The organism is Rheinheimera texasensis, assembly GCF_964031785.1.
GTDB lineage: Bacteria > Pseudomonadota > Gammaproteobacteria > Enterobacterales > Alteromonadaceae > Pararheinheimera > Pararheinheimera texasensis_A.
The window spans coordinates 112,599-170,269 of the sequence record NZ_CAXIRE010000014.1; the positions used below are offsets into that span (position 1 = coordinate 112,599).

The following is a 57,671-nucleotide window of genomic DNA, read 5'->3' on the forward strand; positions in this document are numbered from 1 at the left end:
TGGCCACCATGTGCATCCGGTCGCCGCCAAACTGGCACTTGCAGCCAAACCGCGTGGCAAAATGCTGATTGTCACCGACGCGATGTCACCAGTCGGCACCAGCGCTACTGAATTTCCATTTTTTACCGGCAAAGTCACCCGCGACGGTAACAAACTGACTAACGATGCCGGCTCGCTGGCCGGTTCAGTGCTGGATATGGCTGGTGCTGTGCAGTATGCCGTGACTGAGTTAGGGGTTGAGCAGGGCGAAGCATTGCGGATGGCTGCGTTGTATCCGGCTGAGTTTTTGGGCATTGCGGACCATGCAGGTCGTATCGCTGCCGGCTACCGGGCAGATTTCGTGCTACTCGACGCCCAAGGCGTGGTACAACAGTGTTATATCGCCGGTCAGGCATTGAAATAGTTTTAACGACAACAAACAGAAAAATCACAGGGCAACAAGTCTGGCGTCAACGTCAGCGCAAATAATAACAACAGACGAAGAGGTGAATATGGATATGGCAATGGTACGACCGGCACCCAAAAATACCGTACTGCCGATGGTGATCATCGGCACGCTGTTTTTTGTGTTTGGTTTTGTCACCTGGCTGAACGGGTCTTTGATCCCGTTTTTAAAGCTGGTGTGTCACCTGACAGAATCGCAGGCGATGTGGGTCACTTTCGCTTTTTATATCGCGTACGTGGTGATGGCATTGCCGATGTCCTGGGTACTGAACCGCATTGGCTATAAAAATGGCATGGTGGCGGGGCTTGGTATTATGGCGGCCGGCGCTGTGTTGTTTATCCCGGCGGCACAAACCACTTTGTATAGCCTGTTTCTGGTCGCGTTATTTACACTCGGCACCGGCCTGACAATTCTGCAAACCGCGTCCAATCCCTATATCGTTTGTATCGGCCCGCGTGAAACCGCGGCGATGCGTATCAGTATTATGGGCCTGGTGAATAAAGGCGCCGGTGTTGTGGTGCCGCTGATTTTTACCGCCTGGATTTTGACCGGTATGGACCAGTTCACCCCGGAAGTGCTGGCTGCACTGAGTGAAGAAGAAAAAGCCAGCCGTATTGCTGAACTTTCCAATCGTCTGGTCACGCCATACATCTACATGACAGTGGCGCTGCTGGCGTTAATGGCTTTTGTGAAGTTTTCGCCACTGCCGGAGCCTGAGCTGGAACAGCCGGCAGAGCAAGGTGTGGCGCCGGAACACCGCACTTCAGTGCTGCAATTCCCGCAGCTGATGCTGGGTGTCGCTGCGTTGTTTTTTTACGTCGGCGTTGAAGTCATTGCCGGTGATACTATTGGTCTTTATGGCCAGCATCTGAATGTGTCGCATTGGGGCGCGCTGACTTCTTATACCATGGTGTTTATGGTGCTGGGTTATCTGGTTGGTGTCAGCTGTATTCCGAAATACCTGTCGCAACCGCGTGCACTGCAAGGCTCTGCCGTGTTTGGCATCCTGTTCACCTTGGGTGTGATGTTTGGTTCGGCCGAAAGCCATCAGTTATCGGCGTTGTTATTTGGCTGGGCCGGCATTCCGACTGTGCCTGATACTGTGTTGTTCCTGGCGATGCTGGGTTTTGCCAATGCCTTAGTCTGGCCTGCGGTGTGGCCACTGGCGCTGGAAGGGTTGGGCAAATTTACCGCCACCGCTTCAGCTTTATTGATTATGGGCATCGCCGGCGGTGCTGTGTTACCTAAGGTGTATGGCTATCTGTCGACCGCGTCCGGTGATGCGCAAGGTGCTTACTGGATGATGATCCCGTGTTACGCCTTTATCCTTTATTACGCTTTCAGCGGCTATAAAAAACGCCAGTGGTAAGCCATTTTTTAAAAAGTGAAACAGGGCTGACTTTGTCAGCCCTGTTGTCTTTCGGAGCACCATAACAATGCAAAATTCCGCACGTTTTTATGCACTGGACGTGCTGCGTGGCCTGGCCATCGCGCTGATGATTCTGGTCAATACACCGGGCAGCTGGTCGCATGTGTATAGCCCGTTGCTGCATGCCAGCTGGGATGGTTTTACCTTTGCCGACATCGTGTTTCCCGGCTTTTTATTTGTTGTCGGCGCCGCCATGGCGTTTTCGCTGAAAGACAGCCGGCTCAGTTCCGCAGTGGTGGCGAAAATTGCCAAACGCGCGTTGCTGATGTTTGGCTGCGGTTTGTTGCTGAATTTTCTCAGCCATCCGGATCTGGCAACTTTACGGATCCCTGGAGTGTTGCAGCGCATCGCGCTCTGTTACGCGCTGGCGGCATTGTTGGTGCTGAGTCTGCCCAAACGTGGGCTTTGGGCGGCAGTGTTGTTGCTACTCGGCGGTTATTTCGCTTTGCTGCAATTATCGCCGGCGCCGTTTTCGCTGGAACAAAATATTGTTCGCACGCTGGATCTGGCAGTCTTCGGCACTGCCCATGTTTATCAGGGCTTTGGGGTGGCGTTTGATCCGGAAGGATTACTCAGCACTTTGCCGGCCACCGTCAACGTGTTGCTTGGTTATTTAGTCGCGACCGGTCTTAAAGGCAAAGCGCCGCTGCAGGCGGTGCGGGATTTAGCGGCTTTTGGTGCTGTTTTAGTGCTGCTGGCTTTGGCCGGACATTGGCTGTGGCCGGTGAATAAAGCTTTGTGGTCCGGCACTTATGTCGCCTTAAGTAGTGGTTTATTGCTGTGGCTGCTGGCTGCGCTGGTATATCTGGTGGATATCCGCAAGGCAACCAAACTGACCGAGCCGCTTAGGATCTACGGCACCAATCCGCTGTTTATTTATATGCTGAGCTGGATGTTTTCGGTGGCAACTGGCCGATGGCTGAGCTGGAGCACTGCAGACGGCACTCAGTCAGTCGCCGGCTTGCTTTATACGGCATTGTCGTCGCTGCTGCCGCTGCAGGCGGCTTCCTTAGTGTTTGCGCTGCTGCACGTCGTGTTGTTCTGGGCGTTGTCGCTGTGGCTGTACCGCCGGCAAATTTTTATCAAGCTGTGATGCACTGAAGTCGGCCGGCACAAACCAATATCGCCGGTTAAGGAAGTCAGTATCCGGGCTCAGGCCCGGATTCTTGAGTTCCAGCCAATGCGGCATGCTGAATTGACTAAGCGGAAACACATGTGCAGTCAGCGGATGTTGCTGCATATGCGCCAGCAACTCGCCGTCGGCAATCATCATTTCTAAACCCTGCTCAATCCACTGCGCCAGCGCTGCATTTTGTTTGCCGGTAAAAAAATAGATGGCAAAAGGGTAGTGCAGCATCAGGTTGGGATGACGCACCAAATCAGGATACAACGCAGCGCGCTCGCGCAGTTCGGTCTGACCTTCATGTAAACCGCGCGGGAAATAATCACAGCGTCCAGCGTTCACTTGCTTAAACAGATTTTCATAGACCGGGGATGTCTGCACCTTTAAGCCGGCGTTTTGCAGGATTTTAGTATCCGGCCAGCTCAGTCCCTGGCAGGCGGTGAGTTTGTGTAGTTGCTGCAGGATACTAATTTTATTGAATTTATCTGTTTGATCCCGCCGAATCGTCAGCATCCGGAAGCCCATCAGACCGCGTTCGAGTGGGATACGGATGGCGCGCAGTTGTTGTTCTTTGTCGCGGTCCGTCCCCATCCAAAATAAATCGATGATCTGGCCTTTTTGCAGTTCACGCACAGCGCGGCCCTGTTCCATTTCGGCCACCGGCAGAATGTCGGGCAAAGGCCGGCCGGCTGCGGCTTTTTGCAAAGCTTTGCGCAGCAGCTCCACATAATATTGCTGGGAGACATCATGTTCAGAACGGGGTTTGGGGACGCGGATTTGGCTGATCACAGCAGTCTCTGTGGCAAAGACCGCCGCAGCAGGCATTGCCAGCAGATAACCAATCGCGACCCAAGCTAAGCAATTTTTCACCAAGATCCACGCTCCGTTGTCTCACGCTGCGCGGTGAGAAATCGCTTAGAACCGGTATTCCCAGGTACCGGCCGCACTGACTTGATGGTCCAGTTCCGGCCGCAGTGGTGACTGTTGTAAATAGCGTAATTGCAGACTGAGTAAACCGTCAAACAGACCGCGGCGATGTTCCAGTTTCAGTTGCCAACTGGAATCTGAGATGGCCGCCTGATGATAACGGGCCAGCGTCAGTTGGGCTGACCAGCTGATGCCACCTAAAGTCTGATAGTGCCAGGCGCTGCTCAGTACCTGCGCATCTGCGCCATAACCGCTACCGATAATACGGCCATAACGGCGATAGCCTTCCGGATACAAACTGCCCTGATAAGCGCAGTTACCGGCGTCTAACTGCTCGGCGCATGTAATGTAAGTGTCTGAATACTCAAGGTTCAGGGTATGAATACCGGTCGCTTCGCCAAAATAGCTGCGCACGCCCCAGAGTTGCAACAGCTCATCCGGTGTCCCGCTTTTGTTGTCGTCATCCGCCAGTTCGGTATAAAGCGTCAGTGGAAAACCGGCCAGTTGCAGATGCCAGGCGGCATCGACCGCAGCACGCTGGTCAGCCGGAATTTCGTCGCGTTGGTCGTAACTCACCAGGTCCCACAGTGTGCTGAAGCCATTGCTGCGACCTTCGCCACCCCACTGGATCACCCGGCTGGCGCCTAATTCCAGTGCTGGCACCGGACGCAGCGTCAACCTTCCGCCCCAATAACGGGTTTGTGGCACAACACTGTTATGTTGGCCGTAACCGAGGAAAGTGGTCGCCGACCAGGGCCCAAGCCAGCGTAGCCAGCTGCGCTCATCCGGCTGCCAGCCATGGCGGGTCAGCCGGATGCCGGGCAGTGGACGCGCGTTATTGCTCAGTAATAAACTGCTTTGTTGACCCGGTCCCCACCAGACGGACGTCTGGTCCAGCTGCAGCACCCAGTTGCCGCGGATTAGTGCCAGATAACTGCCATCCAGTGTGTTGTCCTGCTCAGTGCTGTTGTCATCCAGCACACGCCGATTGACCTGCAGCCGGCCTGCGACAGAATCAGTTTGTACTTCCTGATACAGGCTCAGGGCGGCATCTTCAAAATAGCTTTCGCCAAAGTGCTGGTGATTGGCCGTTGCACTGTTCGCTTTGAGTTTGAGCCCAGACTGGCGTTCACCGCGGTTGGCGTTGAGCGCAGTGCGAAGGTGCGCCACAGCAAACTGCAATTGCGGGCTTAACTTCGCACTATCGATGCGGTTTAAATCAATCGCGATATTTTTCCACATAATTGGATAGGTATTGACCGGGCCGGTCAATAAACCGGCCTGTGCCAGGCTTTGCAACGACTGGCGCAGATAATTGTCCTGTGTATCGATCCACGGCGTTGCAACTGACGAGAATGTGCACAAGGCGGCACAGACAGAGAACCACTTTAATTTCATCGGCCTAACTTCCGTTTTAACGCATCCAGCACCTGGGGGGCGACAAAAGGCGCGACGTCGCCACCATGGCGGGCCACTTCTTTGACTAAGGTTGAAGAGATAAACATATTTTTTTCTGACGGGGTCATAAACAGGCTGTCGAGATCGGGGTTCAACTGGCGGTTCATACTGGCCAGTTGAAATTCATATTCAAAATCGGCTACCGCACGTACGCCGCGGATCAGCACTTGCGCCTGATGGACGCGGGCAAAATCTGCCAACAAACCGGCAAAGCCAACCACCTGGACATTGGGTAAACCGGCGAACACCTGCCGGGCCAAATCCACCCGTTCTTCCAGGCTGAACATCGGCTGTTTGCTGGGATTGGCGGCGACCGCCAGAATCACTTCATCAAATAAGCGGGCAGCGCGGATCACCAGATCGGTGTGGCCATTGGTCAGTGGGTCAAAAGTACCGGGATAAATCGCTTTGGTTTTCATAGACTAACCTATGGTCGTTTTAGCTCTGATGCAAACGCATGCGGTCGGGCAGGCGGGGCTGGTAATTTTTTTCGATTTGACGTTACTATACCAAAATAATTCCTTTCACTATAAGCCCGTGCCGGTCATGGACAAGAAGTTGCGCACTAAAGATAAAATATTACAAGCCAGCATCGAGTTGTTTAACCAGCAAGGCGAGCGTCAAATCACCACCAATCATATTGCGGCGCACCTCGGCATCAGTCCGGGTAATCTGTATTACCATTTCCGCAATAAAGAGGACATTGTCCGGCAAATTTTCAAAGAATACGCCAAATTGCTGGAAAACCGCCTGCAGCCGCCAAGCCGGCATTCCGAAGCGCTGGATGCACTGGCGCAGTACCTGGATATTGTGTTTGAACTGATGTGGCGCTTTCACTTTTTCTACGCCAATCTGCCGGATATTTTAAGCCGTGACCCGCTGTTGCAGCAGGACTATTTGCTGGTGCAAAAAGGCGTGCAAAGTAAAGTGGTGTCGGTGCTGCAGGCGTTAAAAGCCGCCGAGGTGATTGAGATTGATGATAGCGATATCGCCAACTTCGCCCACACCATCAAACTGGTGGTGACTTTCTGGATTAGTTATCTGAAAACGCAGGCACCGCACGCCGCCATTGATCAGGCGCAGGCTTATCAGGGGGTATTAAAAATTCTGCTGTTGTTTAAACCTTATGCCACTGCACAGGCCTTACCGCGTATTGTTAACCTGCAACGCCATTACCAGCAGTTAGCTGGCCAGCCGGTGCTGAATTAATCGTTTGGAACACTTGCAGCAGGTTGTTGCACTGTAAAGATATTTTACAGATTCGGGTGTTCCTTGTTGCATTTCGTTACAACTTGCTGGCCTTCGGCATTGTCGCCTGCCGTGCGCCGCGTTACCATGGCAACAGAGTTCAGGCGCATCTGCAGCAGGCTGCAGCCGGATCCGCAACGAGATCAGCACGCCCAAGACTCAGGGTCTTATAAAAATCAACCAGGAATTATCCCGATGAAAAATATCTCTGTACTGGCGCTTAGTGTTGCACTGGCGCTTGGTCTGACCGGCTGTGAAAAAGCCGCCCAAGCTCCGGCACAAACGGCCGCTGAAACCGCACCAGTAGCCGCAGCACCGGCTAAAACCCTGGTGTCAGGTGTGGAACAGGAAAACTTTGACCCTGCGGTCAAACATAACGAAAACTTCTTCTACAGCGTCAATGGGACCTGGCTGAAGAACACCGAAATCCCGGCAGATAAATCGAACTACGGCTCTTTCACCAAACTGTATGACGATTCTCAGGTTGCGATGCGCACTATCATCGAGTCTGCAGCAGCGAAAAAAGACAAAGTTGCCGGCACTGACGAGCAGAAGCTGGGTGATTTCTACAATAGCTATATGGATGAAGCCGGCATCGAAGCCAAAGGTGTCACACCAATCAAAGCCGATTTAGACAAAATCGCGGCGATTAAAGATCACACTGAACTGGCCCGCGTCATGGGTGAAATGCAGCTGACCGGCACCAGCCTGCCATTTGGCTGGTATGTCAACAACGATGCCAAAGCTTCTACCCAAAACGCGGTGTATCTGGGCCAGAGCGGCCTGGGTTTACCGGACAAAGATTATTACTTCAATAAAGACGCGAAGTTCGAAACAATCCGTGCTGAATATCAGAAATATCTGGTGGATATGCTGACCTTAGCTGGTGTGGCAGAGCCTGCCAAAGCGGCCGAGCGCATTTACGCGCTGGAGCTGAAGATTGCTGAGAAGCACTGGAGCCGTGTGGAAAACCGCGACGCCGACAAAACTTACAACAAGTTCAGCAAAGCAGATTTAACCGCCAAACTGGGCGCTTTCCCGTGGGAAGAATATGCCAAAGTGGTGAAACTGGATGGCGTGGCTGACATCATCGTTGAACAGCCAAGTTATTTTGAAGCCTTTGGTGCTATCTACAAAGACACTGACTTGCAAACCTGGAAAGACTACCTGAGCATCCGTTTTGTCTCTGAGTATTCAGGCAAACTGAGCAAAGCCTTTGTTGACCGCCAGTTCGCTTTCTACGGCACTGTGTTGTCAGGTACCAAAGAGCAACAACCACGCTGGAAAAAAGCCGTCAACGCGTCTGACGAAGTGTTGGGTGAAATCGTTGGCAAACTGTACGTTGAGCAACATTTCAAACCAGAAGCCAAAGAACGCATGACAGTGCTGGTCGACAATCTGATCAAAGCCTATCACCAGAGCATTGACACACTGGAATGGATGACGCCGGAAACCAAAAAAGCCGCGCATGAAAAGCTGAACAAGTTCACACCAAAAATCGGTTATCCGGATAAATGGAAAGACTACAGCAGCCTGAGCATCAAAGGTGACGACCTGGTCGGCAACTACAAAGCAGCTGCGCAGTTCGCTTACACCAAGATGACCGAGAAACTGGGCAAGCCGGTTGACCGTTCTGAATGGTTTATGACACCACAAACTGTCAACGCCTACTACAACCCGGTGAACAACGAAATCGTGTTCCCGGCTGCGATTCTGCAACCACCGTTCTTTAACCTGGAAGCGGATGATGCGGTGAACTACGGTGGTATCGGCGCTGTGATCGGCCACGAATTAGGCCATGGTTTTGACGACCAGGGCGCGAAGTTTGACGGTGACGGTAACCTGCGCAACTGGTGGACCGACGCCGATAAAGCCGAGTTCGAAAAACGCGGCAAGCAGTTAGTGGCGCAGTACAACCAGTACTCCCCACTGGAAGGCATGCACGTCAACGGCGAGCTGACGTTAGGTGAAAACATTGGCGACCTCGGTGGTCTGACCGTAGCTCTGAAAGCTTATAAACTGTCGTTAGGCGGTGTCGATGCCCCAGTGATGGACGGCTTCACCGGTGAACAACGTTTCTTCCTGAGCTGGTCACAAGTGTGGCGTCGCAAAGGCCGTGAAGAGTACTTACGCAATATGCTGACCACAGATCCGCATTCACCAAGCGAATACCGCGTCATTGGTATCGTGTCGAACATTCCTGAGTTCTATGACGCATTTAACGTCAAACCAGGCGACAAGATGTACATCGCACCGGAAAACCGCGTTAAGATCTGGTAATAAAGCCGGTTAACACCGCTTAAAAAAATGGCCGCCTGTTGCGGCCATTTTTTATGCTTTTGCGGTGATAACGGTTTGACGCTGCAGCTGGACACAGAGAATTAAGCTGCGTTATTGTTTTAAACAAACACCATTCAGCAAACTTATAGCGACTATAAGCCATGCTGCTTATACTACGGTGTCAATTCCGGCCAAATTTTCTTATAATCCAGCCGTTTGATTTGCTGCCAACCCGCTGAATGGCAAGTGTTCAGCGGACCAACCTGAGGACATTACTGTGCTGCAACAATACCGTGAACACGTCGCTGAACGTGCGACCCAAGGCATTCCTCCAAAGCCGCTGACTGCGCAACAAGTGGCTGATTTAGTTCAATTATTAAAGAATCCTCCAGCCGGCGAAGAAGCATTCCTCGTCGACTTACTCGAAAACCGCATTCCACCGGGTGTTGATGAAGCGGCTTATGTCAAAGCCGGTTTCTTAACTGCAGTCGCCAAAGGCGAAGTCACCAGCCCGTTAGTGACGCCAGAACGTGCCACAGAACTGTTAGGTACTATGTTCGGCGGTTACAACATTCAGCCAATGATTGACCTGCTGGACAGCGACAAGTTAGGCGCTCTCGCCGCGAAAGGCCTGTCGCACACGCTGCTGATGTTTGATTCATTCCACGATGTGAAAGAAAAAGCTGACAAAGGCAATCAACACGCGAAAAACGTGCTGCAAAGCTGGGCCGATGCCGAGTGGTTCTTAAGTAAACCTGCTATCCCGGAAAAAATCACTGTGACTGTGTTTAAAGTCACTGGCGAAACCAACACCGACGACCTGTCGCCGGCACCTGATGCCTGGTCACGTCCGGATATTCCGCTGCACGCTTTAGCCATGCTGAAAAACGAACGTGATGGCATTGTGCCGGACGTTCCAGGCTCAAAAGGCCCGGTCAAACAAATCGAAGCGCTGATTGCCAAAGGTTTCCCACTGGCGTACGTCGGTGACGTGGTCGGTACTGGCTCAAGCCGTAAATCTGCGACTAACTCTGTGCTGTGGTTTATGGGCGACGACATGCCGTTTGTACCAAACAAACGCACTGGCGGTGTTTGTTTAGGTGGCAAAATCGCACCAATTTTCTTCAACACCATGGAAGATTCAGGTTCGCTGCCAATCGAGCTGGATGTCAACAGCATGGCGATGGGCGATGTCATTGATATTTTCCCACATCAGGGCGTCGTGAAACGTCACGGCACTGATGAAGTGATTTCTACTTTTGAGCTGCGTTCTAACGTGCTGTTAGACGAAGTGCGCGCTGGTGGCCGTATTCCACTGATCATCGGCCGTGGTCTGACTGACAAAGCGCGTGAAGCGCTGGGTCTGCCGCATTCAACAGTATTTGAGCGTCCGGCTGTGACTGCAGTCACTAATAAAGGCTTCACGCTGGCGCAAAAATTGGTCGGTAAAGCTTGTGGCGTCAAAGGGATCCGCCCTGGCCAATACTGTGAGCCAAAAATGACGACTGTTGGTTCACAAGACACCACAGGTCCTATGACACGCGATGAGTTAAAAGACTTAGCCTGTTTAGGTTTCTCGGCCGATTTAGTGATGCAGTCTTTCTGTCACACGGCGGCGTATCCGAAACCAGTAGACGTGAATACTCACCACACGCTGCCGGATTTCATCATGAACCGCGGCGGTATTTCACTGCGTCCGGGTGACGGCGTGATCCACAGCTGGTTAAACCGCATGTTGTTACCAGACACAGTCGGCACTGGTGGTGACTCACACACCCGTTTCCCACTGGGTATTTCGTTCCCGGCCGGTTCTGGCCTGGTGGCATTCGCGGCTGCTACCGGCGTAATGCCGCTGGATATGCCGGAGTCTGTGTTAGTGCGCTTTAAAGGCGAAATGCAGCCAGGTATCACCTTACGTGATTTGGTCCATGCCATCCCTTACTACGCCATTCAGCAAGGCCTGCTGACGGTGGAGAAAAAAGGCAAGGTCAACATTTTCTCAGGCCGCGTGCTGGAAATCGAAGGTCTGGAGCATTTAACTGCGGAACAGGCGTTTGAACTGTCTGACGCTTCTGCTGAGCGTTCAGCGGCTGGTTGTACTATCACGTTGTCGGAAGATTCAGTGCGTGAGTACCTGCAATCGAACATCGTGATGCTGAAGTGGATGATTAGCGAAGGGTACGGCGATGTCCGCACTATCGAGCGCCGGATCAACGCGATGGAAGCCTGGTTGGCCAATCCGAAACTGGAACGCGCGGATGCGGATGCTGAATATGCAGCTGTCATTGAAATTGATCTGGCGGATGTGAAAGAACCAATCCTGTGTGCGCCAAATGACCCGGACGACGCCCGTCTGTTGTCAGCAGTTGCCGGTGAGAAGATTGACGAAGTCTTTATCGGTTCTTGTATGACTAACATCGGTCACTTCCGTGCTGCCGGTAAACTGCTCGACAAGTTCAAAGGCCAGATCCCAACTCGTCTGTGGATTGCACCACCGACTAAAATGGATAAAGACCAGCTGACCGAAGAAGGTTACTACGGTATCTACGGCCGTGTTGGTGCGCGTATCGAGATCCCGGGTTGTTCACTTTGTATGGGTAACCAGGCCCGGGTTGGCGACAACACCACAGTGGTGTCGACTTCAACCCGCAACTTCCCGAACCGCTTAGGTCAGGGCGCCAATGTTTACCTGGCCTCTGCTGAACTGGCCGGCGTGGCGTCTATCATTGGCCGCCTGCCGTCAGTTGCTGAGTATCTGGAGTATGCGAAACAGATCGAAACAACGGCTGCGGACACTTACCGCTACCTGAACTTCCATCAGATGAGCCAGTACACCAGCAAAGCCTCGAACGTGATTATCCAGCAAGCTGTGTAATCAATCAGTCAGGCCACAAAAGCCCGCAGCTGCGGGCTTTTGTTTTTTCAGTGGCAAGCCATGGGGGGAGTAGGGATGGAGCACGATTTTATTTATCTGCCGGATAGCCGGCGGTATTTATTAAAACTGGCGCCGGAGCAACATGCGCTGCAGTGTTTTTTGCTGGAGGAGTTTGAGCTGCGGGCCAGCAGTTATCAGCCGTTACTGGATAAACTGCAGACGCTGGGTTTGTATGATGAATATCAGTTTGCTGGCCGTGAATATTCGCTGCAGGTCGAGCGCATGGAAGTGCGGGTCTTTCATCATAGCTGCGGTCAGCACTATGCCGATGATCAGTTTCTCGAAACGGAGCTCAGCACCGATGATGCGGCATTACACTGTGAATGTGGTTTGGAAGATTTGATTCGCCTATTGCAGGCTTGGCAACAGTTCCTGCCTGCTTGAACGGCTAGTCCAGACACTTTCTGGTGCATTTTCAACTGCACCGACAGCGGGAAGATGCGCACCAAAATGGTGCGTTTTTTTTGTCCAGCTTTTATGGTTTTAGCATAACTGTTTGTATTTAAACAAATAAAAAACTTGGCACACGACTTTCTTATCCAATTGGCAACAGCAACAAGTTGCCCTGGCCGATTTGCGCCGGCCGGGGGATCAATGAGGATAAAAACTATGAAACTCGTAACTGCCATCATCAAGCCATTTAAGCTTGACGATGTTCGTGAAGCGATTGCGGACATTGGAATAGAAGGCCTGACCGTGACGGAAGTCAAAGGGTTTGGGCGGCAAAAAGGCCACACCGAGCTGTATCGTGGCGCTGAATATCAGGTGGATTTCCTGCCCAAAGTGAAACTGGAAATTGCGACGCTGGATGAAAATGTCGACCGTCTGTTACAGGCGATCCAGCAGGCTGCCCACACCGGTCGGATCGGTGACGGCAAAATTTTCGTTTATGACCTTGAGCAAGTGGTCCGGATCCGGACCGGTGAAACTGACGCAGAAGCGATCTAGCAGGAGTCCATCATGCAAGAACAGATTTATCATTTACAGTTTGCCATGGACACCTTTTATTTCCTGGTGTGCGGCGCCTTAGTCATGTGGATGGCGGCAGGCTTCGCCATGTTAGAGTCGGGTTTGGTCCGGGCGAAAAACACCACTGAAATTCTGACGAAAAACTTTGTGTTATATGCCATCGCCTGTTTGATGTACTTGATTTGCGGTTACCAATTCATGTACGGCGGCGGTTTCTTCTTATCTGGCATTGAAGCATTAAACGTCGATGAAACACTGGCCAGCATTGCCAGCCGTGAAAATGGCTTTACTGGTAAAGCGGCTTACTCAAAAGCAGCGGATTTCTTCTTCCAGGTGGTGTTTGTGGCCACGGCGATGTCGATTGTGTCTGGTGCTGTCGCTGAACGAATGAAACTGTGGGCTTTCTTTGCCTTTGCAGTGGTGATGTGTGGTTTCCTCTATCCAATGGAGGGCTCATGGACCTGGGGCGGTCAACCGGTATTTGGTCTTTACACACTGGCTGATTTTGGTTTCTCGGATTTTGCCGGCTCAGGCATTGTGCATCTGGCTGGCGGCGCCGCTGCCTTAGCGGGTGTGTTGCTGCTGGGGGCCCGCAAAGGTAAATATACCAAAGATGGTAAAGCGCACGCCTTCCCAGGTTCAAATATGCCGCTGGCGACGCTGGGTACCTTGATTCTGTGGATGGGCTGGTTTGGCTTTAACGGCGGCTCTATGTTGAAACTGGCAGATATTGGCAATGCACACGGCGTCGCCATGGTGTTTGTCAACACAAACGCAGCAGCTGTTGGTGGTGCTTTATCTGCTCTGGCGGTATCAATGGCGCTATTCCGTAAAGCGGACTTAACAATGGTACTTAACGGTGCACTGGCAGGCTTGGTCGCTATCACGGCAGAACCTTCAACACCAACGCCACTGCAAGCCACGATTTTTGGTGCTGTAGCGGGTGTGCTGGTCGTCGCCGCCATAATCGGTTTCGACAAAATCAAAATTGATGACCCGGTTGGTGCGATCTCTGTGCACGGTGTGGTCGGTTTCTTTGGTCTGATGATTGTGCCACTGACTAAAGACAGCGCGTCTTTCCTGGGTCAGTTCATCGGTGCCGCAACGATTTTTGTCTGGATTTTTGTTTGCAGTCTGATTGTCTGGGGTGTGCTTAAAGCCACTATGGGCATCCGCGTCAGCGAACAGGAAGAATATGAGGGTGTGGACCGTTCTGAGTGTGGGATTGAAGCCTATCCGGAATTTGTGTCGACCCTAAAGTAAGCAGCCTGAGGAGAGCCGGTGGGGCTTCTCAGGAGCGAGTGTCCCGCCCGGCAGTGCCTGTTGTGACTGCCGAAGCGGGAAACTGAACCCTTACCACCAAATCGTCTATCCTTGTCCTTTGTCTTCTAAGACGACCCCACCGGTACTTGCCTGTGGGGTTTTTTATTATGTGCGGACGAAAACTAATCTATCAGTAACGTTTTCGTCTGAAAAGTAGGCAAGGTGACGATTTAGAATATTTCATCTGTTTGACCTCACCTGTGCGCTGTGAATTGTCATGATGTGCTGGTGCTGGTGCTGGTGCTGGTGCTGGTGCTGCTATGCAATAGGTGGTGCGGCGCATTTTCAAAACGTGCTGCAGTAGGGGGTATTCTCGGTGTATACAACCTCGCTTGATTGGAACTCAGTCGTTGTCTGCGGCGCTCATGGCAAATTGTGCGATGCTTTTGAACTGAGCAAGTCTCCAAAAAACAGGAAAGCCGCATCCTTTTGGGATGCGGCTACCGTAATGCTTTGTCAAATTCCATTTCAAACCCAAAGGGTTGTCTTCCCTGCCTCCCTAAGGAGATTCACGCGCTGTGAAGGTTTTAACATCCATGCTCATAAAACGCTGCCAGTGCAGTGTCCTACTTCAAGCCAATCCTGGCTTTCCTATCCATACTGGTATCATCCTGATACCGCAGCTACATCCTGTAGCGTCCTCTGTCCTTGTTGGTATCATCCTGATACCGCTGCTACATCCTGTAGCGTCCTCTGTCCCTGTTGGTATCATCCTGATACCGCTGCTACATCTTGTAGCGTCCTCTGTCCCTGTTGGTATCATCCTGATACCGCAGCTACGTCCTGTAGCGTCCTTCTTGGTGTGATTCAGTCCCTGAACTACACCTGCTCGTCCTGAGCAACTACTCCTTTGGCTGACTTCCTGTCAACACGGCCGTTCCCGGCATCCTCGTCCCTGGAGATTCCTTCCTGAAATCTCAGCTCATCCTGAGCCTGTCCCTGACAATCCGACTGATACACCATCCTTGATGCTTGACTGCCTGTCGCTGTAATGTCGTCACTGACTGTAAAATCATTATGCCTGCGAAATGTCCGCACATTGTCGATGTAAGCCAAAGATGTGGAGATGAACTACATTGGTTTGTCGAACAAATATAATTAAAGTTTATATAAAACAAATGCATACGCTAAATTTAGAAGTTCATCTCTGCGAAAAATAGCGAAATGACTCACTTAAATGTGAGATATATCTCACACGAACGTCGCAGATTTGGCGCAGCCGGATTTTTTCGTTAGCATGTCTGCATTTTTACAGTACTGATTGCAGCATTATGGCAAGAGAACAAGTAGGTGTGTGCGCAGAACCGAATCTGCACGGTTTGCTATTGCTGATGAATGCATTAGACGGTCATGAAAGCGCTGTGAGACGTGTACTCGGCGACATCCCCGGGCTGATACACAAACTGGCGGAACAATTTTCGGAAGCCAATTTGAATGCGGTTGTGGCCATCGGGCCAGGCTATTGGCATTCGTTGTACCCGCATGTGCGTCCGGCTGAATTTGAACCGTTTTCACCACTTTCCGTTGATGACCTGGCGATGCCTGCCATTCCTTATGATGTATTGCTGAAGATCCGTGCTGATCGCTACGATGTGCTGCATCTGGCGATTCAGCAATGTTATCAGTTGTTGATGCCGCACCTGGAGCTGGTAGAGCAGACTCATTGCTTCCGTTTTATGGACGGTCGTGATCTCACCGGTTTTATTGACCAGCCTCTGCCACCGCGCGGACGAAAAAAACGGGAATTAGCATTAATCAATGAAACGCAACAACCGGAACTCGCACAGGGAAGTTATCTGTTTTATCAGCGTTACCGGCTGGATTTAAATCGCTGGCAACAACTGACCCAATCTCAGCAGGAAGCGATTATCGGGCAGCGAAAGCTGGATGGTCAGCAGTTACCGACCGCTCAACTGCATGAACATAGCCATGCAGTGAAGGCTGCTGTAGTGGATGCTTTCGGGCAATATTACCCTTTAGTATTTCAGAACATGCCGTATGGTCAGTTGAAATCACAGGGGTTAGTGATTCTGGCGTGTTCGGCAGATCCGTCGGCCTATCTGGCATGGCTCAGTCGCCGGCTTGGGGATTCGGCGGGTCAGAATTATGATTTGTTGCTGGACTATGTGCAGGCCGACAGTGGTGCAGCTTTTTTTGCGCCATCTGTCAGTTTTCTGGAGGATTGTGCGGCGATCTAGCGTGAATTACTTAAACTTTTTCGAATAATTCAGTGACTTTCTTCAGGGTGAAATTAATATTTTTCACGCTGGTAGGCGCAATAAAAATGGTGTCATCCCCGGCAATAGTGCCGAGAACACCCTCTGCTTTACCGACTGAATCCAGCAGGCGGGCAATTAATTGTGCGGCACCTGGGCTGGTGCGGATAATAATCATCACGTCATTGTGTTCAATATCCAGTACCAGCTGACGCAGCGGGCTTTTTGTCGTCGGGACACCCAGTTCCGGCGGCAGACAATACACCATCTCTTGTCGGGCGTTACGGGTGCGGACCGCGCCAAACTTACTGAGCATGCGGGAGACTTTCGACTGGCTGACGTTGTCAAAGCCTTCGGACTTTAGCGCGTCCACGATATCACTTTGTGAGCCGAATCGTTCTTCTTTCAGCAGCGCCTTGAATGCCTGGATCAGCGCTTCCTGTTTAGTTTGTTTGGTCATATGCACCGGATTATCGCGTAATTTAAGTCGAAAAAATTCGTACAACAGAGCATACCATAACAAATCATGCTGCCGGGTCCAGAGAATTATTTTTGCTATCTGTGAATGTTGCAGTCATATCTCTGCGACGTTTTGAAGAATAGTTAAATTGATTAAATAATGTGCTGCTACTTTGGTATAAGTCATTTGTAATTTGCGTCGTATTTCAGTATTGTTGGCGCGTTTTTTTCGGTGAACCGTTAATTGGGAGAGAAGCATGAAAGTTGCCGTTTTAGGTGCTGCTGGTGGTATTGGTCAGGCCTTATCATTATTACTGAAGTTAAATCTGCCAGCTGGTACTGATTTAGCTTTATACGACCTGGCTCCGGTCACGCCAGGTGTTGCTGTAGACTTAAGCCATATCCCAACCGCGGTAAAAGTAACGGGTTATGGTAAAGATGATTTACATACCGCATTAGCTGGTGCTGATGTTGTGATGATCCCGGCAGGCATGCCACGTAAACCAGGCATGGACCGCTCAGACCTGTTTAATATCAACGCTGGTGTTGTGAAAACATTAGCGGAAGCTATTGTTCAGCAGTGTCCAAAAGCATTAGTTGGTATCATTACCAACCCGGTAAATACTACAGTTGCCATTGCTGCTGAAGTATTCAAAAAAGCCGGCACCTATGATGCAAAACGTTTGTTCGGTGTGACGACACTGGACGTCATCCGTGCAGAAACGTTCATCGCTGAATTAAAAGGTAAAAACCCGGCTGAGCTGATTGTTCCGGTGATCGGCGGTCACAGCGGTACTACTATTCTGCCGTTATTGTCACAAGTGAAAGACGTGACATTTACTGACGAAGAAGTTACCTCTTTGACTTACCGCATCCAAAATGCTGGTACCGAAGTTGTTGAAGCAAAAGCCGGTGGCGGGTCCGCAACATTATCTATGGGCCAGGCAGCAGCGCGTTTCTGCGTATCTTTAATCAAGGGTCTGCAAGGCGAGTCTGTGACTGAATATGCCTATGTTGAAGGCAAAGGTGAACACGCCCGTTTCTTCGCTCAGCCAATTGTGCTGGGTAAAAATGGCGTCGAAGCTCTGTTAGATATCGGTACTTTAAGTGCTTATGAACAGAAAGCCATGAACGATATGCTGCCAACTTTAAAAGCAGATATCGTGCTGGGCGAAGAGTTCGTTAATAAAGCTTAATTTATCGTAATGAATAAAAAGCCAGCAGAAGCTGGCTTTTTAGTTTTTAAAATCGGTGTGTTGATTAGTGAGAGCGTTCGACGGCGATATCTGCCAGCGTTAACAGCGCTTCTTTGTAAGGGCTATCGGCCAAAAAGGCGATAGACTGCTTGGCAAGCTCCGCTTCCTGTTCGGCCAGCCTTCTGGTGTAACCAAAGGCGTCAGTGTCATGCATAGCGGTCATAATAGCGTCAAAGTGCTGTAGACCATTACTTTCCAGTATTGCCTCGCGGATCAGTGCTTGCTGGGCTGCTGTGCCATGTTTTAGCGCGTGAATAAGCGGAAGTGTTGGTTTCCCTTCAGCCAAATCGTCGCCGATATTTTTACCTAAATCTGCAACGTCAGCCTGATAATCAAGCACATCGTCAATTAACTGAAAAGCTGTACCTAAGTGAAGGCCATACTGGCGCATAGCTTCCGTCGTGATCGGGTCTTTGTCAGAGAGCACTGCAGCAAGTTCGGTGGCTGCTTCAAACAAACGAGCGGTTTTACAGTAAATTACCTGCATGTAGCTTTGTTCAGTGGTGTCAGGGTCATTCACGTTCATCAGCTGCAGAACTTCGCCTTCAGCGATGACGTTGGTGGCATCCGCGAGAATCTGCATGACACGCATGCGCTCTAACGAGACCATCAACTGAAAAGCTCTGGTATACAAAAAGTCGCCAACCAGCACACTGGCCTGGTTACCAAAAACTGCATTTGCAGTTTCTTTTCCGCGGCGCAGCATGGATTCATCAACAACATCGTCATGCAGCAAAGTGGCTGTGTGGATAAATTCGATAATGGTGGCCAGAGTGACATGCTGACTTCCCTGATATCCCAGTGCCCGAGCTGCAAGGACTGCCAACAGCGGGCGCAATCGCTTACCACCACTATTAACAATATAGATGCCCAACTGGTTGATCAGAGCAACGTCAGAATTCAGCTGAGAAAAAATATGTTCATTCACAGCGGCCATATCTTGTTGGCTTAACAAGCGGATTTCATCGAGCGTCATGCGGGTTCAGTTAATTCAGCAAACCGGAGTGGCTGGATTCTACAACAACAACGAAAGTGGCAAAACTAAAAACTCGATCCTTTTGCTGCACGATGATCTTTTTAATATTTGTGCTTGCGGGGGTAGGGGAAATTGCGTACAATTCGCGCCCTGTGAATCTAATTAACACGCCCCCTCAGCGGCAGGCGTGATCTGTACGGAGTTCTAACTATGTACGCGGTTTTCCAAAGTGGTGGTAAACAGCACCGTGTGACTGAAGGTCAAACCCTTCGTCTAGAAAAACTGGACTTAGAGATGGGTGCAAAGGTTGAGTTTGCTGCCCTGATGATTGTAAACGGCGACGATGTCAAAATCGGTACTCCAGTCGTTGAAGGCAGTAAAGTTACTGCGGAAGTGGTCGCACATGACCGTGGCGATAAAGTTAAAATCGTCAAATTCCGTCGTCGTAAGCACTACCGTAAACAAGCTGGCCATCGTCAGTGGTTTACTGAAGTGAAAATTACTGGCATCAGCGCTTAATTTCAGGAGTAACGACTCATGGCAAGTAAAAAAGGTGTAGGTAGTACACGTAACGGTCGTGATTCAGAAGCGAAACGCTTAGGTGTTAAGCGTTTTGGCGGTGAATCAGTCCTGGCTGGTAACATCATCGTGCGTCAACGTGGTACCAAGTTCCATGCTGGCACCAACGTGGGTATCGGTAAAGATCACACGCTGTTTGCTTTAACTGACGGTAAAGTTCAGTTTGAAGTGAAAGGCGAACACAGCCGTAAATTCGTTAGCATCGTTAGCGAATAATTGCTGGATTCTTCGAAGAAACCCCGCGCCAAGCGGGGTTTTTTTTTGCTTATCAATGAAATGAAGCAGCATACTTTTGAAACATCGACCTTTGTTTTCGCAGTACAGCGAGCATGGGTTTATAATGTTCGCAATGATTAAAGCAGGATAGGTCGAAATGAAATTTGTTGATGAAGCGTTGATCCGGGTCGAAGCCGGCGACGGTGGGAACGGGATCATCAGTTTCCGTCGCGAAAAATTTGTGGCTAAAGGTGGTCCAAATGGTGGTGACGGTGGCGACGGTGGCGACGTTTACCTGATTGCGGATAGTAACCTGAATACGCTCGTTGATTATCAGTTTGAAAAACTCCACATCGCACAACGCGGTCAGAACGGTATGAGTACTAACTGTACCGGTAAACGCGGTGATGACTTAGTGTTACGTGTTCCGGTAGGGACTCGTGCGATTGACGTCGATACCAATGAGGTATTAGGCGATCTGACGAAAAATGGCCTGAAACTGATGGTTGCCAAAGGTGGCTGGCATGGTTTGGGCAACGCCCGTTTCTCTAGTAGCACCAACCGGACTCCCCGGAAAAAAACTAACGGCACCCCTGGCGAAGTACGCAACTTGCGACTCGAGCTTTTACTGCTTGCTGACGTCGGCATGTTAGGTCTGCCAAACGCAGGGAAATCGACTTTTATCCGTGCGGTTTCGTCTGCGAAACCCAAAGTCGCCGATTACCCATTCACTACTTTAGTGCCGAATCTTGGTGTTGTGCGTACAGAAAGCAGCAAGTCTTTTGTGATCGCCGATATCCCTGGTTTAATTGAAGGTGCAGCGGAAGGTGCTGGCCTTGGTATCCAGTTCCTGAAGCATCTGGAACGCTGCGGGTTGTTATTACATATGATCGATGTGCTGCCTGCTGACGGTTCAGACCCTGCAGAGAATGCACAGGTCATCATTCACGAGTTAGGTAAGTACAGCGACAAATTAGCCAATAAACCACGTTGGCTGGTATTTAATAAAATTGACCTGGTGCTTGAAGACGAACTGGATGTTATTAAACAAAATGTGATTGATGCGATTGGTTGGGAAGGGCCGGTATATCAGGTTTCTGCAGCATCCAGAACGCATACAGATGCATTATGCCGCGATATTCAGGCATATCTGGATCAACTGCCGAAGGAAGCGCCAAAAGAACAGTTACTCGACCCTGTGCAGTTCAAGTGGGATGACTACCATGCGGACGCGATGAGTCTGGCTGATGATTTGGATGATGATGACGACTTCGACGATGATGATTATGAAGTTGAAGTGATTTACCGCCGCTGAGGTTCGTGATGATTCTGAGTCTGATTGCGGCAATGGCTGAAGACCGTGTGATTGGCTTGAATAATCAGATGCCGTGGCATATGCCAGCGGATCTGGCGCATTTTAAGCAAATCACACTGGGTAAACCGGTAGTGATGGGACGCAAAACTTTCGATTCCATCGGCAGATTGTTACCTGGACGGCGCAATATCGTGATCAGCCGGCAGCCAAAGCCAGCCGGATTTGGCGCTGATTGGGTGCAGAGTGTCGATGCCGCATTGGATTTATTGCAGGCCGAATCTGAAGTGATGATTATAGGCGGGGCTGAGTTGTACAGGCAGCTGCTGCCTGTTGCTGACCGGCTCTACTTAACCGAATTTGATTTGAAAGTGCAGGGTGATGCCTGGTTTCCAGATTACCGTCAGGTGGGCGTCTGGCGGGTCAGCTCACTGCAGGAACATCCGGCAGATGCAAAGAATCCGGTGAACTATCGTTTCTTGCAACTGGAACGGGAACGCTGAAATTTCCAGCGTTGCGTATCATCTAACATGTTGCTACTATTAATTTTGTTTTGCTAATTCAGCCTCAGGGGTTGCCTATGAAATTAATAAACGCCACGTTGTGCCTGTCGTTGGTCGCCGGATTATTGGTTGTTGCACCTGCAGCTCAGGCTGAGGAGCAGCTGGCAGCTTCAATGTGCGATTATGTCAAAGCAGATGATAAAAACCGTTTCCGCAAGTTATTGTCTGACAACCGTTTACGTTTGAGAAATATTTACGATGGTGTGTTATGTGACGGTCTGTCATTAATTCGCTTCGCTGTGAAAAGTAATGCTGCCGGCGCAGGGGAGTTTATTATCAAGCAGCTGCCTGCAGCACAAATTACCGCGTCAGGTGATATTGCCTGGGCCGAATCTAATCACGCGGGGTCTGGCTTGATTGCCGTGCTAAAAGCCCGGGCTGGTGGCGGTGAGTAACAGCCTAGATGCCCAAAAGCCGTGCAATGCACGGCTTTTTTGTTTCTGACGTTTATACCGCAACTGCCCCGTCAGTGTGCACTTTTTGCGCCCTAAAACGAGTAGCAGAATTCAACTCAATAAAAAAGGAGCCCTAAGGCTCCTTTTGTCGTTGTGCTTTTAAGTTTTACACTTTGAATTGATCTACAGACAGACGCAACTCTTCAGCAAGGCGCGCGACTTCGTGGCTTGAATCCGACGTTTGCTCTGCACCTGAAGCCGTCTCTTCTGCAATATTCACAATAGACTCCAGCAGTTTACTGATTTCATGTGAAACCTGATTCTGCTCTTTCGCGGCATGAGAGATTTGCTCACTCATATCGTGTGCCATATGTACGGCATGAGTAATTGAATCCAGTGCCTGATCAGCAACTTCAGTTTGCGCCACACAGTTTTCAGCCTGACGCTTGCCTTTGTTCATCGCTTCGACAGCAGCATGAGCGCCGCTTTGCAGCACTTGAATCATCGCCTGAATTTCTTGCGTAGAGCTTTGGGTTTTACTGGCCAGAGACCGGACTTCATCAGCAACTACGGCAAAACCACGGCCCTGTTCACCGGCCCGCGCTGCTTCAATTGCTGCGTTCAGTGCCAGTAAGTTGGTTTGCTCTGCGATACCACGGATCACATCCAGAATGCTGCCGATGGAGGCGCTATCCTGATGTAACTTGTTGATAACTTTAGAAGCTTGTTCAACTTCCTGTGACAACTGCAGAATGGTTTGTTTATTGTTAGACGAGATGCCTTTGACACGCTCCGCTTCAGCATCAGCATGTTTGATTTCAGCCAGCGCATCGTTTGAGCTTTGCAGTACACCTTGTGAGGTGCTGCTCATTTCAGTCGTTGCTGTTGCCGCTTGCGTCACCTGAGACTTCTGCTCACGAATAGCCGCTGTCGACTGAACTGTGATAGCTGAAGTTTGTTCTGAAGCTGCTGCTAATTGGGTTGAGCGCGAAATAATGCCCTGGATCAGTTGGCGCAGATTGCCAATAACCTGATTGCAGTTGCGCGCCAGTTCACCGAATTCGTCTTGAGCAGAGTCATCCAGTTGTTTTGTCAGGTCACCAGATGCGACCACACCCAGAATTTCGTTCACTTTGCCAAGTGGTGTAGTGATGCTGCTGCGTGTCCACAGTGCAATACCTGCTGCTGCTGCGAAAGAGAATGCCATTACAGCGAAAATCAGCACTATGGCGCTGGTTACACTGGATTCAGACTCTTGTTGGATTTCGCCGGCCGCTTCACGTGCTTTGGTCAGTAATTTGCTCAGTGCAGTACTGGCATCAATGGTTTGTTGTTCGGCTGTCGCTAACAATTTAGCTGCAGAAGCTTCTGCTGCCAGTTTGTTGGCTTTTAATGTCAGGATACCGTCGTCGCTGGTCAGTAATTCATTGATTGCTATGATTTTTTCATCAAGGTCAGCCACCATATCGACTGACCCGCCGGCTTCAGCTTTGATAATGGCCATTTTCGCGACAATGTCGGCCATCCGGTTTTTAATTTCATTGCTGAGCGTTTCTGAGGTGTTAGCCGCGTTAGTGCGGGTTAAATCCACCACTGTGCTGACCATCGAATTGAGGCTGGTTTCCAGTACAGATGCTGCTTCAGCAGCTTTAGGGAAGCGGCGGCTGACGTCGCGCACATCGCTGAAATCAAGGATCAGCGATGCCGAGTCATCGGAATTACTTTCTAAATCACCCAGTTTGCTGTTGATTGCATCGCGTAATGACAGTGATTTTTTCAGTTCTGCGAACAACTTACTGCTAGTTGGGACAAATTCGTCGTATTGAGAGCTGACGTCTTTGAAGCTGGCGGCTAACACCGGTTCGTTGCCGACGACGGACTGCAGGTTTTTCGCTGCAGCATCATAAGCGTCTTTTTCTGTGGCAAATGCCGTTTCAAGCGCGGTAATTTTTTTCACTTCATCGGTGTAAAACGCCTGCAGCGTGATTTTACTCATGATGACGAATTCGCTTTTCAGTGTCGCACTGTTTTCAAGCGCAGGGATGGAGATGGTATTAACCTGGCTGGTGGAATCACTGATATTGTTCAGGCTGGAGTAGGAGGTAAGGCCGATGATCAGCAACAGCACTGATATCACACCAAAGCCGCCGATGATGCGCAATGCAACGGTTAACTTCATTATGGAACTCCCAACGGGTTGGTCAACAATCGCCTTCAACAGCATCCGTACAATTGCAAGGGACCGGGATGGAACAAACCCAAGTATTATAGTCTTTTTTCGTAGCCGGCAACACTAAAACGCTGTTGCGATTCAATACAATAGCATGTCAGAGCTTGCCCCCAGACACATCCGGTGTCCAGTGCGTGTATAGCGGAAACAGGTGAGTAGCCCTGTAACGCCGCCCAATGACCAAAAAAGATCGTCGGGTGTTCTCTATCAGACCAGAAATGAAACCAAGGGGTCAACAGCGGATTGTCGGATAATTCGCCTTTCTGTTTCAGTTCGAGGCGACCGTCGGCAAAACAATAGCGCATGCGGGTGCAACTATTGATGGTGAAACGGAGTTTATCCTGTTCATTCCGGGCTTCTGACCAGAGTTCTGGCTGATTGCCATACATGATGGCATAAAGCGATGCTGCGTCGGAGAGCAAGCAATCTTCAACGGCCCGACAGGCTTCTATCGCTGTTGGAATGTCCCATTCTGGCGCTAAACCGGCATGCACCAGCAATAAGTTTTCCTTGGCATCGAAATGCAGCAGGGGTTGCTGTTGCAGCCAACCGGCTAATTCTGCCAGATCTGGCGCCTGCAAGAGCTCGTCGAGCAGGTCCGCAGCTGTGATCCGGCCATAACCGTGCAGGCTGGCGAGGAAATTGAGGTCATGGTTACCCAGCACTGTAATGGCCGCAGCACCAAGATCTTTGACAAAACGCAGAGTTTGCAGAGATTTAGGGCCGCGGGCAATTAAATCACCGCAAAACCAGAGTTGGTCTTGTTGTGGATTAAATTGGATGAGTCTCAGCAGTTGCTCTAACTGGTCAAAACAGCCCTGCACATCGCCGATGACATAACGGGCCATCAGTTCAACACGTTGGGCACTGCCAGACGGAACAGCGGGATTGGCGCTTCAAACAAACTACCGTCTTTGGTTTGCATCTCATAATGCCCCTGCATAGTACCGACCGGTGTTTCCAGCACTGCACCACTGGTGTAGGTGTAACTGCTGCCGGGCTCGAGTTCTGGTTGTTCACCGACTACACCATCGCCGCGTACTTCGGTATGTTTGCCGTTAGCGTCTGTAATTGACCAGTAACGTCGCAGTAATTTAACAGGTAAGGCGGAGTCGTTTCTGATGGTGATGGTATAGGCAAAGACAAAACGCTCAGCTGCGGCGTCGGATTGTGCCGGGATATAAAAAGTCTCTACCTGGACCGGAACCTGATAAATCACTATTCGTCTCCGTCGGCTGCAAGAGGTACACCCAGAGCATCTGGCCGCTGGGCTAGCCACTGCGCTACCCGGATAAATTCGCTGACCGGCAGCTGTTCCGGTCGCAGGCCCGGGTTGATGCCCAGGGCTTCAATGTCGCTGGCCGTCGCAAAATTGCTGAAGCAATTGCGCAGTGTTTTACGACGCTGATTAAAGGCTTCCAGGCAGACCCGGTTCAGCACAGCCACTGGCACATCAGCGCGTTCTGCCACAGGCCTTGGAATAAGGCGGACTACCGCTGAATCCACTTTGGGTGCTGGTTTAAAGGCGCCAGGACCCACTTCTACCACCGGAATGGCCTGACAAAAAAACTGGGTCATCACGCTCAAGCGGCCAAAAGTTTTGCTGCCGTGACCGGCGGTCATCCGCTCAACCACTTCTTTTTGCAGCATAAAATGCATGTTCTCGATGCAATCGGCAAACTCGAACAAATGAAACAACAAGGGCGTCGAGATATTGTAGGGCAGGTTGCCAAACACTTTTAATTTGCCATCCGCCGGCATCAGCTGACTGAAATCAAACTTCATCGCATCGGTCTGATAAATCGTCAGTTTGTCGGCTAAGATCGGGTGTTCACGCAGGCGCTGTGCTAAATCGCGGTCCAGTTCGACCACAGTCAGATGACCACAACGTTCAGCCACGGGCTCGGTTAAGGCACCAAGACCGGGACCGATTTCAACCAGATGCTCGCCCGGTTTAGGCGCTATGGCTTTGACAATCCGCTCAATCACGGCCGGATCGTGCAGGAAGTTCTGGCCAAATCGTTTCCGGGCCTGATGCCCCATATGTACATTATCAGTCATGTTTTGCTTTTGATTGAGTCGCTAAAAAAATGGCCTGATCCAGCGCGTGCTGGAAGCTGCCGGGATCTGCCAGGCCTTTGCCGGCAAGGTCTAATGCGGTACCGTGGTCGACTGACGTTCTGATCAGCGGTAAGCCCAGGCTGATATTGACAGAACGGCCAAAACCTTTGTGTTTCAGCACCGGCAGGCCTTGATCATGGTACATCGCCAGCACGGCATCTGCGTTATCGAGATATTTGCTTTGGAATAAAGTATCCGCGGGTAATGGTCCTATCAGGTCCATGCCTTCTGCGCGTAGTTCATCCAGCGCTGGCCTGATCACATCAATTTCTTCACGCCCGAGATGGCCGTCTTCGCCGGCATGTGGATTGAGGCCACAGACATAAATTCGCGGCTGTGGAATAGCGAATTTTTGCTGTAAATCCTGATGCAGGATGCGGGTGACCTGCAGCAAACGCTCACGGGTGATTGCCTTGGCAACATAGGCCAGTGGAATATGCGTGGTGACGAGCGCTACACGCAGGCCTGCGGTGGCAAGCATCATCACGACATAAGGCGTGTTGGACTGCAAGGCAAAAAATTCGGTATGTCCGCTAAAGGGAATGCCGGATTTATTGATGATGCCTTTATGCACAGGGCCTGTGACAATAGCGTCAAACTGCTTTTGCATCGACTGTTCGCCGGCAAAGGTCAGCGTATCCACCACATAACGGCCATTGTTTTCGTTCAGCACACCAGGAATGACCGGTTCCGCCAGCTGAAAGGGCGCCAGCGTCAGTGTACCGGCTTTTTGCGGCTTGGGTGGCTGGTCCGGCTGATAGGGCAGTAATTGCAGCGGTAAACCCAATAACTGCGCCCGTTGCTCTAACAAATCAGCTGAGGCACACACCACCAGTTCAGCCGGCCAGTCTTGCTGGGCCAGCTGAATAATCAGGTCCGGGCCTATGCCGGCCGGTTCACCGGGTGTGACGCCAATCCGCAACGTCATTATTTGTCCGCCAGAACTTCAATAAAGGCTTCGTCACGGATCTCCCGCAGGAAGTTGCTGGATTCCTCGTTGAAACGACGGTTATAAATCATTCGGGCAATTTGCTCGCGTTTTTTCTCTGCGGTCGCATCCACAGTGCGGCGGTCCATTAACTGGACGATGTGCCAGCCGTGTTCGGTGCGGAACGGCTCGCTGAGCTGATTTTTCTGCAGCGTTTTTAAAGTGTCACGGAACTCAGGCACAAAAATATTTGGATCTGCCCAGCCCAGTTCACCACCTTTTAAGCGTGAACCCGGGTCTTCTGAATGTTCTTTGGCAAAAGCGGCGAAATCAGCCTTGCCGGCTTTGAAGTCAGCGGCAAATTTAGTCAGCATGTTTTTGGCTTTTTCTTCACTGACGATGATGGACGGTTTAATCAGCACATGGCGTGAAGAGATTTCTTCAAATTCAACGACGTTAGCGCCTTTGATGTCAAAAATAGTCAGGATGTGAAAGCCAGCGCCTGAGCGCAGCGGGCCAATCAGGTCTTTTTTCTTTTTGCCGCGCACCTGATCAGCAAACAAGGTTGGCATTTCGTTGATGTTCATCCAACCCATGTCACCACCTTCTAATGCGGTTTCAGCGGATGATGAGGCAATGGCGATTTTTTTGAAATCACTGCCGCCGCGCAGCAGTTCCATCACTTTGCCGGCTTTGCTTTCGGCTTCTTTAATCTGTTCTTCGCTGGGCTGACCCGGCAGTGCAATCAGAATATGACCGATGTTGTACTGCTCGTTGCTGGCGCCTTGTTGTTCCATCATTTTGGTCAGTGTATCAATCTCTTGTGGACTGACATAAATCCGGCGCTGAACGTTGGCGCGCAGCACTTCACCTGTGGTGATCTCTTCGCGTAAACGTTCACGGAACAGCTCGTAACTGCCCTCTTCCCGCACGACCTGAGCGCGGAACTGTTCAACGCTTAATTTCTGCTCGCGGGCAATGTTTTCAACGGTCTGGTCTAGCTGTGCATCAGTAATTTGCAGGCCCATGCGTTTGGCAACCTGTAATTGCAGACTATTCATGATCAGGCGTTCCAGCGCCTGTACCTGTAGCGCTGAATCGGATGGCAGGGTTTGACCTTGTTTGGCGGCGTTCTTTTTAACCCGCGAGATCATATCGCGGACTTCGGATTCAAGGACGACATTATTGTTGACTATTGCGGCCACGGCATCGACTTTGGTTTCGGCTGCCTGGACATTGAACAGGACACAAGTCGTCAGAGTCGCGGCAATCAGCTGTGTTAACTTCATAATTTTCCAGTCTAATTATTTAATAAATAGGGGCGGCGGTAACCAAAAACCCCAGTGGACAGCATGTCCGACACGTTAAAACCAGCACTGTCTCCGAACCCTTTTAACACAAACTGCAGCGCAATGCCGCTGTCGAGCCGGAACGGAGAGTTGATATTATTAATTGGTAAATCCAGGTTCGTTTCAATTTGCCGGCGTGCGATCAGCCGGACAGCCCAACAGCAGGATTCATATTGCAGACCGACGTTTGCTTCTATCATGCGCGAATTATTTAAATCGCGATAATAACTGCCGACCAGCTGCCACTGTGGATTCAGCGGCACAGTACCCAATGCACCGAGCTGTTCAATCTCGTTGCCTGAGACATAGCGGCTGTATCTATGGTTCAATTGCAGCAAATTTTTATCGTCGGCCCGATAATCCAGCGATACATTGCTTTTGATCATCCGCTTAGTCTTGGAATCATACTGTACGCCACTGTTTAAAAACCAGCGCTGCTGGAAATGCAGTACTGACTCGGCGGCAAAAATCGATTCTGTGGCCGCAATCGTCTGGCTGTTGTCGAGCTGATTAGTCTCCGGATTGGCCAGGAATACAATTTGCCCCAGACTAAAGCGGAAGCGCTCAGTGTCAAATTCGTCGTAAATCCGCGTAGTGGCGCCGAGTGTCAGTTGATTGGCATCATTAATACGGTCAAGGCCGGAGAAACGGTTCTGCCGGAACAGGCCAAAATAGTCGTCCTGTAACCGCGCCGTGTCATATTGCCAAATCTGGCTTTGGTCGCGATACGGGATATACAGATACTGAATTTGTGGCTCCAGCGTTTGTAGAGAAGCCTGCCCAAACCAGCTGGCATCGCGCTCAAAATTCAGTTTGCCGTTCAGCTGCACCTTCGGCAGATGACGGGCGGTATCTTCTTCAATCCGGAGGAGTTCTGCTGGCAATATGGCCAGATCATCGCGGCGTTTTTGTTGGTAATAAGTCGACATCAACCCGGTTTCTAACTGCAGCTCATAAGCGGGTGTGATGTATGGTAATCGCAGTGTCGGCTCCAGATGCAGGCGGTCCGCTTGCTTGATTGGCGCGTTGTCATTGGCAAAATGCGAATATTGGCTGTGCCAGCTAAATTCAACCCCGGCCGGTAATTTCAGCGGGCGGGCCGAGCTTAAATCCCATTGCGGCAGGGCGGCATAAGAATAGTTGTCGGCATAATTACCAAGAATTTCAAAACCCTGCAGCCGGATATTGGAATGCAGATCAGTGCCGAAATAACTCAGGCTGGCCTGACGGTTCAGCTGGGTGTCGCTTTGGTTATTAAAATCGGAGCCTAGTTCACTGAGATAAGCATCGTCACTGACATCGGTAAAATCGACCTGTGCCCGCCAGTTATCGGCGAAATCAGAGCGGTGTTCGATATGACTCAGATACCGGCTGCCAAAACCGGCCGGTTTATCCTGGTCATCCGGTAAAAATTCGAGCTGCAATTTGCCGTTGTCCTGCGTCGTGAGATAGCGGAATTCAGTTTTCAGCTGAGTACCACGCTCACTCATATAACGCGGCGTGATAGTCGCATCATAGTTTTCCGCCAGATTCAGGTAATAAGGCAGCTGGAAATCAACACCAAGCTTTTGTGAACTGCCAAACTTTGGAATGAGCAAACCGGATTTGCGCTGGTTGCTGACCGGAAAGGTCATATATGGCAAATACAATACCGGTACGCCTTTGATTTTGACCACCGAATTCCAGGCTTCGCCCCAGCCGTCGTCGGCATTAAGCTGAATGTCTTCTGCTTCCAGTGCCCAGCCGTTGTCGCCATCCGGACAAGTGGTGAAACTGGCTTCTTTTAAGGTGACCTGTTCGCTGGAAGCCTGCATTTCTTTGGCATAACCGCGGCCAGCCTGACTGATAAAGCGGTAGTCTGCATCAGTCATCGTGGCGTTGTTATCGTCAATACGGGCGCTGAACGAGCTGCTGCTGACTTTTAATTGCGGGCTGTAATAACTGATACCGCCGTCAGCAAACATTTTTTGTTCGGTTTTGGAGAAGGTGGCACTGGGGGCGCTTAACAGGGTGTCGCGATGCGTCAGTTCAACGCCATCGCTGAAAATCGCGCTCTGATTGTCGTTCAGGCTGACTTTGCCGGAGAAAATTCGCAGGTTGTTATCATTTTTGTCGAGCTGGGCCAACCGCTCCGGCAGTGTCAGACTGGGATAACATTGCCTGACCGGCTCAGCCGCAAGCGCCAGACCCGGGAGTCCGAACATCAGCAGGTACAAGGCGTGGTATTTCATCCGGTATTCCAAAAAAGTTGCTCTGTTCCGTCAGGTCGCAGCCGACCAGAATGCAAAAAGAGGGCCTGTATGATAAATCAATTTTCGCCGCTCGGCTAATCCGTTATAGTGCGGCTTTTGCCCGGTTTGGAGTGCACAAGTGGCGGAAAGGTTGTCACAAATCCAGAATTTTTTACAGCAGTATCAGGCAGACAGCCAAATGCAATGCACCGCACTGAGCGGGGACGCCAGTTTCCGCCGTTATTGGCGGGTGCAAAGTGGCACACAGCACTGGATGTTGATGGACGCACCGCCGGTGGCGGCAGACTGTCAGCGTTTTATTGCTGTCGCGCAAGCGCTGGCGGATGCCGGCTTGCAGGTGCCGAAGGTTCTGGCGGCTGAGCCAACTGCCGGGCTGGTTCTGCTGGAGGATTTAGGCGACGATTTGCTGCAGTTCAGTCTGACACAGGACAATATGCCGCACTGGTATCGTCAGGCCTTGGCCTTGTTGGTGCAGCAGCAACAAGTTCGGCAGACTGCAGAGGGCCCTTTACCTGAATTTGACCGTGCTTTTGTACTGCGTGAGCTACAGATTTTTACTGACTGGTTTTTACCGGTACATCTGCAATTACCAGTAGATTTCGCCACCCAAGCCTTGCTCGACAGTACTTTTACCCTGATTGCCGATGAAGTGCTGGCGCAGCCGCAAGCGGGTATGCATCGCGATTTTCATTCGCGAAATCTGATGATCCGGCCGGATCAATCGCTGGCGGTGATCGACTTTCAGGACGCCGTGGTGGGGCCGGTTAGTTATGACGCGGTTTCACTGCTGCGCGATTGTTACCTTCGTTGGCCCGACTCCGACGTGGCCCTGCTGAGGGATGAATTTTATCAACTTTTACAACAACATGGGCTGCTGCCTGCCGACTATACCCTTGTGCAGTTCCGTCGTGCTTTTGATTGGACCGGTCTGCAACGGCACTTAAAAGTCTGCGGCATTTTTGCCAGGCTCTATCATCGGGATCACAAAGCCGGTTATCTGGCGGATTTACCGCGGGTCGTTGGTTATGTTTTGGATATTGCCAAACAATATCCGGAGTTATCAGCGTTCAGCCAGTGGTTTGAGCAAGTGGTGCTACCGCGTTTTGCTGAGGTCGGCACATGCGGGCAATGATTTTGGCCGCGGGCCGCGGCGAGCGGATGCGCCCGTTGACCGACCATCTGCCCAAACCTTTATTAGCCGTGGGCGGGCAGCCGCTGATTGGGCATCACCTGCAGGCGCTTCATGCTGCCGGGATTCAGGATGTAGTGATCAATCATGCCTGGTTGGGTGACAAAATTGAGGCTGCACTTGGCAACGGACAACAATATGGCCTGCAGATCCATTATTCGCCGGAAGGGGCTACCGGACTGGAAACCGCAGGTGGTATCCGGCTGGCGTTGCCTTTGCTGGGTGATGAGCCATTTATGGTCGTTAACGGCGATGTGTTAACTGATTATCCGTTTGCCAAGTTGTTTGATGTGTTAAAGCCCGGCAAAACTGCGCATCTGGTACTGGTGCCGAATCCGCCACAGCATCCACAGGGTGATTTTGCGCTACAGCAAGGCTTGGCGCAGGCCGATGGTGATAGCAAATTTACCTTCAGTGGCATTGCGGTATATCGGCCGGAATTTTTCCGTGAGGTGCCGGCAGGCGCGCAAAAACTGGCGCCATTTTTACGGGCTGCCATGGCGCGGCAGCTGGTCAGTGCTGAGCTGTATCAGGGCTTTTGGGCTGATATCGGTACGCCGCAGCGACTGGCTGACGCCGATTTATTCTTCCGCAACAGGAGCTGACTATGTGGGGCAAGTTATTAGGCGGTTTGTTTGGCCTCGCGATGTTCAAAATCCCAGGCCTCATTGCTGGTGTTTTTATTGGTCATTGGTTTGATCGGGGCCTAAAGCAACAATTTGAACAAGCCGGTGGTTTTACAGGCTTAAAACGCGATCAGGCCGACGCGCAGGGCCTGTTTATGTTCAGTACTTTTGCGGTGATGGGACATCTGGCCAAAGCTGATGGTGTGGTGACGCCGGCGCATATCGATAAAGCCGTAGCTTTTATGCAGCAGCTGGGCCTTGGCAGTACGCAGCAGCAGGAAGCACAACGGGCGTTTCGCGAAGGTAAAGCGGCTGATTTTCCGCTGCAGCAGCAACTTCAGACGTTACGCCAGGCCTTTCGCTGGCGGCCGGATTTGTTGCAAATGTTTCTCGAGATCCAGATCTCGGTTGCTTATGTCGATGGCCGGTTAAGTGACATTGAACTGAAGTTATTACAGCAAGTCGCCGGCGCTCTGGCGATTTCAAATACCCGGTTGCAGTATTTGTTGGGGCGGTTTGAAGCTGAAGCGCGTTTTTCTCAGCGTCAAACCCAGCAAACTCCGGCGGCCGATGCGGTTGCAGATGCATATCAGCTGCTTGGCGTGATGGCCAGCTGCAGCGACAGTGAGCTGAAAAAGGCTTATAAAAAGCAGATGTCACAGCATCACCCGGACAAACTGATGTCACAGGGCTTACCGAAAGAAATGCTGGAACTGGCCAATCAAAAAACTCAGCAAATTCAGGCGGCTTACGAGCTACTCAAGCAACACCGCGGCTAAGCGTCGCTTAGCCTTTGTGGTAGAACATGAAATAGACGGCGCCCAGCAAACAAATCCCGGCATAAACATAATTCAGCTTAAAAGGCTCTTTCATATAGAGCACGGCGAACGGGATAAACACAGCGAGCGTAATCACTTCCTGTAAGATTTTCAGCTGCGCCAGGCTCAGCACCTGCGAGCCAATCCTGTTCGCCGGCACCATCAGCATATATTCGAATAATGCGATGCCCCAGGAAACTAAAATCGCCACAATCAGTGCAGACGATTTCAGGTGTTTCAAATGGCCGTACCAGGCAAAAGTCATAAAAATGTTGCTGAGAACCAGCAAACCTATCGTAGTTAAAACCGGTGACATAAATCCTCCTGCCAGCACAATCGGTGCCTAGTGTATCGCGCTGCCAGCTGATTTGCATTTGTACATGGCTGAACTAGAGTTCTCAAGACAGGTAAATCCTGTATGGATTGTCGGTAAAGCCAAGCAAAGGAACAGGACGATATGCGTCAGAATCTGCCAGTGACTCAACACGAAAGAACCTTTCCGTCAGAACAACGTTTAATCTCTGCCACCAACACTTCTGGTCATATTCAGTATTGTAATCAGGCATTTGTTGAAATCAGCGGTTACACCCGCGATGAGCTGATCAACCAGCCCCATAACCTGGTGCGACACCCGGATATGCCACCGGCAGTATTTCAGGGCATGTGGGAGTATCTGAAAGCAGGGAAATGCTGGATGGGAATTGTCAAAAATCGCTGTAAAAACGGCGATTTTTATTGGGTAAATGCTTATGTCACACCAATTTTGCAGCAGGGTAAAGTAGTAGGGTACGAATCGGTACGGGTCAAACCAACGGTGGAGCAGGTGCAGCGGGCGCAGCAGATGTATGCTGTGCTGGCGCAGGGCGGTAAGGTCAGCTCATCCATTGATTTGATGAAGCTTGCGCTGCCGCTGGCAGTCGTGGGTAGTGGGGTGGCTGCAGGTCTGGTGGCTGTCGCTGCCGGCGCTGTTGCTGCAGCGGTTGCAGCCGGATGTGTGGCCGGCGCTGTGGTTGGGTATCTGCAACACCGAACCGGTAAAGCACAGCAACAACTTTCAGCCCAACTGAGTAATCCCTTTATGTGCCCGGTTGCAGCGCAGGTTTATACCGGTAAAACCGACCCCTGGGGCTTGCTGGAACTGGCGATGATCACCGACACCGCGCATCTGCGTACAGTGTTGACCCGGTTGGAAGACGCAGCCTTAACAGCCTCACGTGAATCAGCGCAGGCACATCAGTTGTCACGCAGTACCTTGTCGGTGATTTCTTCCCAGCAACAGGAAACCGAACAAACGGCGACGGCGATGAATCAGATGACGCACACTATCGCTGAGGTATCGCATAATGTGCAACTGACCTCAACTGAGGCCAGCAATGCGAATCAGCTGACTGCCCAAGGTCAGGCTGTAGCAGTGCAAACCCGCGCCGCTATTGAAAACCTGGCGCAGACTGTTCGCGGTATCGCTAAATCAGTCACTGAACTGGCTACTCAAACGGCAAGTATTACGCAGGCGGCTGAAATCATTCAGCAAATTGCTGAGCAAACCAATCTGTTGGCACTCAATGCTGCGATCGAAGCAGCACGGGCCGGTGATCAGGGCCGTGGTTTTGCTGTCGTCGCCGATGAAGTCCGGCAATTGGCGCAGCGCACCCAACAATCGACCCAGCAAATCAAACAGATCATTTTTAACCTACAGGAAGGGGCGCGTAATGCCGTGCTGGCGGCGGACGAAGGTATAGTGGCGACTGAATCCGGCGTTGCTAAAGTGCAGGAAACCGAGCAGACACTGAATGGCATTATGGATGCGGTGAACCTGATTGCCCGGATGGGGCACCAGATTGCCGTGGCCGTGGAAGAGCAAGCGCATGTTTCCGAAGATATTAATCGTCAAGTCAGCCGGATTGCGGATTTAGCAGGAGATGGTTATCAACAAAGCGAGCAGACGGCCGAAGTCAGCAGCGATTTGGAGAAAAATGCCGAAACCTTGTACCAGCTGGTGGAGCGCTTTAAAAAGTAACCACAGGGCTTAATAACCTATGTATCGCAGCCAACCAAGGATCTCCCTGGCCAGCCAGGGATGGTCTTGTTCGACTGAACCTGGCAGTAGCCGTTGCCGGTAAATCTCTTTGATGTGTTTGCGCACCAGTTGCAGCCGCAAGCTGCCGCTGTTGCGGGCAAAGGCATTGTCTGTTTGCGGCAGCAGGTCCAGTGTGGGCACTTTATGCAGGCTCAGCGCTTCCGCAACCTGTTCATTCAGTGCAACATCCTGCATGGCCGCGCCAATCAGCACCAACGCCTGAGGCGCTGACAGTTCTTCGTTTTGATACAACTGATTCAGTAAAGCGCCACTGTGGCCGAGGCCAATGACCACGATAGTTCCGGGCTTCGTCTCGGCTTCTGCCATGACAATTTTCAATCGAGCCAGCAACTTTTGCTGGTAGGTCAGCAGATTTTCGCTGCTGGTCTCTGTTACTGCGGGTGGCACCATCATGGCCGTGGTGTTCCAGCCAAAATCAATCAGATAGTTACGCAGGTACTCGACAGCTCTGGGACTGGCCGCATGTTGCGACCAGTCAGGCACCAGAATGACAGTGCCTTTGACAAAAGGCGTCATTGCATCACGCTGCAAAGTTAAAAAGGATTGTTGGTCAGATTTCAGCGCATTAATTTGGCTGGCGGCAATTTGTCGTTGTAAATCACTGCTGGTTTGTTGCTCGTCCCACACCACTGATTCGGCGTTTGAGTGCAGAGAGAAAACACAAAGACTGCTGAGAAAGATGATTTTGCTGAGTGGTTGGAGCATCTGCAGAGTCCGTCAGATTGGCACATTAACAGCAGTATCGGCTTTTGTGGGCGCAACTGAAGCGATTGCAGAAAAAAACAAAGCCACCCGCAGGTGGCTTTGTCAGGCAGACAACGAATTAACGCTGAACTGCTTCTTTCACAGAGGCAGTCACAGTCGCTTCGATGCGACGGTTGATAGCGTGTGCAGCTTTTGAACTACCAGCAGCTTTTGGCTTGGTGATACCGTAACCAACAGCTTTCACACGGTTACGCTCGATACCGTAGTTGTTCACCAGCACGTCAGCAACAGCGTCAGCGCGACGTTGAGACAGCGCCAGGTTGTAAGCCGGAGTACCAACGTTAGACGCGTGGCCACCGATCTCAACATCAGTGTTCGGGAAGCGTTTCAGGAAGGTTGCCAGTTTTTCGATATCTGCGTGGTATTGTTCTTTCACTACAGATGAATCGTTATCAAACTGTGCATTCAGCGCGATGCTGACAGAGTTTTCAGTGAAGATTGAACAACCTACAGTGTCTACTTTGTCAGTAATTGGTGTATTTGCGCACTGATCTTTGTCATCAGTTACACCGTCCTGGTCAGCATCACCAACGGCTGGAGCCGGTGCCGGAGCTGGTTCAGGGGCTGGCGCTGGTTCTGCAGCCGGGGCTGCACCGAAGTTGTAGGTCAGACCCAGTTTCACACCGTGGTCGCCAAAGGCTTTGCTGATGCCCTGATAACGGTTGGCTTCAACGAAGAAGGCAACTTCATCAGTCACGAACATATTCACGCCCATACCGATGTTGGCAGCAGAAGCTGAACGGCCTGTAGTGTAGTTCTTCACACCACCAACGAAGTACAGCGGCAGACTGTCAACGTGGTAAACCAGGTCCATACCAACGCGGTTGCCTTTGATGTCAGCATCAGAGAACTCTGATTCCAGATCCTGACGGACGTATTCTGCACGGATGCCCCAGCTTTCGCTGATACGGTAACCGATGTTCAGGCCAGTGCCGTTGCCGTTGTTCTGACCTTTCCAGTCTAATGATTTAGTTTTGTCGTTGTCCGGTGCGTAGTGCTCCCAGAACACAGAACCGTAAACCCGATCTTGTAATTCAGCAGCGGTTGGGGCGGCTGATGCTACAGCAGTCATCAGGGGTAAAGCTGCCAGAACGGCAATTGCGCTAGTTTTCAGTTTCATCCATATCTCCTTAGGGGGTTTTCCAACGCGCTAATTTTATTTGATTTGTTTAGATTAAACAAATTTACTGTTGCTTTGCTGAACAAAACGGCTTTTTCGTTGTCAGCATCCGGCGCGTCAGCGGGGCCATGCTAACTGCAGAAGATGAATCTGCGGTTAACGTGAAACAGGTATTTCTCTAAAATGGTGCCGGCGATTCAAACTGTAACCACAGGCCGGTTTCCGGGTGCCGCAGTCGTAGCATCGCCGCATGTAGCTGTAATCGTTCAGTTTTTTCATCAGGCGCAGTGCCGTAAAATTTATCACCACAGATCGGATGCCCCAGCCACTGCATATGTACCCGCAACTGATGAGAGCGGCCGGTGACCGGGGTCAGTCGCACCCGTGTTGTGTTTTCTTCAATCGCCAGTTTTTCGAATAAAGTTTGTGCTGATTTGCCGCGTTGGAAACAAACCATCTGTTTAGGCCGGTTAGGCCAGTCACAAATTAATGGCAGGTCGACGATGCCTGCCTGCGCCTTAAGCTGACCTTCCAGCAGTGCTATGTAGTGTTTTTCGGTTTGCCGGCGCTCAAATTGCCAGTTGAGCTGGCGCTGCGCGTCCGGTGTCAGCGCCATCACCAGTATACCTGAGGTGGCCATATCCAGCCGGTGTACAGTGCGGGCCGTCGGAAACACCCGTTGCACCCGAAGTTGCAGGCTGTCCTGATGTTCCGGCGCTTTGCCCGGCACTGACAATAAACCGCTGGGTTTATTCAGCAGCAATATCGCCTCATCCTGATACAGGATCTCCAGATAAGGCGACAGTGGGGGCCGGTATTCCAACAGCATCAGCGTGTCTTATTCGTGACTGACGACAATGACCCGCACCGCATCAAAGCGCAGCCGTGCTTTGCCAATGTACTGGGCAAGCTGCTGCTGGCGTTCCTGCAGATGGGCAATTTCTTCCGGCCGCACCAGCGGGTTCACCTTGGCTAAGGCCTGCAGCCGTTCCAGCTGTGCCTGCAACTGCGTTTGCATCAGTTGCAGGGCCTCCTGCTGCAAATGCTTCAGCTGAATATCGGCATAAGCTTCTGCTTTGCCGAGCAGCGGGTGAATGGTGCTTTGTAAAGCGCCAACCAGTTTGCTAGCGGTCTGGCGGCCAACCGGCTTCAGTTGACGGTTGAAGTTGTCAAAAGGCACATTCGGCGCCAGATTTTTGCCGGATTTTTCCAGCAATAAGCGTATTGGCGTCGGTGGCAGATAACGGCCCAGCTGTAACTCGGCCGGCGCTGTGGCTTCCACTAAATAAATACATTCAACGAAAAAGGTGCCGGCTGGCAGCTGTTTATTCTGCAGCAGCGCAGCTGAGCTGTTGCCCATGGTCTCCTGCGTGACAATATCCAGCGTGCCCTGCACCATCGGGTGATCCCAGCTTAAGAACTGAATATCTTCCTGCGCCAGCGCAGTGGCGCGGTCAAAAGTCACAGTAATGCCATCTTCATCCAGCATCGGGTAATGCCCCTGCAGATGTTCGGACGGCGTCAGAATAATGCTGGTGTCGCTGCGGTCATCCTGCTGCACACCGAGTAAATCCCAGGCTTTGATCATGTACAGTGGCAGAATAGTGGCATCATCCTGCGTGTGGACTTGCTCTACCAGCTGTTGTGCTAAACCGCGGCCACTGGAATTGAGTTCCAGCAGCTGGTCGCGGCCTTGTTCCAGTTGTTGCTTCAGCTGCTGATTCAGTGCTGCAGTGTCGTTGATTAAACTGGAAACCGTCGCACTGTCGGCTGCAGGTACCGCCAGCACCGGCAATAAACGCTCCCGCATTTGCTGGTAAACCGCACCACCAGTCTGACAAGTGGCATCAAAGGCTTGCAGGCCCTGATGATACCAGTCGAGCAACAGTTGCTGCGGCTGGTCAACAAAATACGGCAGATGGATCTGAATATCCTGGGTCTGACCAATCCGGTCTAAGCGGCCAATCCGTTGTTCCAGCAAGTCCGGGTTCAGCGGTAAATCAAACAGCACCAGATGATGAGCAAACTGGAAGTTTCGGCCTTCGGAGCCGATTTCAGAACAAATCAGCGCCTGGGCGCTTTGGTCATCCTGGGCGAAATAAGCGGCCGCTTTGTCACGGTCAAAAATCGACATGCCTTCGTGGAATACTGCAGCGCGTATACCTTCTTTGACCCGCATCGCTTCTTCCAATGCGATCGCCGTATCAGCATGGGCACAGATCACCAGGAATTTTTTGTATTTGTGCTGTTTAATCAGCGCAATCACAGCTTCAACGCGTGGATCAAATTGCCACCAGCTGGTTTTGCTGCCTTCGAATTCCTGATAAATACGCTCCGGGAATAACAAGGTTTTGGCTTTAAATTCATCGCTTTGATTGGCCATAAAGCTCAGCTGCACTTTAATGGCATTCTGATACTGCTCTGGCAGTGTTAAACCGATAAAGTGCGGCTGACGCTGCGGGAAACCAGCGATCGCGGAGCGGGTGTTACGGAATAAAATTCGGCCTGTGCCGTGATGGTCCAGTAACTTGCTGAGTAAGCTGTCAATGGCCTGATCGCGTTCGGTACCGTCTGCTGCGCTGGTTAACAGCGCCAGTTCCTGATTGATATCAGATTCCTGCAGCAGTTGTTGCAATGCTTTGGCTGTGGCGGCAGATAACGGCAATTCGTGTTGCAGCGCGCGGGCCAGTGTCGCAACGGCTTTATATTGCTGTTCTTCAGCAACAAAAGCCGGGTAATCATAAAAGCGGTTCGGGTCGAGCAGCCGCAGCCGGGCGAAATGGCTTTGATGGCCCAGCTGATCCGGTGTTGCCGTTAATAAAATCACGCCTCGCGTATCCTGCGCCAGCGTCTCAATACGCTGATATTCAGTGCTGGCTTCGGTCTCACTCCAGCTTAAATGGTGCGCTTCGTCAACGACCAGTAAATCCCAATGCGTTTCTGCTGCAGCTTCAAACGCGGCTTTTTTCCGTGTCAGGAAATCCAGGCTCAGCAGCACCAGCTGTTCAGTTTCAAACGGATTACCGCCGTCCGCGGCAGCTTCTGTCAGTCGCTCGTCGTCAAAAATGGCGAATTTGAGGTTAAAGCGTCGCAGCATTTCGACCAGCCACTGATGTTGCAGCGACTCAGGGACCACGATAAGCACGCGGCTGGCGAGGCCGGACAATAACTGCTGATGGATAATCAGGCCAGCTTCGATGGTTTTGCCGAGGCCCACTTCGTCCGACAACAACACCCGTGGCGCATGACGTTGTGATACTTCGTTGGCGATATGCAGCTGATGCGGGATCAGGCTTAAACGGCCGCCCACCAGACCACGCAGCGGGTTGCGCTGTTGCTGATGCACATGTTGCCAGCTGTGATAGCGCAGTGTGAACCAGTCGAAACGGTCGATTTGGCCGGTGAAGAGCCGGTCTTGTGGCGAGCTGAAACTGATGAAATGGTCGAGAAAGGTTTCGCGCAGACTGACGGCCTCGCCGTTGTCGGTGCGCTCGCCGTGGTAAACCAGTGTCTGGTTGACTTCTTCGACGCGCTCGACCAGCAAACTGAATTCCTGCGCGCTTTTAACGGTGTCACCCGGATTAAACTGCACGCGGGTCAATGGCGCTTCATTCATGGCGTAGAGCCGGGTTTCGCCACTGGCCGGAAACAGCATAGTGACCATCCGGCCGTCGATCCCGACTACTGTGCCTAAACCTAAATCCGATTCCGCGTCGCTGATCCAGCGCTGTCCAAGGGCAAATTTCATCATTATCCGGGTCACTTCTGAAAAGGGGCGCTATGGTACTGAAATTCCCGCCAAACTGCATCCGCCACGGCGGGAATTTTTCAGGCCTGTTTCGGTCATAAATGAAAAGCTTGAGATCGTCACAAGATTGTCATCCACCACACAGATTCTTGCTCTAAATTAAACAAGAACCCGCCGGGTTTTATTTTCCGCTGCTAAGGAGCTGCATATGGCGCGAAGAAGAAGTAAAGACATAAAAATCTACGTCCTCGATACCAACATCCTGCTGCACGAACCCTTCGCTTTTCTAAACTTTCAGGAACACGACGTCGTCATCCCGATGACAGTGCTAGAAGAATTAGACCATATTAAAGACAAACACAAAGATGTCAGCCGTGAAGCCCGCGTCGCGATCCGCGCGCTGGAGGACGTGTTAAAAGACGCATCACCGGAGCAAATGCTGCAAGGGGTACAACTGCCGCAACACGGCGATCGCAAAGCCAGCGGTCATTTGTTTATCGTCAACGATCATCATATCAGCGACCAAATCCCCGGTTTACCTGGCGGCGAAAACGACCATCTGATCATCAACACCGCGCTGTTCTTGCAACGGGAAAAAGCCCCGGTCAAAGTCATCTTAGTGACTAAAGACATTAATATGCGCCTTAAAGCCAAAGGCGCCGGTTTAAAACTGGTGGAAGATTACCGCACCGACCAGCTGATCGACGATGTGCGGTTTTTATATAAAGGTTATTTTAAATTCGCCGGCGATTTCTGGAGTCAGGTCAAAGATTGTCGCAGCGAAAACGAAGGCCGCGAAACCTATCATTATTTGCCACGTAATTTACTGCCAAACGCTTATATCAACGAATATCTGGTCGACGAACATGAAACTTTTGCCGGCCGGGTCGTCGCCATCATGGACCAGCAGATCAAAGTGCTGGATTTAGGCTTTGAACGGCTGATGCACCGCCATGCCTGGGGCATCCATCCGAAAAATGTCTATCAGGCGATGGCGCTGAATGCATTGCTGGATCCGGATATGGACCTGGTGATCCTGACCGGCCCGGCCGGCTGTGGCAAAACCTTGTTAGCCTTAGCTGCAGCACTGGAACTGGTGATTGAACGGGGTATGTATGACAAAGTCATTGTGACGCGCAATACGCCGGAAATCGCTGAATCTATTGGTTTTTTACCAGGCACTGAAGAAGAGAAAATGGCGCCCTGGCTTGCTGCCATCACCGACTCGCTGGAAGTGCTGCACAAAACTGACGAACACCCGCACGCCAGTGTCAACTACATCATGGATAAGGCCAATATTCAGTTTAAGTCGGTGAATTTTATGCGTGGCCGCAGTATTCAGAACGCGATTGTGCTTTTGGATGAATGTCAGAACTTAAGCGCTGCACAGCTGAAAACCATTATCACCCGCTGTGGCGAAGGCACTAAGCTGATCTGCTCCGGTAACCTGTCGCAAATCGACAGTAATTACCTGACTGCAGTGACGTCTGGTTTGACCTACATCGTCGAGCGCTTCAAAAACTTTGAAGGCAGTACCACCATCAACCTCAATGGCGTGGTTCGCAGCCGGCTGGCGTCCTTTGCCGAGGCGAATCTCTAGGGCGTGTTGATGTTTGGTGGTTAATTTTTGTTCGAGTTGGTGGCGTTTTGGGCGCGAAACGAGGCGCGTGGCATAGTGATTCTATGTGAGCAACGAGTGACAAAGCCCAAAGCGCCACCAAACGAACCCGCAGGGCAGCGTTTGGCTGCTCTTTCTGCTGCGTTAGTGCTCGTTTGTGTAGAATAACTACACGGCTCTCGCACTGCCTTGCATAAAAAGCGGCCAAACTGCTGCAAAAACAAACACCAAACGTCAACACGCCCTAACGGTTTTACAGATGTTAACAGATTGACTTGCCGGCGTAATCCGTTAGGCTAGTCAGTCTGTTGTTTCGTCAGTAAACGTGCACAAGGATGCCTCCCCACCGTGAAACTGTTTTCCTGGTCCAGTCTGTTTTTTATCTTGTCACTCAGTTTTTTGTGGGGCTGTGGGTATTGGGTCTGGTTGCAGACCAACCAGAGTCAGCAAACCCAGCTGGCAAGTCAGTTAAGTCTGCAACTGGAACGCAGCGAAGTGTTGCTGGAGGATTGGCAACGCAACTACCGCTTGCATCTGGATTATCTGCGCGCAGACCTGGCGAAAATGACGCCGCCAACCACCGACAACGTGATGTACGAGCCGTGGCAGGAACTGGACGACAAAATTCAACATGCGCCCTGGCCTGATGCGTTGCTTGGCTATGCCTTACTCGACGAAAGCGGCCGCGCAGTGCGGCTCAGTAACAGCGTCGCCGGTCAGTTATTTGCTATCACTAATACCGATTTCAGCAGTAATCATCAGTTTTTGACACCGATGGTATTGCCGGCGCAATGGGTGGCTCCGGTGCATCTGGAATTCAATTCACAGCACTTGCTGTTCTGGTTTGATTTAGCTGCACTGAAGCAAAAACTGCTGAAGGCGCAACAGCAAGCGGCCGGCGAAGTGCTGCTGGTGTCTGCCACTGCGCAGTTGGTGTCGCCGAGCCGCTATCAACAGACGTTGCTGGCACGTTTTGGTTTGTCGGATTTGCGCGATGACCAGAGTCTGAAATTTCAACTGAAACGACCACCGGAAGATTTAACCCGCAGTAATCAGCGTTATGACGGTAGTATGGCCTGGCCTGCGACGCCGCTGGCGCAAGCCATGACCACCACCAAGCAAGGCCAGACAGCTCTGTTTGTACCGAATTATCTAGGCAGACCGAGCGTCGCCAGCTGGCGTTGGTCCGACGGCTGGCAGGCATATCTGGTGGCAGAGCGGGATTTATCCGGCTTACAGCAACAGCGGAAACAGCTGCGGCAATATTTATTAGCAGGCTTGTCGGCGCTTAGTGCCGTGCTGTTATTGTTGTTTTGGTTAATTCAGCGTGGCGTGCGTGTGCAGGAGTCGGCGGTGCTTTCCCTGCCTGAAGCGGAATTGGCGAATGCCGCCGCGCCGCTTACAACCCCAGCAGAGACCTTCACCGCGCCGGACATCAGCAATAGCGATGATGCGCCTGCCTCTGACTCATGCTGTCCTGTCATGCCTGCCGTCGCAGTGCAGCCGCCTTTGTCTGCTGCAACACAATTGCTGCAGGCCTGGATGACGCAGCCCGCCACTGATTCAGCGCTGCGGGCAGCGTCCGCCTGCTGGTTGCAACAACAGCCAGTGGCAAAAACCGGACCTGTGGGCTGTCAGCTGCGCCTGCAACTGAGCATCTGGCTGAGTAATCTGCAGCGACAGTTGCCGGCAAAAGCAGTATTGTTTGACCTGGCTGCCGATGTGCCGGCATGGGCCGCGCTTGACATCCTGGCCTTGCAAAGGGCACTGGAGTGGGTGATTCACTTCAGGACTCAGCAACATGATGTCAGTACAGTTCTGGTGAAAACCGTGCTAACCACTGCAGATCAGTTACAGCTGGAGATCTCTGATGATGGCGAAACGATAGCGCCGGGGCAGTGGTTGAGCTTGTTGCAACCGGGGCCAGATGCTGCGAACTGGCCAGAGCCATTGCGCGTGCTGCAGGCGGCCGGCGGGCATTTAAGTGCGGCACAACCTCAGTTCAGTGGCAATAAATTATTACTGACTTTACCACTGCAAATTTGGGCGGCCGCCGCGACTGAACCTGAGTTGCAGTTGATTGACGGCGCCGCGTTATTGTTGTGTCCTGCCGGTGATGCCCAGCAATTGTACCGGCGGATGTTAAAACAAACCGGCTTGGCGCTGATGCCATTGGACGACGCTGCGCAGTTTATGCAATGGTGCAGTGCGCAAAATGATGCACGTCTGGACTATCTGATCCTGGATGAAAGTTTTATCAATGCGGATTTGCAAATTGCCGCTCAGGTTTTCCAGGTGGTGCGGCGCTATTTCCCACAACTTTCTTTACTGGTACTGGTACGAGATCCGGCCCAATGGCTTGATTTGCAGCAGCAATTTCAGCTGAGACTGGTCAGCAAACCTGTGTTAAATCAGGCGTTGCAACAGGCGCTGCTGGCACATGACGCTGTAGTTTTCAGCTCCACAGCCCGGCAGGTATGGTTGGAGGGCAACGATCCGGTTGAAGATTGGTTATTGCAACAGCAACTCGCTGAACTCGGCTTTGAGCCGGTAGTGCTGACATCGCCGCAGAAGTTACCCGCCAATGCACTGCTGATGCTGCGACTGGAAAACCGTAGCCGCTGGCAATCGCAGTTGCAACAGCAGCCATTGCTTTGGTACACCGCACAGCAGGTCGTGCTGGATGCTGACGAAGAAGAACAGCTGGTCTGGACTTTTAGCCAGGGCCCGGCACTACTGAGCCAGCGAATATTTCAACTTTCAGAAAGATTAGAGACGGATGAAAATTAGTAACCCGCTATTAAATGAACAAAAACGACTGCGTCGTAACAGTTTTGCTCTGCTGCTGCTGCTGGCACTGTCTATGGCACTGCTGGATTATCTGGTGGCATTATCCGACCGGCTGGACCTGCGTCAGGCTCAGCTCAACGCCGCGACCGCTGATTTTGACCATCAGTTGTTACCGCTGTTACACGTGGCGACCGTTTTGCAATATGAAGCCGGCCAATTGCTGCAACAGCCCGCCTCGGCGGAAGCGGTACTGACTGGGCAACAAACCGCGCTGCAGATTGCTGAACAAAACAGCAACGCCAAGCCATTATCGGCCGACGAAATCTCAATGCTGAATCAGCTGGAACCCTGGTTCCGGCAGCAGCTGAAAACCAGTCGCTATCTGCTGAATATTTCTTATATTTCGGAAGGGCTACAGTGGGTCCATTTTAGTGATGCTGATGCCCGTTCTGTGGAACTGGCGACTATTGCAGCCCGACAAATCGATGCGATGGCGCATCTGCAACTGAACAGTTCCACGGCGAATTTGCTGGTGCTCGATGAGCTGAAACAGCGGTACGCATTGCATATCCCGGTACGGCAGGATAAAAATCTGGTCGGACATTTGCTGTTTGAAGTTGATTTATTGTCGATGTTACAACAGGTGAAAGTGACGCAATACGGTGCGACACTGATGCTGATGGATAAAGTCGGCAAAGTCTTGCTGGCCACGCAGGATGGTCAGCTGGCTGATGCCAGCAGTTATAACGGTTCTGATCAAAACGACAGCCTGCAGCACCTGGAAGCTTTGCCATTTGCTCTGCACATTCAGCCGGATAGCAGTGCTGATACCAAAGCAGAGTTATGGCGCTTCACTACGGAGGTCGGGTTGTACTTCGTGCCATTGTGGCTGTTGTATTTGTACATGTTGACCCGGTTTAAACGCAAAGTGTTGCGCCCTTTTGCCCGGCTGTTGATCCATATTGCCCGTCTGGAAAGAGGGGATGTGCAAGGGGTGCGGCATGTGCCGGTCGAGTGGGATGCCGTGTTTAAACAAACCGAGCAACTCAGGGATCGAGGGTTGGAAAAGTCCGCTGACTAAACTGTTTACTTTGTAAGGCGGCCTGATATTCGTCACCGACCTGCCCGAGCTTGAGCTGGGCAGGTCCGGTTGGGTCAATCAGCAGCAAAGATGAGTCGGCAAAATCAATGACTTGTTCTGTATCGGTTGCCGGTACCTGCGCTGCGATGACGGCATGATTAGGCAGGTAGATAATTTTAATCATCAGGGTCGGAAAAATTAGCCGCATCACGGTCGCCCACAGCACGGCTTTACTGTCACAGTCACCACTATGATCAAAGATTAACTGCACCGGCGGGGCATAACCGTTGCCATTGGACTCGAGGCGGTTGTCGAGACCGCGGTAGGGAATTTGTTGGATCCAGGCGGTGAGCTGAGCGGCGATCTGCCGGATATTGTTTTTACCATAATTCGCAATAAAAGCGTCGGCGACCGGTTGCAGTTGTCCAAGCGCATCCTGCATAAACAACAAGTGATCCGGGATCACGCCTTTGCCTTTTACCGGGTCGTCGAGCAGGTAATAATAGCCTTTTGCCAGATAGTCATTCAGCGCTTTGGTTTGTTCTGCCGCCAGCGTTGCCATCATTTGTTGTGCTTTTTCCGGCTCAGCAGCCTGGACACTGTACTGCAAGGGTAAGTTTGGCGGCGAGAACTGGATCCGGACGCCTTGATGCTGCAATGCTGCAGCCTTGCGCAGCAACGCGTGCCTGACCGCCTGATCTGCCATGTGCGGCATGTAACGCCGCATGCCGCGGTACTGATTCAACAACTTATTGTCGAGCTTGAAACGTAAGTTTGAGCCGGCGCTCAGCTGATAAATAAATTCGGTCGTCTGACCTGCTGCGACACGCTGCAGTGGCATCTGGGCAGATGCGGTACTGCAGCCCAACAGCAACACAAAACATAAAGCTCGTTTCACTGGCGACTAGTCCGGCGTTTCAGATAGAGCCAGCTTAATGCGATTGGCCAGAAAAAGCCAAGACTACCCCCGGAACTTTCATGCACAATCACGCTGACCGGTGTGTCGGCGCTGCCATCTTCCAGTGCCAGATTATTCAGTGCCGCAGCCTCGTAGCCGGAGATTTCAGCCAGTTTCGCGCCAGTGCGGGCATCGCGCAGTTCAATTTTCAGTTTGTAATAACCCCGCGGTAAATCGCGCATGTCCGCTTCGATGGCAAACCAGTCGGAACGGCTGCTGCCATAGAGGGTGAAAATACTGCTGGTGTGGAAAATCCGGTTCAGACCTGCGCCAATCAGGCTATACACGGCATAAACCGGTTGCTCAGTGTATTGAGTGTGCGCATCAAAGCGGACATACAGCTGGCTGTAGAAGCGGTCGCCGTCATAGTCTTGTCGTAATGTTAAATCGACTGAGTCAAACCAGCTGCTGCTGGAAAAATCCTGATTCAATGTGATGGCGGCGGGTGCTGTGGCAGCGTCGGTATTGGCGGCGGCGGCGCTGGCATCGAGGTGCATTTCGCGGGTGGGGAGCGGTTGTTCTGTCAGCTCAGCGGCAGATAACTGGTAACAGGTGAATGCGATTAAACAGGCAAACAGGCGGTTTTTCATAGCTGATTCTCCGGGGGCTTTGGTATGATCCTCGGCTCCAGGCTCTGAATCCCGGCTGAACTGCTGCAGGGCCGCTGAATTATTGTTAAAAAGCTGAATTACATATGAAAATTACCCGACGTATTCCGGTTGCGGCGCCAGGCCAGGCCATAGATTTGTTAGTGCAGGCGTGTCCTGAACTGTCCAAAGGCCGGTTGAAAGATGCCATGAACAAAGGCGCAGTGCAGCTGGTACAGGGCAAACAGCACAAAAGACTGCGCCGGGCGCAGACTGAGGTCAGCAGCGGGACTGTGCTGGAGCTGCATTATGATGAAGATATTCTGCAGCGCAAAGCACCTGAGCCGGTATTGATTGCCGACGAACGGACTTACAGTGTGTGGTTTAAACCAGCCGGATTGTTGTCACAGGGCAATGAATGGGGTGATCATCTGGCACTGCTGCGGCAAGTCGAACAACATTTCGCCAATCAGCGCCCGGTATTTTTGTTGCACCGGCTAGATCGGGAAGCTAGTGGGCTGGTGTTGATTGCGCATCACAAAACGATGGCGGCGACTTTAAGCCAGTTAATCCAGCAGCAGCGCATCAGCAAAACTTACCGCATTACTGTTTTGGGTGCGCTGGCGCCTGCTTTGTTGCAACAAGGCGAAATCAATCTGCCGCTGGACGGCAAAGTCAGCTGTACACAATTTCGTCTCGCTGCTGAGCTACAGCAGCCGTCGCGCACAGTGCTTGATGTTGCGCTGATTAGCGGTCGAAAGCACCAGATCCGGCGGCATTTCGCTGCGGTTGGGCATCCGGTGATGGGCGATCCGCAATATGGCGAGGGCAATCAGGACGTAGGCGGCCTGGCGTTGCAGGCCGTACGACTGGCGTTTGAGTTGCCGGGCAAAGGTGCTCGTGATTATGCTGTGCCGGCAAATTTATTGCGTTGATAAGTCCGGTGCTTGAGCCATCAGGGGTCGGCATTGCAGCTGCAGGAGTCCAAGCGTCAGGGCATTATTGATATCCTGGCGCAGATTATCAGCCTGCCAGCTGCAAGGTGCCGGCTGGGTTGTTGTCAGCTGAAAATGTAGTAACTGGGCTGGTACTGCGGTCTGTTGCTGCCAGCTGTACCAGACCAGTTCCCGCAAACCGTTTAAGTCAGCTTCCTGCCAGTCGTTGCCAAGTAAAGCATCGAGTTTGCCCTGCCAAATCCGTATGGCTGGTTGATCCGGCAATTGTTGTTGAATGCCCTGCAGGGCCTGCTGCAGTTGTTGCAACCAGCGCTCGTCCGGCTGGCGCACTGCAAGCCACAACACGTCAGTGTGTACCGTGGAATCCAGCAGCTGCGGGCCGCGTAATTGTTCCAGTACACGACGGATGGCTTTACGCAGTGTTTGTTCGCCGGCTTTGAGTTTGTATTCACTGATCTGCTGAATTTGCACAGCGAACAAACAAACCGACAGGTCTTTTTGCTGTTCTTTGCGCAGCTGCCGGGCAAATTCAGCCCAGTTTTTCAGCCAAACCTGTCCGATTGGCGCTGCAGGCGCCTGCCGTTTGCGGCGCAAAATAAAGCCGCCAAAGCCGAGCCAGCTCGCCAGTAAAGTTGCGAGCAGGGCCCAGGTGCCGGCCTGCCACTGACTTTGTTGTTGACTGTGCATTTGTTGTTGCTGCTGTAAATCGGTACTGAGCTGCCCCAGATGCTGGCGTTGTTGATTGGCCTGGATCTCAAACTGCGCCTTGCTGGCCGCTACAGCAGCCTGATAAGCAGGCTGCCATTCACCATTGCTGGCCTGGATCCGGGACAGGATGTCCCAGTACTTACGCTGTAAAAACACCGGTTGCTGCTCGATTTTTAAATCCTGCGGCAGATAAGCTCGCGCCTTGGCCAGTTGTTGTTGCATTAATGCCACTTCAGCCAGCGCTATGCTCGTTTCATGTTGCATACTGCGATTGCCAAGTTGCTGAAACAGCTGTGCAGCTTTAAGCAACTGCTGTTCCGCCTGAGCCGGTTGCTGCCTGGCGAGCGATAGCTGCGCTTCGGCAGATAATAATTGTGCGGTCAGATAAGGGTCTTTCAGCTCGGCCAGCAATTGTTGCGCTTTTTCGACTGTTGCCGCGGCTTTGTTCAGTTCGCCGGTCTGACGGTAGTGTTCAATTTGGGTCAAAAACACTGTCGTCAGCTGGTTGCGCCGCTCTGGCATCTGCAAAAACTGTTCGGCCTGCTGCAGATGATCACCGGCTAAAGCGTAGAGTTCGAGCTTGTCGTAGGCCATGCCAAGGCGCAGATGGATAGAACCAATCGAGGCTTTATCGCCGCTGCGCTGCGCCAGTGCCAGCGCCCGGCTCAGCTGCTGCTGTGCCAGTGTGAAGTTGTTTTGTTGCAGCGCCAGCCGGCCGGCCGTGATGCGGCTTTTTAACTCGGCATTTTCCAGCTTAAATTCAGTCGCAATCGCGACGCTGAGTTCAGCGTACTTTAACGCCTGAGTCATATCGCCGCGTTGATTGTAACCTTGGGCAAAACTCTCGTAGAGACTGGTCTGCAGCTCTGGTTTGTCATCGCCGTGATAAAGATCCAGCGCGGCTTCAGCCAGTTTCAGCTGTTCCAGCGCAGCTTTGCTGTCGCGGAACATAATGCCGTAAACCAGCGCTTTGTGGTGCAGTGCTTCGACTTTTTGTGCTGCAGTCAGCGTACCAGCCAGCGCGTTATTCACGGCGCTGATCGCCCCTTCTTTGTTCAGTAACTTCATGTAGCCATAGCTAAGCAGCAGCCAGGATTCGGCCGTTTGCTGAGCGTCCGGCAGGGCGCTGAGTTTATTCACCGCGGCTTTGGCGTCTGTTTCAATGTTTTTGCGTTCCGCCTGAAAATCCAGTGCAGTGGCATGGCCAAGCCAGAACAGGGCAGGGATCAGGCAAATCAGACGCATCAGCAGCTCCGCGAAGAGGGACAAGCTGCGATGATATTGCATGTCCGCACTGGCGTGCCAGCATTAAATGCCAGGATATTCTCCGCCAGCTGGCCGACCAGACGTTGCATGGATTCTGTGGTTGCCCATGCCAGATGTGGGCTCAGCAACAAATTCGGCAGTTGGGCCTGCAGGAACGGGTGGTGCGGGTTTGGAGGTTCGGTACAGAGCACGTCCAAAGCGGCACCAGCCAGCCGGTGTTGTTGTAATGCCTTCAGTAGTGCCGGTTCATCAATCAGCGCGCCGCGGGCTGTATTCAGCAGCAGCGTCTGCGGTTTCAGCCAGCTGAGTTGTTCAGCGCCAAGTAACGGTGGCGCGCCGGCAATGGCCGGACAATGCAGACTCAACACATCTGCCTGGGCCAGCGCGTCTCGAAAGCGCACCCGGCCAGGCCGGATCGTCTCAGCATCCGGGCGTTCCGCTACACAGACCTGCATGCCAAACGCCCGTGCCAAGGCCGCGGTCGCTTGTCCCAAACCACCATAACCGACGACAGTAAACATTTTGCCAGCCAGACTTTGGATCGGTTGCTGATGCAGGCAAAACACCGGACTGCGGCTCCAGTCGCCGCGAAAAATGGCTTGTTGTTGCAACACAATCTGGTTGTTCAGCGCCAGTAATAGCGCCATGGCGTGTTGCGGTACGGCATCGAGTGCATAATCCTGCACGTTACAGACCTGGATATTACGGGCAGCGGCAGCAGCCAAATCCACATTATTGGTGCCGGTGGCGGCGACACAAACCAGCTGTAGCTGCGGCGCCAGCGCCAGCATGGCGGCATCAAGCAGCACTTTATTGCTAATGACCACTGTGGCTTGCTGCAGCCGTTCCGGCAGTTCTGCGGCTGTGGTGGACGGATAGATCTGCAGAGTACAGCCGGGCAATTGCAGTACAGATAAATCAGCGCCGTGGAGTGTGTCCGCGTCCAGCAACACGATGTGATGCATAAAACTCTGTCCATCTTGAGCAAAAGGTTGCTTTTACCAGAGCATCACTCTAAAAATAAAGCACTTTTTAAACATATCCGGAGTACAGCCTTTGGCCTTAGCCCATTGCCGGCAACTGTGCACACAACAATGCAGACCACAGCGCAGCCAAAAAAGGCGCAATTTCCTCAGCGCCGGATTTCAGCTGCTGCTTGGTGTGATATTTCTGTGTGGCGCCACGCTGGTTCAGGCCAAAACCGTCACTGTCGTCGCAGGAGCTTGGGGGGATTTCACCAAAGCTGATGGTTCAGGCCTGTATTTTGATGTGCTGCGCGCGGCGCTGGCGCAATCAGATATCGAGCTGAAGATCCGGGTGACTAACTGGAAACGCGCCAAACAAATGTTTTATGCCGGGCGTGCCGATGTGCTGCTGGCTGATTTTCGTGGTAGCGGTGACCGGCGCTTTGTACCGCTGTGGCATCTGAATATGGACCCACCGGTGCAGCTGTTTAGTCTGCAGCAGGTGAACGATTTGCAGTCGTTACAAGGCAAAGCCGTTGGCTGGATGCTGGGCTATGACTATGGCGACTATCTGCCGGTCGCGGTCAATGGGATTGAAGTCTCCGCTGAAAAGTTTGGCTTTGACATGCTGCAATATGGCCGGTTAGACGCATACATCAGCTATCAGGACAATGTCCCGGACGAGCTGCGAGCGCAACTGAAACAGCGGCAACTGGCGCCGGCTCAGGCGCTGTACCCGGTGTTTCAGAATACTTTCTCGGGCCGGCAACTGGCGGCCGACTTTGACCAGGGAATGCAAAGGTTGTATTTGAGCGGCCGCCTGCAACAGCTGTATGGTCTGCATTACCGACAGGCTGCTTTCCCGCCGGCTCAGCGATAAACCACGTCCCGGTACATCGGTGCTAACTTGGCCAATAAACGGTTTTGCGCCGCGACCGGTACCTGCTGTTCAGTCATCACTTTAATTAAATGTCCGACCAGATTATCAAAATCGGCTTCAGTGATCTGAAAGCCGGTGTGGCTTTCCTGCATAGTCGCGCCAGTGTATTTGCACGGGCCACCGCTCAGTTCACAGAACTGTTCAATTAACAGCTTACGGAATCTGGCGATATCGGTGTCCTTAAAGTGATGGACGATTTGCCGGTCTTGTTCAATTTCGCGCAGCAAGCCGTCGGCCAGTTGTTCCAGCCCGGGGCCTGCGCCCAGTTGTTGATACAGCCAGTCTTTCGGTTCAGAGTTGCTGCTGCAACCGGTCAGCACTAACAGCAGCAGCGCGCGGATTAAAATGCCCATGTTGACTCCAGGGCCAGATAATAGCCGGTCTGATTGCGGAATGTGGCGATGCTGCCAAGGTCGACGTGACCGGCTACAACACTCAGATGTTTGTTGGCGAACCAGGCGACAAACAAGTCGCGCCAGTGATCTTCACGGGCAAAAGCCAGTTCATCCGGTTTTTGCTTAAACTCAGCGCCCAGCGCCCATTGCGGGTTCAGCAACAGCACGGCCGAGAACTCGCCGACATACTGGTAGCCATTGTCGTTGCTGGTGCCAAAGCCGAGTAAGCCGGTTTGCAGCCCTTTGGTGGCACGTAGTGTTGCGTTGACTAACAGATTCCGGCCCCAGACTGCATCGAGCCAGACTTTGCTGGCGGCCAGATACAGGTCTGTCCCCTGGTCATCCCGTGCGCCCACAGCCTTTGGCACCGCAAAATCCAGTTGTTTTTTCTGCTGCAGACCGATACTGATTTGCGGCATGGCACTGTACAGCAACTCACCGGCAATTTTGTATTTCAGGCCAATGATTTGCTGGTTGAGCTCACCCCCCATGCTGTCGAGTTGCAGCTGCTGGCGGCCCAGACTGACTTCGTATTTGTTGTCATAAGACAGGCTGATGCTGCGGCTATTGAGGGTAAAGTCGTCGACACCGACCTGGCTGACGGCGCCGGTGATCGACCATTGGCCGGAGCTGCCGTAACCATTAATCACCGCCCAGGGCACAATGCCGCCACCGGCCCCGCCTTCGATACTGCTGGCGCCGCCGGTGGCCAGCACTTTACTGCCGGCGGCAAAAACCGGCAGACTGGTCAGCAGCATCATAGCGGCAATGTTTAGGATGAATCTGCGCATCAGACCTCGGGAAACCATTGGTTATGTTGTTGCTGAAATTCGACCAGCCAGTTGGCAAAATCGGCGGCTTTGAGCGGTTTGGAGAAATAATAACCCTGCACTTTATCAATGCCAGCGGCCTGCAGTTTGGCCAGGCCCGCCAGGTTTTCCAACCCTTCGGCCGTGACCAATAAACCCAGACCATGCGCTAATTCGGTTGTGGTCTGGACTATCAGTGCATCGTTATGATTATGCTCAATATCTTTGACAAAAGCCCGGTCGATTTTCACTTCGTGGACCGGCAAGCGCTTTAAATAGGCCAGGGATGACTGACCGGTACCAAAATCGTCGATCGCGAGTTCTATGCCCATTTGCCGCAGGATCTGCAGGTTTTGGATCACTTGCTGTGGGTCCTGCATCACCGCGCCTTCGGTCACTTCCAGCGCCAGTGCTGACGCGGGCAACTGATGTTGCTGTAACAGCGCGGCGATTTGACCTGGTAACTCACTGCTGAGTAAATCATGCGCCGACAGATTGACGGCGACGGTCAGTTCAATGCCCTGATCGCGCCAGCTCGCCAGCTGACTAATCACCTGCACTATCATCCAGTCGGTGACGCGGGAAATCAGCCCGGAGTGCTCAGCCAGCCGGATAAATTCATCCGGCGGTACAAATCCCAGTTGCGGGTGCTGCCAGCGGATCAGCGCTTCGGCAGAACTGGCCTGACGCTGACGCAGGCTGACTTTCGGCTGGTAGACGACAAACATATGGCCGGATTGCAGCGATAGTGGTAAATCATGTAACAGCGTCAGTTCGCGCTGATGGCTTTCATCCTGACCCGGCTGATACTCAGCAGTCAGCTGATGACTGGCTTTGGCATGCACCATGGCGATTTCGACCCGGCGCAGCGCGTCATTGGCATTGCCGGTGTGTGCCGGCACCTGATAAAGCGCTAACGCCAGCTTCAGATTCAGTCGCGAGTTGTCCAGACTGAAGTCGGTCGACAAATGGTGCTGCAGTGCCGGCAGGTCGCTCAGTTGCATCGCTGTCGGGCTGACCAGCAGAAACTCATCACCGCCCAGTCTGGCAATCATCGCCGCAACGGGAAAAGCACTACGTAAACGCTGCGCCAGCTGTTCGAGTAACGAATCGCCATTTTTATAACCAAAGGCGTCGTTGACGTGTTTAAAATCTTTGATATTCACCAGCAGCAGCCATAACGGCTGGTTGCTGAGCAGTGTTGGCAGCTGCAGCTCAACCAGATAACGGTTGGCCAGCCCGGTTAAAGTGTCGTGTTGCGCCTGAAATAGAATCTGCTGCTCACGCTGGCGGATGTCATGCTGCATTTTTTGTAAGGTGTCACTGAGCAGACCGACTTCACCGCGTTTGATCGCTGGTGGTGCTAAAGCCTGGCCCAAACCGATAGCCCGGGCGAATTGCGTCAGCAACTGCAGCGGTTCAGTAATACTGCGCGCCAGTGTCACAGCAAATAACACAGCCAGCGTCAGGCCTAAACCAAAAATCGCCAGCAATTGCGCGCGGGCCTGCTGGTAAGTTTCCTGCCAGGGCGCCGTGGATAAATGTAATAACGCCTGAATAGTACCAGCCCGGTCTAAGGCTTTTTGCGTGGTCAGTAACGGCTGATCCAGCACCGCTAACTGCTTGTCACTGCTCATGCTGGTCAGGCTGTCGTGGACGCCGGCCGGCAAAGTGCTGGCCAGCAGTGCAGCATTGGCAGTGCCACTGCCAAACACAAAGCTGATGTCGAGGTCGGTGAGGGCTTTAATCTGATTGGCGAGTGCGTTGTCCAGCGAAAACCCCATGGCGACCCAGGCAATTAGCTGCGGTGCTTTCACCGGCACCATCACCATCTGATAGGCCTGATCACCGATATGCACGATATCGGACACTGAGTCCTGTCCGGATAGTCGCATATCTTTGAATAACTGACTGATTTGAGTCTGACTGACTTGCTGGCCACTGCTGGCGATCAAATCCCCTTGTGGCGTCAGTAACACGGTGAGCGTCGCGTCGATGCGGCTGCCATGATTCTCCAGCACTGAGGCGATGGTGTCCTGTTCACGCAAGGCGACCGCCTGGCGGAAGCCAAAATCGCTGGCGACCAGTCGGACAGAGTTGCCAAGCTGAGTGGCTCTGTTGCTTAACGCTTCCTGGAAAACCCGGCTGGCGACATCGAGCGCCTGGCGCGCCTGAGCGGCACTGTCACGTTGCATGGCGCCGAGTGCAGCATAACCCATAGCGACCGTCATAAAGGCCAGCATGCCAAGCAACAACAGGATGAGTCGACTACGCAACGAATCTAACATGCAACCTCAGCAAGCCGGTTCAGTTTATCTCGCGGGTCCGTCGCGATCCAATACACTGATTGTTCAATTGATACAACGAATTAAAGCATTTTACCCGAATGAGTAAACGTTACAACGATAGCAGTAAAACTCTGCTGACTCAAAGATCTCTGGTGCGATAACCCGGCTGGTGAGAGCCGCATGGCCGCGATGCCAGCGACCTTGCCGCAAAGTGGTTTTTACCAAAAAAAAAGCCGGCAACAGCCGGCTTTTTTATGCGCGAGACAGCTTTAGCTACGACGGCGCAGCAACAGCAGTGCAGGTAACAGCAGCAGGGCTGTTGCCGGCGCTGGCACGGCTGGACCTGCCACATTGACTGCTGCCGGGTCGATAGTGAAATCTGTGACCTGGTCACCCCAGGCATCGGTCAGTTCGATGTTATTCAGCAACAGCTTGTGCAGGCCGCCACCCAGCGCTTTAAACGTCACAGTCGCCAGCGTGAAATCCGGGCCTTGTACACCAGCCAGGTCCCAGGCGAAATCAAACAGGTTCATTTCGCTGATGGTCAGCATGCTGCCGTTTTTGCTGTAGTCACCAAAGTTTGGTTCAACCGGCGAAAAGTGCGGGCCAAAAGTCACAGCTTCAAAACCCAGTGCTGCCGACCAGTAGCTCAGGTCCAGTTTAAAACCAGCCAGACCATCGGTATAACCCTGCAGGCGGATTTGCGCCTGCACCAGGTCATTTTTCTGATACTGAGCTTTATCCAGTTCCACTTTGATCACAGCGGCCTGACTGCCAAACGTCAGACACAGGGCAAACAATGCAATTAACTTCTTCATATAAAATTCCTTCAACAACAATTGATTGAGTGATTATTTGATAGCGCAACGGGCATAAGTACAGAGTGTTGCCATCGCACGGGCGTCACTGCTGGAAACCACACCATCTTTGTTAAAATCGTATTCCAGACCCAGTTTC

51 protein-coding genes (2 of these 51 cut by a window edge) are annotated in these 57,671 nt (G+C 52.0%); 25 read left to right on the plus strand and 26 right to left on the minus strand.

Translation table 11 applies throughout. The annotated features are described in order from the left end of the window. The 3 genes from nagA to ABNT34_RS04260 all read left to right on the plus strand — a co-directional run. Nucleotides 1-403, plus strand: partial view of an N-acetylglucosamine-6-phosphate deacetylase gene (nagA, locus tag ABNT34_RS04250; RefSeq protein WP_348729110.1) — the 3' portion only. Its footprint begins 719 nt before the window's first position; 403 of the gene's 1,122 nt are visible here — the last part of the coding sequence; its start codon lies off the left edge, out of view; it ends in the stop codon at nt 401-403. An 88-nt stretch (nt 404-491) separates the two neighbouring features. Further along, complete coding sequence (locus tag ABNT34_RS04255) at nt 492-1,814, plus strand: sugar MFS transporter (RefSeq protein ID WP_348729112.1); 1,323 nt, start codon at nt 492-494, stop codon at nt 1,812-1,814. 67 nt (nt 1,815-1,881) lie between these two features. After that, nucleotides 1,882-2,967 (plus strand): heparan-alpha-glucosaminide N-acetyltransferase domain-containing protein, encoded by a 1,086-nt coding sequence (locus tag ABNT34_RS04260; RefSeq protein WP_348729114.1) that lies wholly within the window; start codon nt 1,882-1,884, stop codon nt 2,965-2,967. On the opposite strand, the gene ABNT34_RS04265 is transcribed toward ABNT34_RS04260, so the two are convergent. Genes ABNT34_RS04265 through coaD form a run of 3 tightly spaced genes read right to left on the minus strand, consistent with a single transcriptional unit; the run spans nt 2,884 to nt 5,801 of the window. Beyond that, entirely contained in the window at nt 2,884-3,867 is a 984-nt protein-coding gene (locus ABNT34_RS04265; RefSeq protein WP_348729116.1) for a hypothetical protein, read from the minus strand. The two genes, ABNT34_RS04260 and ABNT34_RS04265, sit on opposite strands and share 84 nt — an antisense overlap. Nucleotides 3,868-3,912: 45 nt before the next feature. Then, a complete protein-coding gene (locus tag ABNT34_RS04270; RefSeq protein ID WP_348729118.1) occupies nt 3,913-5,322 on the minus strand; it encodes a capsule assembly Wzi family protein in 1,410 nt (469 codons plus the stop codon). Next, entirely contained in the window at nt 5,319-5,801 is a 483-nt protein-coding gene (gene coaD / locus ABNT34_RS04275) for a pantetheine-phosphate adenylyltransferase (RefSeq protein ID WP_348729120.1), read from the minus strand. The genes ABNT34_RS04270 and coaD overlap by 4 nt, the downstream gene beginning before the upstream one ends. A gap of 127 nt (nt 5,802-5,928) precedes the next feature. Between coaD and ABNT34_RS04280 the strand changes: the two genes are divergently transcribed. The 7 genes from ABNT34_RS04280 (at nt 5,929) to ABNT34_RS04310 (ending at nt 16,335) form a co-directional block, all read left to right on the plus strand. Further along, nucleotides 5,929-6,591 carry a TetR/AcrR family transcriptional regulator gene (locus ABNT34_RS04280; RefSeq protein WP_348729122.1) on the plus strand — a complete coding sequence of 221 codons (663 nt, stop codon included), beginning with the start codon at nt 5,929-5,931 and terminating at the stop codon, nt 6,589-6,591. 234 nt (nt 6,592-6,825) lie between these two features. Continuing rightward, complete coding sequence (locus tag ABNT34_RS04285; protein ID WP_348729124.1) at nt 6,826-8,910, plus strand: M13-type metalloendopeptidase; 2,085 nt, start codon at nt 6,826-6,828, stop codon at nt 8,908-8,910. Nucleotides 8,911-9,187: 277 nt separating this feature from the next. Beyond that, complete coding sequence (gene acnB, locus ABNT34_RS04290) at nt 9,188-11,785, plus strand: bifunctional aconitate hydratase 2/2-methylisocitrate dehydratase (RefSeq protein WP_348729125.1); 2,598 nt, start codon at nt 9,188-9,190, stop codon at nt 11,783-11,785. A 75-nt stretch (nt 11,786-11,860) separates the two neighbouring features. Beyond that, nucleotides 11,861-12,229 carry a YacL family protein gene (locus tag ABNT34_RS04295; RefSeq protein WP_348729127.1) on the plus strand — a complete coding sequence of 123 codons (369 nt, stop codon included), beginning with the start codon at nt 11,861-11,863 and terminating at the stop codon, nt 12,227-12,229. A gap of 225 nt (nt 12,230-12,454) precedes the next feature. After that, nucleotides 12,455-12,793, plus strand: coding sequence for a P-II family nitrogen regulator (gene glnK / locus ABNT34_RS04300; protein ID WP_031566939.1), 339 nt, complete (start codon nt 12,455-12,457; stop codon nt 12,791-12,793). Nucleotides 12,794-12,805: 12 nt separating this feature from the next. Further along, on the plus strand, nt 12,806-14,077 hold the full coding sequence (locus ABNT34_RS04305) for an ammonium transporter (RefSeq protein WP_348729129.1): 1,272 nt from the start codon (nt 12,806-12,808) through the stop codon (nt 14,075-14,077). Nucleotides 14,078-15,408: 1,331 nt separating this feature from the next. Beyond that, a complete protein-coding gene (locus tag ABNT34_RS04310; protein WP_348729131.1) occupies nt 15,409-16,335 on the plus strand; it encodes a Dyp-type peroxidase in 927 nt (308 codons plus the stop codon). 10 nt (nt 16,336-16,345) lie between these two features. Here ABNT34_RS04310 and argR read toward each other — a convergent pair whose 3' ends face one another. After that, entirely contained in the window at nt 16,346-16,858 is a 513-nt protein-coding gene (gene argR, locus ABNT34_RS04315) for a transcriptional regulator ArgR (RefSeq protein WP_348729133.1), read from the minus strand. Between the two features lie 211 nt (nt 16,859-17,069). Between argR and mdh the strand changes: the two genes are divergently transcribed. Then, nucleotides 17,070-18,008 carry a malate dehydrogenase gene (gene mdh, locus ABNT34_RS04320; protein WP_348729135.1) on the plus strand — a complete coding sequence of 313 codons (939 nt, stop codon included), beginning with the start codon at nt 17,070-17,072 and terminating at the stop codon, nt 18,006-18,008. Nucleotides 18,009-18,072: 64 nt separating this feature from the next. Here the strand turns inward: mdh and ispB are convergent, their stop codons facing one another. Further along, a complete protein-coding gene (gene ispB, locus ABNT34_RS04325; RefSeq protein WP_348729137.1) occupies nt 18,073-19,044 on the minus strand; it encodes an octaprenyl diphosphate synthase in 972 nt (323 codons plus the stop codon). Nucleotides 19,045-19,254: 210 nt separating this feature from the next. Here ispB and rplU point away from each other — a divergent pair, with 210 nt between their 5' ends. The 5 genes from rplU to ABNT34_RS04350 all read left to right on the plus strand — a co-directional run bounded on the left by rplU (nt 19,255) and on the right by ABNT34_RS04350 (nt 22,109). Continuing rightward, nucleotides 19,255-19,563, plus strand: coding sequence for a 50S ribosomal protein L21 (rplU, locus tag ABNT34_RS04330; RefSeq protein ID WP_031566951.1), 309 nt, complete (start codon nt 19,255-19,257; stop codon nt 19,561-19,563). 18 nt (nt 19,564-19,581) lie between these two features. After that, the gene (rpmA, locus tag ABNT34_RS04335; RefSeq protein ID WP_031566953.1) at nt 19,582-19,839 is read left to right on the plus strand and encodes a 50S ribosomal protein L27; all 258 of its coding nucleotides are present in this window, start codon (nt 19,582-19,584) and stop codon (nt 19,837-19,839) included. Between the two features lie 157 nt (nt 19,840-19,996). Next, nucleotides 19,997-21,154, plus strand: a complete 1,158-nt coding sequence (cgtA, locus tag ABNT34_RS04340; RefSeq protein ID WP_348729140.1) for an Obg family GTPase CgtA — start codon at nt 19,997-19,999, stop codon at nt 21,152-21,154. 8 nt (nt 21,155-21,162) lie between these two features. Beyond that, entirely contained in the window at nt 21,163-21,654 is a 492-nt protein-coding gene (folA, locus tag ABNT34_RS04345; protein WP_348729142.1) for a type 3 dihydrofolate reductase, read from the plus strand. Between the two features lie 77 nt (nt 21,655-21,731). Beyond that, complete coding sequence (locus tag ABNT34_RS04350; RefSeq protein WP_348729144.1) at nt 21,732-22,109, plus strand: DUF3718 domain-containing protein; 378 nt, start codon at nt 21,732-21,734, stop codon at nt 22,107-22,109. 166 nt (nt 22,110-22,275) lie between these two features. Here the strand turns inward: ABNT34_RS04350 and ABNT34_RS04355 are convergent, their stop codons facing one another. The 7 genes from ABNT34_RS04355 to lptD form a co-directional block, all read right to left on the minus strand. Continuing rightward, nucleotides 22,276-24,288, minus strand: a complete 2,013-nt coding sequence (locus ABNT34_RS04355) for a methyl-accepting chemotaxis protein (RefSeq protein ID WP_348729146.1) — start codon at nt 24,286-24,288, stop codon at nt 22,276-22,278. A gap of 86 nt (nt 24,289-24,374) precedes the next feature. Further along, nucleotides 24,375-25,187 (minus strand): symmetrical bis(5'-nucleosyl)-tetraphosphatase, encoded by an 813-nt coding sequence (locus ABNT34_RS04360; protein ID WP_348729148.1) that lies wholly within the window; start codon nt 25,185-25,187, stop codon nt 24,375-24,377. Then, nucleotides 25,187-25,558: a Co2+/Mg2+ efflux protein ApaG gene (gene apaG / locus ABNT34_RS04365; RefSeq protein WP_348729150.1), complete on the minus strand. Its 372-nt coding sequence runs from the start codon at nt 25,556-25,558 to the stop codon at nt 25,187-25,189. The genes ABNT34_RS04360 and apaG overlap by 1 nt, the downstream gene beginning before the upstream one ends. Next, the gene (gene rsmA / locus ABNT34_RS04370) at nt 25,558-26,400 is read right to left on the minus strand and encodes a 16S rRNA (adenine(1518)-N(6)/adenine(1519)-N(6))-dimethyltransferase RsmA (RefSeq protein ID WP_348729152.1); all 843 of its coding nucleotides are present in this window, start codon (nt 26,398-26,400) and stop codon (nt 25,558-25,560) included. The genes apaG and rsmA overlap by 1 nt, the downstream gene beginning before the upstream one ends. Continuing rightward, on the minus strand, nt 26,393-27,388 hold the full coding sequence (gene pdxA, locus ABNT34_RS04375) for a 4-hydroxythreonine-4-phosphate dehydrogenase PdxA (protein WP_348729154.1): 996 nt from the start codon (nt 27,386-27,388) through the stop codon (nt 26,393-26,395). Before pdxA ends, rsmA begins: the two co-directional genes overlap by 8 nt. After that, nucleotides 27,388-28,677 carry a peptidylprolyl isomerase SurA gene (surA, locus tag ABNT34_RS04380; RefSeq protein ID WP_348729156.1) on the minus strand — a complete coding sequence of 430 codons (1,290 nt, stop codon included), beginning with the start codon at nt 28,675-28,677 and terminating at the stop codon, nt 27,388-27,390. Before surA ends, pdxA begins: the two co-directional genes overlap by 1 nt. A gap of 11 nt (nt 28,678-28,688) precedes the next feature. Beyond that, nucleotides 28,689-30,968: an LPS assembly protein LptD gene (lptD, locus tag ABNT34_RS04385; protein ID WP_348729158.1), complete on the minus strand. Its 2,280-nt coding sequence runs from the start codon at nt 30,966-30,968 to the stop codon at nt 28,689-28,691. A 139-nt stretch (nt 30,969-31,107) separates the two neighbouring features. On the opposite strand from lptD, the gene ABNT34_RS04390 reads away from it, so the two are divergent. The 3 genes from ABNT34_RS04390 to djlA are packed head-to-tail and all read left to right on the plus strand — an operon-like array spanning nt 31,108 to nt 33,583. Next, a complete protein-coding gene (locus tag ABNT34_RS04390) occupies nt 31,108-32,121 on the plus strand; it encodes a phosphotransferase (RefSeq protein ID WP_348729160.1) in 1,014 nt (337 codons plus the stop codon). Continuing rightward, on the plus strand, nt 32,109-32,783 hold the full coding sequence (gene murU / locus ABNT34_RS04395) for an N-acetylmuramate alpha-1-phosphate uridylyltransferase MurU (RefSeq protein ID WP_348729162.1): 675 nt from the start codon (nt 32,109-32,111) through the stop codon (nt 32,781-32,783). The genes ABNT34_RS04390 and murU overlap by 13 nt, the downstream gene beginning before the upstream one ends. Before the next feature lie 2 nt (nt 32,784-32,785). After that, on the plus strand, nt 32,786-33,583 hold the full coding sequence (gene djlA / locus ABNT34_RS04400; RefSeq protein ID WP_348729164.1) for a co-chaperone DjlA: 798 nt from the start codon (nt 32,786-32,788) through the stop codon (nt 33,581-33,583). Between the two features lie 7 nt (nt 33,584-33,590). On the opposite strand, the gene ABNT34_RS04405 is transcribed toward djlA, so the two are convergent. Continuing rightward, nucleotides 33,591-33,938 (minus strand): DMT family protein, encoded by a 348-nt coding sequence (locus tag ABNT34_RS04405; RefSeq protein WP_348729166.1) that lies wholly within the window; start codon nt 33,936-33,938, stop codon nt 33,591-33,593. Nucleotides 33,939-34,079: 141 nt separating this feature from the next. On the opposite strand from ABNT34_RS04405, the gene ABNT34_RS04410 reads away from it, so the two are divergent. Next, nucleotides 34,080-35,639, plus strand: coding sequence for a PAS domain-containing methyl-accepting chemotaxis protein (locus ABNT34_RS04410; RefSeq protein ID WP_348729168.1), 1,560 nt, complete (start codon nt 34,080-34,082; stop codon nt 35,637-35,639). A 9-nt stretch (nt 35,640-35,648) separates the two neighbouring features. Here the strand turns inward: ABNT34_RS04410 and ABNT34_RS04415 are convergent, their stop codons facing one another. The 4 genes from ABNT34_RS04415 to rapA all read right to left on the minus strand — a co-directional run bounded on the left by ABNT34_RS04415 (nt 35,649) and on the right by rapA (nt 41,353). Next, nucleotides 35,649-36,425: a DUF3530 family protein gene (locus tag ABNT34_RS04415; RefSeq protein WP_348729170.1), complete on the minus strand. Its 777-nt coding sequence runs from the start codon at nt 36,423-36,425 to the stop codon at nt 35,649-35,651. A 118-nt stretch (nt 36,426-36,543) separates the two neighbouring features. Continuing rightward, entirely contained in the window at nt 36,544-37,605 is a 1,062-nt protein-coding gene (locus ABNT34_RS04420; RefSeq protein ID WP_348729171.1) for an OmpA family protein, read from the minus strand. A gap of 178 nt (nt 37,606-37,783) precedes the next feature. Further along, on the minus strand, nt 37,784-38,434 hold the full coding sequence (locus ABNT34_RS04425) for an RluA family pseudouridine synthase (RefSeq protein ID WP_348729172.1): 651 nt from the start codon (nt 38,432-38,434) through the stop codon (nt 37,784-37,786). A gap of 9 nt (nt 38,435-38,443) precedes the next feature. Next, entirely contained in the window at nt 38,444-41,353 is a 2,910-nt protein-coding gene (gene rapA / locus ABNT34_RS04430; protein ID WP_348729173.1) for an RNA polymerase-associated protein RapA, read from the minus strand. 208 nt (nt 41,354-41,561) lie between these two features. Between rapA and ABNT34_RS04435 the strand changes: the two genes are divergently transcribed. The 3 genes from ABNT34_RS04435 (at nt 41,562) to ABNT34_RS04445 (ending at nt 46,842) form a co-directional block, all read left to right on the plus strand. Continuing rightward, the gene (locus tag ABNT34_RS04435; RefSeq protein WP_348729175.1) at nt 41,562-42,953 is read left to right on the plus strand and encodes a PhoH family protein; all 1,392 of its coding nucleotides are present in this window, start codon (nt 41,562-41,564) and stop codon (nt 42,951-42,953) included. A gap of 366 nt (nt 42,954-43,319) precedes the next feature. Further along, complete coding sequence (locus ABNT34_RS04440) at nt 43,320-45,761, plus strand: hypothetical protein (protein WP_348729176.1); 2,442 nt, start codon at nt 43,320-43,322, stop codon at nt 45,759-45,761. Further along, entirely contained in the window at nt 45,751-46,842 is a 1,092-nt protein-coding gene (locus tag ABNT34_RS04445) for a hypothetical protein (RefSeq protein ID WP_348729178.1), read from the plus strand. Before ABNT34_RS04440 ends, ABNT34_RS04445 begins: the two co-directional genes overlap by 11 nt. Here ABNT34_RS04445 and ABNT34_RS04450 read toward each other — a convergent pair. Together ABNT34_RS04450 and ABNT34_RS04455 are read right to left on the minus strand one after the other, a co-directional pair. Beyond that, nucleotides 46,808-47,740: a hypothetical protein gene (locus ABNT34_RS04450; protein ID WP_348729180.1), complete on the minus strand. Its 933-nt coding sequence runs from the start codon at nt 47,738-47,740 to the stop codon at nt 46,808-46,810. The genes ABNT34_RS04445 and ABNT34_RS04450 overlap by 35 nt on opposite strands. Next, entirely contained in the window at nt 47,737-48,390 is a 654-nt protein-coding gene (locus tag ABNT34_RS04455; protein WP_348729182.1) for a choice-of-anchor H family protein, read from the minus strand. The genes ABNT34_RS04450 and ABNT34_RS04455 overlap by 4 nt, the downstream gene beginning before the upstream one ends. Before the next feature lie 104 nt (nt 48,391-48,494). Between ABNT34_RS04455 and ABNT34_RS04460 the strand changes: the two genes are divergently transcribed. Next, nucleotides 48,495-49,322, plus strand: a complete 828-nt coding sequence (locus ABNT34_RS04460; protein WP_348729184.1) for an RNA pseudouridine synthase — start codon at nt 48,495-48,497, stop codon at nt 49,320-49,322. Here ABNT34_RS04460 and ABNT34_RS04465 read toward each other — a convergent pair. Both ABNT34_RS04465 and ABNT34_RS04470 read right to left on the minus strand, forming a co-directional pair. Beyond that, entirely contained in the window at nt 49,311-51,296 is a 1,986-nt protein-coding gene (locus tag ABNT34_RS04465) for a hypothetical protein (RefSeq protein WP_348729186.1), read from the minus strand. The genes ABNT34_RS04460 and ABNT34_RS04465 overlap by 12 nt on opposite strands. Further along, entirely contained in the window at nt 51,296-52,282 is a 987-nt protein-coding gene (locus tag ABNT34_RS04470) for an NAD(P)-dependent oxidoreductase (protein ID WP_348729188.1), read from the minus strand. The genes ABNT34_RS04465 and ABNT34_RS04470 overlap by 1 nt, the downstream gene beginning before the upstream one ends. A 91-nt stretch (nt 52,283-52,373) precedes the next feature. Between ABNT34_RS04470 and ABNT34_RS04475 the strand changes: the two genes are divergently transcribed. After that, the gene (locus ABNT34_RS04475) at nt 52,374-53,162 is read left to right on the plus strand and encodes a transporter substrate-binding domain-containing protein (protein WP_348729190.1); all 789 of its coding nucleotides are present in this window, start codon (nt 52,374-52,376) and stop codon (nt 53,160-53,162) included. Here the strand turns inward: ABNT34_RS04475 and ABNT34_RS04480 are convergent. The 5 genes from ABNT34_RS04480 to ABNT34_RS04500 form a co-directional block, all read right to left on the minus strand. Then, a complete protein-coding gene (locus ABNT34_RS04480) occupies nt 53,153-53,575 on the minus strand; it encodes a group 1 truncated hemoglobin (RefSeq protein ID WP_348729192.1) in 423 nt (140 codons plus the stop codon). The genes ABNT34_RS04475 and ABNT34_RS04480 overlap by 10 nt on opposite strands. Further along, nucleotides 53,563-54,408, minus strand: coding sequence for a DUF3034 family protein (locus ABNT34_RS04485; protein ID WP_348729194.1), 846 nt, complete (start codon nt 54,406-54,408; stop codon nt 53,563-53,565). The genes ABNT34_RS04480 and ABNT34_RS04485 overlap by 13 nt, the downstream gene beginning before the upstream one ends. Then, the gene (locus ABNT34_RS04490) at nt 54,408-56,714 is read right to left on the minus strand and encodes an EAL domain-containing protein (protein WP_348729196.1); all 2,307 of its coding nucleotides are present in this window, start codon (nt 56,712-56,714) and stop codon (nt 54,408-54,410) included. The genes ABNT34_RS04485 and ABNT34_RS04490 overlap by 1 nt, the downstream gene beginning before the upstream one ends. Before the next feature lie 269 nt (nt 56,715-56,983). Further along, nucleotides 56,984-57,532: a hypothetical protein gene (locus ABNT34_RS04495; RefSeq protein WP_348729198.1), complete on the minus strand. Its 549-nt coding sequence runs from the start codon at nt 57,530-57,532 to the stop codon at nt 56,984-56,986. Between the two features lie 33 nt (nt 57,533-57,565). Further along, on the minus strand, nt 57,566-57,671 hold the 3' end of the coding sequence (locus ABNT34_RS04500; protein ID WP_348729200.1) for an ExeM/NucH family extracellular endonuclease. It continues 2,414 nt past the right edge of the window; the window shows 106 of its 2,520 coding nt (coding positions 2,415-2,520); the start codon falls outside the window, past its right edge; the stop codon is at nt 57,566-57,568.

Excerpts from the sequence above, each read along its gene's own strand:
- ABNT34_RS04435 (WP_348729175.1), top strand. The coding sequence starts at position 41,562 with ATGGCGCGAAGAAGAAGTAAAGACATAAAAATCTACGTCCTCGATACC.
- ABNT34_RS04490 (WP_348729196.1), bottom strand. The coding sequence starts at position 56,714 with ATGTTAGATTCGTTGCGTAGTCGACTCATCCTGTTGTTGCTTGGCATG.
- ABNT34_RS04415 (WP_348729170.1), bottom strand. The coding sequence starts at position 36,425 with ATGCTCCAACCACTCAGCAAAATCATCTTTCTCAGCAGTCTTTGTGTT.
- ABNT34_RS04255 (WP_348729112.1), top strand. The coding sequence starts at position 492 with ATGGATATGGCAATGGTACGACCGGCACCCAAAAATACCGTACTGCCG.
- djlA (WP_348729164.1), top strand. The coding sequence starts at position 32,786 with ATGTGGGGCAAGTTATTAGGCGGTTTGTTTGGCCTCGCGATGTTCAAA.
- coaD (WP_348729120.1), bottom strand. The coding sequence starts at position 5,801 with ATGAAAACCAAAGCGATTTATCCCGGTACTTTTGACCCACTGACCAAT.
- ABNT34_RS04305 (WP_348729129.1), top strand. The coding sequence starts at position 12,806 with ATGCAAGAACAGATTTATCATTTACAGTTTGCCATGGACACCTTTTAT.
- surA (WP_348729156.1), bottom strand. The coding sequence starts at position 28,677 with ATGAAGTTAACACAGCTGATTGCCGCGACTCTGACGACTTGTGTCCTG.
- rapA (WP_348729173.1), bottom strand. The coding sequence starts at position 41,353 with ATGAAATTTGCCCTTGGACAGCGCTGGATCAGCGACGCGGAATCGGAT.
- ABNT34_RS04295 (WP_348729127.1), top strand. The coding sequence starts at position 11,861 with ATGGAGCACGATTTTATTTATCTGCCGGATAGCCGGCGGTATTTATTA.
- ABNT34_RS04280 (WP_348729122.1), top strand. The coding sequence starts at position 5,929 with ATGGACAAGAAGTTGCGCACTAAAGATAAAATATTACAAGCCAGCATC.
- rplU (WP_031566951.1), top strand. The coding sequence starts at position 19,255 with ATGTACGCGGTTTTCCAAAGTGGTGGTAAACAGCACCGTGTGACTGAA.
- ABNT34_RS04350 (WP_348729144.1), top strand. The coding sequence starts at position 21,732 with ATGAAATTAATAAACGCCACGTTGTGCCTGTCGTTGGTCGCCGGATTA.
- glnK (WP_031566939.1), top strand. The coding sequence starts at position 12,455 with ATGAAACTCGTAACTGCCATCATCAAGCCATTTAAGCTTGACGATGTT.
- ABNT34_RS04285 (WP_348729124.1), top strand. The coding sequence starts at position 6,826 with ATGAAAAATATCTCTGTACTGGCGCTTAGTGTTGCACTGGCGCTTGGT.
- ABNT34_RS04495 (WP_348729198.1), bottom strand. The coding sequence starts at position 57,532 with ATGAAGAAGTTAATTGCATTGTTTGCCCTGTGTCTGACGTTTGGCAGT.
- ABNT34_RS04465 (WP_348729186.1), bottom strand. The coding sequence starts at position 51,296 with ATGCGTCTGATTTGCCTGATCCCTGCCCTGTTCTGGCTTGGCCATGCC.
- ABNT34_RS04355 (WP_348729146.1), bottom strand. The coding sequence starts at position 24,288 with ATGAAGTTAACCGTTGCATTGCGCATCATCGGCGGCTTTGGTGTGATA.
- mdh (WP_348729135.1), top strand. The coding sequence starts at position 17,070 with ATGAAAGTTGCCGTTTTAGGTGCTGCTGGTGGTATTGGTCAGGCCTTA.
- ABNT34_RS04310 (WP_348729131.1), top strand. The coding sequence starts at position 15,409 with ATGGCAAGAGAACAAGTAGGTGTGTGCGCAGAACCGAATCTGCACGGT.
- ABNT34_RS04485 (WP_348729194.1), bottom strand. The coding sequence starts at position 54,408 with ATGCGCAGATTCATCCTAAACATTGCCGCTATGATGCTGCTGACCAGT.
- ABNT34_RS04270 (WP_348729118.1), bottom strand. The coding sequence starts at position 5,322 with ATGAAATTAAAGTGGTTCTCTGTCTGTGCCGCCTTGTGCACATTCTCG.
- murU (WP_348729162.1), top strand. The coding sequence starts at position 32,109 with ATGCGGGCAATGATTTTGGCCGCGGGCCGCGGCGAGCGGATGCGCCCG.
- pdxA (WP_348729154.1), bottom strand. The coding sequence starts at position 27,388 with ATGACGTTGCGGATTGGCGTCACACCCGGTGAACCGGCCGGCATAGGC.
- folA (WP_348729142.1), top strand. The coding sequence starts at position 21,163 with ATGATTCTGAGTCTGATTGCGGCAATGGCTGAAGACCGTGTGATTGGC.
- ABNT34_RS04480 (WP_348729192.1), bottom strand. The coding sequence starts at position 53,575 with ATGGGCATTTTAATCCGCGCGCTGCTGCTGTTAGTGCTGACCGGTTGC.
- ABNT34_RS04445 (WP_348729178.1), top strand. The coding sequence starts at position 45,751 with ATGAAAATTAGTAACCCGCTATTAAATGAACAAAAACGACTGCGTCGT.
- ABNT34_RS04360 (WP_348729148.1), bottom strand. The coding sequence starts at position 25,187 with ATGGCCCGTTATGTCATCGGCGATGTGCAGGGCTGTTTTGACCAGTTA.
- rsmA (WP_348729152.1), bottom strand. The coding sequence starts at position 26,400 with ATGACTGATAATGTACATATGGGGCATCAGGCCCGGAAACGATTTGGC.
- ispB (WP_348729137.1), bottom strand. The coding sequence starts at position 19,044 with ATGACGCTCGATGAAATCCGCTTGTTAAGCCAACAAGATATGGCCGCT.
- lptD (WP_348729158.1), bottom strand. The coding sequence starts at position 30,968 with ATGAAATACCACGCCTTGTACCTGCTGATGTTCGGACTCCCGGGTCTG.
- ABNT34_RS04260 (WP_348729114.1), top strand. The coding sequence starts at position 1,882 with ATGCAAAATTCCGCACGTTTTTATGCACTGGACGTGCTGCGTGGCCTG.
- ABNT34_RS04460 (WP_348729184.1), top strand. The coding sequence starts at position 48,495 with ATGAAAATTACCCGACGTATTCCGGTTGCGGCGCCAGGCCAGGCCATA.
- ABNT34_RS04420 (WP_348729171.1), bottom strand. The coding sequence starts at position 37,605 with ATGAAACTGAAAACTAGCGCAATTGCCGTTCTGGCAGCTTTACCCCTG.
- ABNT34_RS04405 (WP_348729166.1), bottom strand. The coding sequence starts at position 33,938 with ATGTCACCGGTTTTAACTACGATAGGTTTGCTGGTTCTCAGCAACATT.
- ABNT34_RS04455 (WP_348729182.1), bottom strand. The coding sequence starts at position 48,390 with ATGAAAAACCGCCTGTTTGCCTGTTTAATCGCATTCACCTGTTACCAG.
- rpmA (WP_031566953.1), top strand. The coding sequence starts at position 19,582 with ATGGCAAGTAAAAAAGGTGTAGGTAGTACACGTAACGGTCGTGATTCA.
- ABNT34_RS04470 (WP_348729188.1), bottom strand. The coding sequence starts at position 52,282 with ATGCATCACATCGTGTTGCTGGACGCGGACACACTCCACGGCGCTGAT.
- cgtA (WP_348729140.1), top strand. The coding sequence starts at position 19,997 with ATGAAATTTGTTGATGAAGCGTTGATCCGGGTCGAAGCCGGCGACGGT.
- ABNT34_RS04425 (WP_348729172.1), bottom strand. The coding sequence starts at position 38,434 with ATGCTGTTGGAATACCGGCCCCCACTGTCGCCTTATCTGGAGATCCTG.
- ABNT34_RS04410 (WP_348729168.1), top strand. The coding sequence starts at position 34,080 with ATGCGTCAGAATCTGCCAGTGACTCAACACGAAAGAACCTTTCCGTCA.